At 50.3% G+C, this 57,671-nt stretch carries 46 protein-coding genes (2 of these 46 cut by a window edge); 38 read left to right on the top strand and 8 right to left on the bottom strand.

Annotated elements, in window-relative coordinates; genetic code table 11:
• The 11 genes from WFJ73_RS07675 to WFJ73_RS07625 form a co-directional block, all read left to right on the top strand.
• Positions 1-365, top strand: partial view of a GNAT family N-acetyltransferase gene (locus WFJ73_RS07675; RefSeq protein ID WP_336772483.1) — the 3' portion only. It extends 175 nt beyond the left edge of the window; the window shows 365 of its 540 coding nt (coding positions 176-540); the start codon falls outside the window, past its left edge; it ends in the stop codon at positions 363-365.
• Between the two features lie 166 nt (positions 366-531).
• Positions 532-2,916, top strand: coding sequence for an alpha-L-arabinofuranosidase C-terminal domain-containing protein (locus WFJ73_RS07670; protein WP_336772482.1), 2,385 nt, complete (start codon positions 532-534; stop codon positions 2,914-2,916).
• Between the two features lie 124 nt (positions 2,917-3,040).
• Positions 3,041-4,774: a cache domain-containing sensor histidine kinase gene (locus WFJ73_RS07665; protein WP_336772481.1), complete on the top strand. Its 1,734-nt coding sequence runs from the start codon at positions 3,041-3,043 to the stop codon at positions 4,772-4,774.
• Positions 4,749-6,200 (top strand): response regulator transcription factor, encoded by a 1,452-nt coding sequence (locus WFJ73_RS07660; protein WP_336772480.1) that lies wholly within the window; start codon positions 4,749-4,751, stop codon positions 6,198-6,200. Before WFJ73_RS07665 ends, WFJ73_RS07660 begins: the two co-directional genes overlap by 26 nt.
• Positions 6,201-6,316: 116 nt before the next feature.
• Complete coding sequence (locus WFJ73_RS07655) at positions 6,317-8,059, top strand: extracellular solute-binding protein (RefSeq protein WP_336772479.1); 1,743 nt, start codon at positions 6,317-6,319, stop codon at positions 8,057-8,059.
• Between the two features lie 75 nt (positions 8,060-8,134).
• Positions 8,135-9,091: an ABC transporter permease gene (locus WFJ73_RS07650; protein ID WP_336772478.1), complete on the top strand. Its 957-nt coding sequence runs from the start codon at positions 8,135-8,137 to the stop codon at positions 9,089-9,091.
• A 14-nt stretch (positions 9,092-9,105) separates the two neighbouring features.
• On the top strand, positions 9,106-10,029 hold the full coding sequence (locus WFJ73_RS07645; RefSeq protein ID WP_248757554.1) for a carbohydrate ABC transporter permease: 924 nt from the start codon (positions 9,106-9,108) through the stop codon (positions 10,027-10,029).
• Positions 10,030-10,060: 31 nt separating this feature from the next.
• On the top strand, positions 10,061-10,984 hold the full coding sequence (locus tag WFJ73_RS07640; RefSeq protein ID WP_336772477.1) for a glycosyl hydrolase: 924 nt from the start codon (positions 10,061-10,063) through the stop codon (positions 10,982-10,984).
• A 185-nt stretch (positions 10,985-11,169) separates the two neighbouring features.
• Complete coding sequence (locus tag WFJ73_RS07635) at positions 11,170-12,342, top strand: MGDG synthase family glycosyltransferase (protein ID WP_336772476.1); 1,173 nt, start codon at positions 11,170-11,172, stop codon at positions 12,340-12,342.
• Complete coding sequence (locus WFJ73_RS07630; RefSeq protein WP_336772475.1) at positions 12,335-13,549, top strand: MFS transporter; 1,215 nt, start codon at positions 12,335-12,337, stop codon at positions 13,547-13,549. Before WFJ73_RS07635 ends, WFJ73_RS07630 begins: the two co-directional genes overlap by 8 nt.
• Positions 13,534-14,985: a sensor histidine kinase gene (locus WFJ73_RS07625; RefSeq protein ID WP_336772474.1), complete on the top strand. Its 1,452-nt coding sequence runs from the start codon at positions 13,534-13,536 to the stop codon at positions 14,983-14,985. The genes WFJ73_RS07630 and WFJ73_RS07625 overlap by 16 nt, the downstream gene beginning before the upstream one ends.
• 144 nt (positions 14,986-15,129) lie before the next feature.
• Here WFJ73_RS07625 and WFJ73_RS07620 read toward each other — a convergent pair whose 3' ends face one another.
• Positions 15,130-16,569 carry a hypothetical protein gene (locus tag WFJ73_RS07620; RefSeq protein WP_336772473.1) on the bottom strand — a complete coding sequence of 480 codons (1,440 nt, stop codon included), beginning with the start codon at positions 16,567-16,569 and terminating at the stop codon, positions 15,130-15,132.
• Positions 16,570-16,722: 153 nt separating this feature from the next.
• On the opposite strand from WFJ73_RS07620, the gene WFJ73_RS07615 reads away from it, so the two are divergent.
• Positions 16,723-17,190: a divergent PAP2 family protein gene (locus WFJ73_RS07615; RefSeq protein ID WP_336772472.1), complete on the top strand. Its 468-nt coding sequence runs from the start codon at positions 16,723-16,725 to the stop codon at positions 17,188-17,190.
• An 84-nt stretch (positions 17,191-17,274) separates the two neighbouring features.
• Here WFJ73_RS07615 and arfA read toward each other — a convergent pair whose 3' ends face one another.
• Entirely contained in the window at positions 17,275-18,807 is a 1,533-nt protein-coding gene (arfA, locus tag WFJ73_RS07610; RefSeq protein WP_336772471.1) for an arabinosylfuranosidase ArfA, read from the bottom strand.
• Positions 18,808-18,942: 135 nt separating this feature from the next.
• Between arfA and WFJ73_RS07605 the strand changes: the two genes are divergently transcribed.
• The 16 genes from WFJ73_RS07605 to WFJ73_RS07530 all read left to right on the top strand — a co-directional run bounded on the left by WFJ73_RS07605 (position 18,943) and on the right by WFJ73_RS07530 (position 39,806).
• Complete coding sequence (locus WFJ73_RS07605; RefSeq protein ID WP_336772470.1) at positions 18,943-19,845, top strand: ArsR/SmtB family transcription factor; 903 nt, start codon at positions 18,943-18,945, stop codon at positions 19,843-19,845.
• Positions 19,846-20,094: 249 nt separating this feature from the next.
• Positions 20,095-21,417 (top strand): ABC transporter substrate-binding protein, encoded by a 1,323-nt coding sequence (locus tag WFJ73_RS07600; RefSeq protein WP_336772469.1) that lies wholly within the window; start codon positions 20,095-20,097, stop codon positions 21,415-21,417.
• A 5-nt stretch (positions 21,418-21,422) separates the two neighbouring features.
• Complete coding sequence (locus WFJ73_RS07595) at positions 21,423-23,213, top strand: sensor histidine kinase (protein ID WP_336772468.1); 1,791 nt, start codon at positions 21,423-21,425, stop codon at positions 23,211-23,213.
• Positions 23,198-24,817, top strand: a complete 1,620-nt coding sequence (locus tag WFJ73_RS07590) for a response regulator (RefSeq protein ID WP_336772467.1) — start codon at positions 23,198-23,200, stop codon at positions 24,815-24,817. Before WFJ73_RS07595 ends, WFJ73_RS07590 begins: the two co-directional genes overlap by 16 nt.
• A gap of 23 nt (positions 24,818-24,840) precedes the next feature.
• Positions 24,841-26,202 (top strand): GntP family permease, encoded by a 1,362-nt coding sequence (locus WFJ73_RS07585; RefSeq protein WP_336772466.1) that lies wholly within the window; start codon positions 24,841-24,843, stop codon positions 26,200-26,202.
• Between the two features lie 46 nt (positions 26,203-26,248).
• On the top strand, positions 26,249-27,787 hold the full coding sequence (gene gntK / locus WFJ73_RS07580; protein WP_336772465.1) for a gluconokinase: 1,539 nt from the start codon (positions 26,249-26,251) through the stop codon (positions 27,785-27,787).
• 121 nt (positions 27,788-27,908) lie between these two features.
• Positions 27,909-29,081, top strand: a complete 1,173-nt coding sequence (locus WFJ73_RS07575; protein ID WP_336772464.1) for a benzoate/H(+) symporter BenE family transporter — start codon at positions 27,909-27,911, stop codon at positions 29,079-29,081.
• The gene (locus WFJ73_RS07570) at positions 29,071-30,231 is read left to right on the top strand and encodes a MalY/PatB family protein (RefSeq protein WP_336772463.1); all 1,161 of its coding nucleotides are present in this window, start codon (positions 29,071-29,073) and stop codon (positions 30,229-30,231) included. Before WFJ73_RS07575 ends, WFJ73_RS07570 begins: the two co-directional genes overlap by 11 nt.
• Positions 30,232-30,540: 309 nt before the next feature.
• Positions 30,541-32,001, top strand: coding sequence for an ABC transporter substrate-binding protein (locus tag WFJ73_RS07565; protein WP_336772462.1), 1,461 nt, complete (start codon positions 30,541-30,543; stop codon positions 31,999-32,001).
• Entirely contained in the window at positions 31,998-32,900 is a 903-nt protein-coding gene (locus WFJ73_RS07560) for a carbohydrate ABC transporter permease (protein ID WP_336772461.1), read from the top strand. The genes WFJ73_RS07565 and WFJ73_RS07560 overlap by 4 nt, the downstream gene beginning before the upstream one ends.
• Entirely contained in the window at positions 32,897-33,730 is an 834-nt protein-coding gene (locus WFJ73_RS07555; protein ID WP_336772460.1) for a carbohydrate ABC transporter permease, read from the top strand. The genes WFJ73_RS07560 and WFJ73_RS07555 overlap by 4 nt, the downstream gene beginning before the upstream one ends.
• 105 nt (positions 33,731-33,835) lie before the next feature.
• Positions 33,836-34,846 carry a LacI family DNA-binding transcriptional regulator gene (locus WFJ73_RS07550; RefSeq protein ID WP_336772459.1) on the top strand — a complete coding sequence of 337 codons (1,011 nt, stop codon included), beginning with the start codon at positions 33,836-33,838 and terminating at the stop codon, positions 34,844-34,846.
• Between the two features lie 73 nt (positions 34,847-34,919).
• Positions 34,920-35,957: a zinc-dependent alcohol dehydrogenase family protein gene (locus WFJ73_RS07545; RefSeq protein ID WP_336772458.1), complete on the top strand. Its 1,038-nt coding sequence runs from the start codon at positions 34,920-34,922 to the stop codon at positions 35,955-35,957.
• Positions 35,954-36,994 carry a Gfo/Idh/MocA family protein gene (locus WFJ73_RS07540; RefSeq protein WP_336772457.1) on the top strand — a complete coding sequence of 347 codons (1,041 nt, stop codon included), beginning with the start codon at positions 35,954-35,956 and terminating at the stop codon, positions 36,992-36,994. The genes WFJ73_RS07545 and WFJ73_RS07540 overlap by 4 nt, the downstream gene beginning before the upstream one ends.
• 23 nt (positions 36,995-37,017) lie before the next feature.
• Positions 37,018-37,800, top strand: coding sequence for an HAD family hydrolase (locus WFJ73_RS07535; RefSeq protein WP_336772456.1), 783 nt, complete (start codon positions 37,018-37,020; stop codon positions 37,798-37,800).
• A 35-nt stretch (positions 37,801-37,835) separates the two neighbouring features.
• Positions 37,836-39,806 (top strand): glycoside hydrolase family 127 protein, encoded by a 1,971-nt coding sequence (locus WFJ73_RS07530; protein ID WP_336772455.1) that lies wholly within the window; start codon positions 37,836-37,838, stop codon positions 39,804-39,806.
• 47 nt (positions 39,807-39,853) lie between these two features.
• On the opposite strand, the gene WFJ73_RS07525 is transcribed toward WFJ73_RS07530, so the two are convergent.
• Positions 39,854-40,726, bottom strand: coding sequence for a dihydrodipicolinate synthase family protein (locus WFJ73_RS07525; RefSeq protein ID WP_336772454.1), 873 nt, complete (start codon positions 40,724-40,726; stop codon positions 39,854-39,856).
• 127 nt (positions 40,727-40,853) lie between these two features.
• On the opposite strand from WFJ73_RS07525, the gene WFJ73_RS07520 reads away from it, so the two are divergent.
• Entirely contained in the window at positions 40,854-41,672 is an 819-nt protein-coding gene (locus tag WFJ73_RS07520) for a hypothetical protein (protein ID WP_336772453.1), read from the top strand.
• The gene (locus WFJ73_RS07515; RefSeq protein ID WP_336772452.1) at positions 41,669-42,352 is read left to right on the top strand and encodes an HAD family hydrolase; all 684 of its coding nucleotides are present in this window, start codon (positions 41,669-41,671) and stop codon (positions 42,350-42,352) included. Before WFJ73_RS07520 ends, WFJ73_RS07515 begins: the two co-directional genes overlap by 4 nt.
• 43 nt (positions 42,353-42,395) lie before the next feature.
• Here the strand turns inward: WFJ73_RS07515 and WFJ73_RS07510 are convergent, their stop codons facing one another.
• Positions 42,396-45,509, bottom strand: coding sequence for a glycoside hydrolase family 2 TIM barrel-domain containing protein (locus WFJ73_RS07510; RefSeq protein WP_336772451.1), 3,114 nt, complete (start codon positions 45,507-45,509; stop codon positions 42,396-42,398).
• Between the two features lie 115 nt (positions 45,510-45,624).
• On the opposite strand from WFJ73_RS07510, the gene WFJ73_RS07505 reads away from it, so the two are divergent.
• From WFJ73_RS07505 to WFJ73_RS07495, 3 genes are all read left to right on the top strand, one after another.
• Positions 45,625-46,449: an AraC family transcriptional regulator gene (locus WFJ73_RS07505; RefSeq protein ID WP_336772450.1), complete on the top strand. Its 825-nt coding sequence runs from the start codon at positions 45,625-45,627 to the stop codon at positions 46,447-46,449.
• Positions 46,450-46,534: 85 nt separating this feature from the next.
• Positions 46,535-47,452, top strand: coding sequence for a nucleoside hydrolase (locus WFJ73_RS07500; protein WP_336772449.1), 918 nt, complete (start codon positions 46,535-46,537; stop codon positions 47,450-47,452).
• Between the two features lie 65 nt (positions 47,453-47,517).
• A complete protein-coding gene (locus tag WFJ73_RS07495) occupies positions 47,518-48,435 on the top strand; it encodes an AraC family transcriptional regulator (protein ID WP_336772448.1) in 918 nt (305 codons plus the stop codon).
• Here the strand turns inward: WFJ73_RS07495 and WFJ73_RS07490 are convergent.
• A complete protein-coding gene (locus tag WFJ73_RS07490; RefSeq protein WP_336772447.1) occupies positions 48,415-49,197 on the bottom strand; it encodes a phytanoyl-CoA dioxygenase family protein in 783 nt (260 codons plus the stop codon). The two genes, WFJ73_RS07495 and WFJ73_RS07490, sit on opposite strands and share 21 nt — an antisense overlap.
• 117 nt (positions 49,198-49,314) lie before the next feature.
• Positions 49,315-50,178, bottom strand: coding sequence for a helix-turn-helix domain-containing protein (locus WFJ73_RS07485; protein ID WP_336772446.1), 864 nt, complete (start codon positions 50,176-50,178; stop codon positions 49,315-49,317).
• Positions 50,179-50,317: 139 nt separating this feature from the next.
• Between WFJ73_RS07485 and WFJ73_RS07480 the strand changes: the two genes are divergently transcribed.
• From WFJ73_RS07480 to WFJ73_RS07460, 5 genes are all read left to right on the top strand, one after another.
• Positions 50,318-51,253, top strand: a complete 936-nt coding sequence (locus WFJ73_RS07480) for an aldo/keto reductase (protein ID WP_336772445.1) — start codon at positions 50,318-50,320, stop codon at positions 51,251-51,253.
• 16 nt (positions 51,254-51,269) lie between these two features.
• The gene (locus WFJ73_RS07475; protein ID WP_336772444.1) at positions 51,270-52,286 is read left to right on the top strand and encodes a zinc-binding alcohol dehydrogenase family protein; all 1,017 of its coding nucleotides are present in this window, start codon (positions 51,270-51,272) and stop codon (positions 52,284-52,286) included.
• A gap of 17 nt (positions 52,287-52,303) precedes the next feature.
• Positions 52,304-53,137, top strand: coding sequence for an amidohydrolase family protein (locus WFJ73_RS07470; protein WP_336772443.1), 834 nt, complete (start codon positions 52,304-52,306; stop codon positions 53,135-53,137).
• Positions 53,138-53,175: 38 nt separating this feature from the next.
• Positions 53,176-55,554 (top strand): glycoside hydrolase family 95 protein, encoded by a 2,379-nt coding sequence (locus tag WFJ73_RS07465; RefSeq protein WP_336772442.1) that lies wholly within the window; start codon positions 53,176-53,178, stop codon positions 55,552-55,554.
• 83 nt (positions 55,555-55,637) lie between these two features.
• Positions 55,638-56,810, top strand: coding sequence for a serine hydrolase domain-containing protein (locus WFJ73_RS07460; RefSeq protein WP_336772441.1), 1,173 nt, complete (start codon positions 55,638-55,640; stop codon positions 56,808-56,810).
• A gap of 41 nt (positions 56,811-56,851) precedes the next feature.
• Here WFJ73_RS07460 and WFJ73_RS07455 read toward each other — a convergent pair whose 3' ends face one another.
• On the bottom strand, positions 56,852-57,349 hold the full coding sequence (locus WFJ73_RS07455) for a hypothetical protein (protein ID WP_336772440.1): 498 nt from the start codon (positions 57,347-57,349) through the stop codon (positions 56,852-56,854).
• A gap of 69 nt (positions 57,350-57,418) precedes the next feature.
• Positions 57,419-57,671: the 3' portion of a Gfo/Idh/MocA family protein gene (locus WFJ73_RS07450; protein WP_336772439.1), read on the bottom strand. Its footprint extends 173 nt past the window's final position; 253 of the gene's 426 nt are visible here — the last part of the coding sequence; the start codon falls outside the window, past its right edge — the gene reads right to left on this strand; the stop codon is at positions 57,419-57,421.

Raw genomic sequence — 57,671 nt, 5'->3', positions numbered from 1 at the left:
ATGAAATGGGACAACCCATTGGCAGTATCGACCTCTACGATATTGTTAACCATACAGGCTTCCTGGCTACATGGATCGGCATTCCTTATTTCGGCAAAGGATATAACCGGCTGGCTAAGGAGGCTTTTTTTACCGAGCTCTTTCTGGAGCATGAGATTGAAACGGTATTTATAAAAATCCGCAAGCAAAATATCCGGTCAAAAAAAGCGGTCGAGAAGCTGCCCTATGTCACCCAAGCCAATGAACTTAATCCGTATATGTATTCGCGAATCAATCATACCGAGCAAATCTACGATTTATATCAAGTAGAACGGTCTGTCTTTTTGAATAACAGCCATGTTATTCAACAGGAGATTGCGACTTGATAAAAGATAGCGTTGCAGGCAGTTATGCCCGCAACGCTATTTTTTTAATCGTTATTCGTTAACGGAAAGTACGATAGGTCAGTTTTAACGCAGGATAATGAATTGTTTTCCATGAGGCAACTCCTTAGAATCTTAAGAAAACGAGGGCAAAGGAGATCTTATCGACATGAGCACACAGCCGGCATTAACGGTACGCACGATGGAACGAGGCGCGGAATTAGGCGACTTGTTTGGCATATTTTTCGAGGATCTGAATCACGCGGCGGATGGGGGACTCTACGCGGAGCTTGTTCAGAACCGTTCCTTTGAATTTGATCCGATCGATCATCCCGATTACCATGCTTTAATGGCCTGGGAGAAGGTAGAGAGAGGCGGCGGACAGACGGCAATTACGATCGGGGAAAGCGATCCGATTAACGCGCGTAACCCTCATTATGCGGTAATTGATATTGTTGCGGAGGGCAATGGCGTTGGGATTATGAACCTTGGTTTCAACAGCGGTATTCCCGTCAAGCAAGGCGAGAAGTATTTGTTTTCCGTATTTGCGCGGCGTGATGCCAGCTTCCATGAACCTCTGACCGTCACGATTGAAGGGACAGATGGTTCCGTTTACGGTGAGACTGTCATTGAAGTGAAGTCAGCGGATTGGACGAAATATGAAGCTGTAATAACGTCCGCTGCAACCGATACGAGTTGCCGCCTTGTTCTTGTGACAAAAGGGAAAGGGAAGCTGTACCTCGATATGGTATCCCTTTTCCCGGAAAAAACTTACCTTAACCGGCCGGGGGGATTAAGAGAGGATATTGCGAAGCTTCTTGCCGACTTGAAGCCGAAGTTTATGCGTTTCCCTGGCGGATGTCTTGTGCATGACGGTTCCCTGAACCCGGATGACCGGAACTCGATGTACCGGTGGAAAAACACGATAGGCCCAGTTGAGCAAAGACCGGCTAGAAGGAACAACTGGCGTTACAATCAGACGCTGGGCCTCGGTTATTATGAATATTTTCAATTATGCGAAGACATTGGCGCCAAGCCAATCCCGATTCTGCCGGGCGGATATGATCCGCATCACAACCGAATCGTGCCGATTGAGGAGCTGTCGCCATGGATCCAGGATGCGCTAGACCTCATCGAATTCGCTAACGGCGATGCTTCAACTACGTGGGGAGCGATTCGCGCGGAGCTGGGTCACCCGGAGCCGTTTGGGCTTGAGTATATCGGAATCGGCAACGAAGAGGTCGGGGAGCCGTTTTTCGAACGTTACCCGTACTTCCATCGCGCCATCAAAGAGAAGTATCCGGCTATGAAGGTGATTAACTCCTCGGGGCCATTTGCCGCGGGAACGGAATATGAACGCGGCTGGCAATCTGCCAGAGAGCATCAATCGGATCTGGTGGACGAGCATTATTACTGTTCGCCGGAATGGTTCCTGGCTAACTACCATCGCTATGACAACTTCAAAGCGGATGACCCGAAAGTTTTCCTGGGCGAATATGCGTCTTGGGGGAACACGTATTACAACGCCCTTGCCGAAGCGGTTTATATGACGGGGCTTGAGAAAAACGCGCATGCCGTAGGGCTGGCCTGCTATGCACCGCTCCTGTGCAACGTCGATTACGTGAACTGGAAGCCGGATATGATCTGGTTCAACAATCATGAGGTTTATGGCACGCCTAACTATTATGTGCAGAAGCTGTTCATGCATCATCAAGGGGATCAGCTCATAACGGTTGAAGCGAGTGGTCTGGAAGCTCCTCCTCAAGATATAAAGAAGCCGATTAATGGGGCTTTATCCCTTGAGACGGATCGCTGCTCCTTCCGCTATTGGGATATCGTGCTGGTGAACAACGACAACGGGGAAGTAAAAGAGCTGAACGGAGGCTTGCCTTGCACACTCTCCGATACGGAAGAAGACAGACTTAACGGGACGTCGGTCCGGGCAATTGATCTAGGAGAGACGGATTGGGAGAACTATACGATAACCCTGAAAGCCCAAAGAATCAGCGGACCTAAAGGCTTTAATCTCAAGTTTGGCCAAACGGACGAGAAGAATAAGCGAATCTGGGAGTTTGGCGGCTGGCAGAATCAGGATTCGATTATTGCCTCCAATATCAATGGGAGAGGCTCCGTCCTCACCCAAAGCATTTTTAACGTGGAAGATCATAAAGAATACGCATTGAAACTGGAGGTGTCGGGTCGTCGGATACGCGCATGGATTAACGGCGAGCTCTACAATGAGACGGAAGATACGCAGCCGGTCATCGAGCCTTTGTATTATTCCGCCAGCTATGACCGGGCAACCGGCGATACCATCGTGAAGGTTGTGAATGTGCAGGACATCTCGGTTAACGTTGACGTCGTGCTGGAAGATCTGCAGAAGCCGCTTCTGATTATTGAAGTCCACGAGATGTCCGGCCATTCGCTGGATGACGAGAATACATTCGAAGCACCTGATCGGGTATCTCCGAAGCAGTGCGAAATTCGTGCCCAAGGCAACCGGTTTGCGTACAGTTTTCCTAAGCATTCCATTACGGTATTCAGAGTGAAATAGAGCAAGCATTCAAAAAAATCGCCTTAAAAAGCGGTTTTTTTGTTGTTTCGTCCATTTGGGGGTTATAAAGCCGCTATTCGAAAAGGGGATTGTTATGCTGAACCGGATAAGGAAGCCCAGCTTGATGAGGCAAATCTTGATCTTGATTGCGCTTATGCTGGTTACGCTGCTTATTACTTATATCATTACGAACCGCGTTGCCCAGCAAATTATCGAACGGAAGGTAACCGCATCCGTTAATACCATCCTGCAACAGGTCAACGAGAAGATGACGAGCTTTGACAGCGACATGCAAGGAATATCCACCTTCTTGTTTTACAGCCCTACCGTGCAGACCTATGTCAATACGGACGATATGCTGGACCGGGTACTGATGAACCGCGAAGTGCTGTCGGTATTCGCCAACACGATGTCGATGAAATCCAATATAAGGGGGATTCAGCTATACGACCGAAGCGGGAAGCTGATGACAAGGCTTGGCGAGGGCCAGGACGAGACGACGGCTCCCGTACAGACGATGTCCTATTCCGGCCTGGTTAATCTGGATGACCGCCCTACGGAGCATTTTTATATTATTACGGCTCCAATCTACGGACTGGACAGCAACCATATCGCAACGGAATACCGGGGGACAGGCCGATACGTGATGGATGTCTCAAACCTGAGCCCGATTCTGAGGAGCGCAAAAGTTACGGCCAACTCGCGGGTTATGCTATTGGACCGGAATGATCATATCTTAACCAGCGAAGGCAAGGTGTCCAGCAGCGATTCGGTGAACGTAGGCAAGTGGAAAGCAAACTCGAAGTTTATCGTCCAGTCGATTACGCTTGCTCCTTCCGGCTGGAAGCTGATCAGTATCATTCCGAAGAGCGAGCTGCTTAACGAGCTGGGAACGGTTAAACGGATTAATATTACAACCTACGCCATTATGTTCGGTATTTTGTGTATGTTTCTGCTGATTTTCTTCACCCGAATTCTCAAGCCGATCAAATCGTTAATGGATTTCATCAAGTCTTATCCGAAAAACGGAGAGGATAGCCGCTATCAGGTCGTTCACAAAAACGAGATTGGCGTGCTTGGCCAAAAGCTGAATAATATGCTCGACGAAATTAGCGAGTTAAGCGATGAGGTCCGCTCTACCCAAATCCGGATGCTGGAAATTGAGCTGTCCAAAAAACAAATGGAAATATCGGCTTTCCGGAACCAGATTAATCCGCATTTTCTCTATAACACGCTGGAAAGCATCCGCGCCATGGCCTTTTACCATAATGTCCGCGATATTGCGGATATTTCGGAGTCGCTGTCGCGCATGTTCCGCTATGCGGTGAAAGGGAGCAACTTTGTGACGATTGCGGAGGAGCTGGCCCACATTAGGGAATATGCGAGAATTATTGATTTTCGATTCAGGGGGCGGTTTAAGATCGTTATCCGCTGCGAAGAGAATTTATTGAACGAGACGATGCTCAAAATGCTTCTGCAGCCCCTTGTTGAAAACGCGGTATTTCATGGGCTGGAGCGGAAGTTAGGTGAAGGTGAAGTATTGATCGATATTCATAAATCCGCCGATCATCGGGTCGGGGTTCTTGTTCAAGATAACGGCTACGGCATGAGCGAGAGCCAGATGCAAGAATTAAAGGAAGGCCTTATCGGCGATCAGGACTTCGCGTCAGGGGAACAGGGTAAGCAGAAGGGTATCGGGATTTCGAATATCTATAACCGGACGCATCTATTCTATGGCGAAGCTGCAACGCTTGAGGTTGACAGCATGTTAAATGAAGGGACGAGCGTCAGGATTTCTTTCCCGTCGTACGTCATCGAGGGAGGAACCGAACATGTATCGCGTGTTAATCGTGGATGATGAGCCTTGGGTAGCTTACGGCATATCGAAACTTATTGATTGGGAGTCGGAAGGGTTTCGGGTTATTGGCGAAGCTTACGACGGTTCATCGGCTTTGCAGTTTATTGAAGAGCATCAGCCTGAAGCGGTTGTCTCGGATATCCGGATGCCGGGGCTTAACGGAATTGAACTGCTGAATGAAATAGCTAAGCAGAAGCTCGGGACGGAAGTTATTCTTGCGAGCGGGTATTCCGAATTTGAATATGCCCAGCAGGCGCTAAGGCTAGGCGCATTTGATTATTTGCTTAAGCAAATCGAGAAGGATCAGCTGCTCGAAACGATCGTGCGTTTGAGAGGCCATTTGGAGCAAAAAAAGCTGGATGCCGGCGACCCCGATGCACCGCTGAACGATTTGTTTGAGCTGCTGGATGCCGACGGCCATACCACGATTGGTCAGTACCTAGGCAACCGGGGAATGAAGCCCGAGCATCCGAATGTTCTGCTTATAAACGCTCTATTTCCGTATGCCACGGTGACGGATTCCTCCGAGAGAGTTGCGGAATTGTCCGCGATGAATGCCCATGTCATGAGAACAGGCTCTAACAAGCTGTCTTATATTTTGCAATATGATGAAGCCGTGCATGCCAAGGAACTGCTGGATTTTATAACCGGCAGTCTTAATGATGCGAGCCATATCGGAATCAGTATGCCGGCGGATTTGTCTTATCCGCTCTCAAAGATGTTTCAAGCGGCAGATATCGCGTTATTCACTTCATGCTTTTATCCGGATCAGCGCATCGTCCGTTATAAAGAGCATGAGGCAACGGCCGCCGGAATCTCGGGAACTATGCTGCAGCTGGAGCTGAGCATGAAAGAACGAAAATTAACCGGCATGCAGGAATGCCTTCAGCGCCTTATGGAGCAATGTCGCGGCATGCAGCTGGATCAATTCACTAGCGTGTACAATCAGATCATCTCGCTTATCCATAAATATTACAGCCAGGCAAGCCCGCAGCAGGATATGGAATTTTATACTTACGATCAGCTGGCGAGGACCTATTCTTCTATAGATGCCGTATTTGAAAGGTTGAAGTCCGGCTTCGAGGTGGAAGGAACGCCCGATCTCCCGGTAATAAGCGGGCAGGTGAAAGCCGTAATGGACTATATCGATTCAAGCTTTACGGAGGATATCATGCTGGGGGCAATCGCCAAACGTTTTAATCTGAGCCTTAGCTATCTTAGCTTCCTTATTAAGAAGGAGACGGGAACCTCTTATTCGGACTATATTACGGGCAAAAGAATCGCGCTTGCAAAAGAGCTGCTCAAGGAAAGCTCCATATCCGTTCACGAGGTTGTGGAGCGTGTCGGCTACAAGGACTATTTTCATTTCAACAAGCTGTTTAAAAAAAACGTCGGGCTAACGCCAAGCAAGTTCAGAAAAATATGAAAGCGCTATCTACAATCCGCACCAATTTGCAAAATTACAAACATATGGCTATGGACTGGATCCAACTATCATGAGAAGGGTAAGAGCCATTACAAGTCTTAAGGGGGAACAAAGGTATGAGAAAGCATTACAGCTTGTGGACGGTCATGCTATTGTCTTGTTCGATTGCGCTTTCAGCCTGCAGTTCGAATCAACCGAATAACAGCCAGGAAGGAACGAATAACGCGGCAGCCAATTCCGCGGAACCGTCTTCCTCAAGCGGCGCGGCGGAGAATACAGCTCCGGTCAAGCTGACGTGGTTCTCTGACGTAAGCGGATGGAATCCGCCGTCGCCATGGAATTCGGATCCCAATTCGGTAGAAGGGACGATTACAAGCAAGACCGGTTTATCGTTCGAATTCAACATTCCGGCTCAGGATGCGGGTACGAAGTTAAGCCTGATGCTTGTCTCGTCCAATAAGCTGCCGGACATTATGACGCTGACGGACGGCACGCTGGAGAAGAAGCTGATTGACGCGGGCAAAGTATGGAATCTGGACGAATTTCTGAAAAAATATAATCCGTCCTCTCCGCTGCTAACGAACTTTCCGCAAGATCTGAAGCAAGCCTTAACCGAGCGCGACGGCGGCTGGTATGCCTATCCGAGTCATATGGATACGCAGGATGCCCGCAAGATTTATCCGCCATCCAGTGAATATTACTCCGATGCGGCAAAGTACCGCAACAATAACTCCATTATGTTCAATCAGGAAATTATGCAGCAAGCGGGTATTACGGAGGATGAGTTAAAGACGGAGGACGGAGTGCTTGCGGCTTTCGAGAAAGTGAAGGGGCTGAAAATCGATGGAGCGCCCGTTATTCCCCTGATGATTAACGGGAAAGATTATCAAGGCTTATCGGTTGGCGGAACTGGACACGGCGGCACTCTAGGTACGCTGGAAGCCATGTTCGGAGCTATGCCGGTCGATAAGGACGGCAATTATCGCGACGTGATCCTGGCCCCGGAAACGAAGCATGCGCTTGATTTCCTGTACAAAGCGGCCAAAGCAGGCGCCTTTGATCCAAGCCAGATGACCGTGGACGATACATCCACGAAAGCATCCGTCAAGACTGGCCGCGTATTCAGCTTCATCGGCAACTCGGCCAATACCGGATTTACGGACGAGAACGCGGTTGGCACGTGGATTACGCCAGGACCAATGTTGTCGAATGAGGGAACAAAGCCGGTGGCAGGCCGCTCCATGAAGGCGGGAACCGGTTGGATGAATACGTTTATTTCCAAGGATGCGCCTAACCCGGAGAGAATTGCCAAGTGGCTTGATTTCATGACCAGCAACGAAGGACTTTTGCTTAACTATTACGGCTTCGAAGGAACCGACTATACGCTGGACGCGAACGGACTTGTCGTACAGACGGAGCAAGGTCTGAAGGATGCGGCCGATTATTCCAAAACTGGCGTATTTGCCTTCTGGCCGTTCCACAATATTGCCTGGCATGACCATGCGACGGTTGCTCCTACCTCCAATAAAGGGGCGGACAGCGTCATGGCGATGCAGGTGCAGACAACAATAGGCAAAAACTCCGAAATTTACGATTCTTCAGCATTGATTATGCCTAGCAATTTCATTGAAGCCGGCAGCAAGATGGCCAATGATCAGCTGCAAATCAAGACGTACCTGGAAGCCCAAATCTCCAAAATCGTATTGGCTAAAGACGATGTTACAAGGGATAAACTCTATGACGATATGATCGCTCAGGTGAAGAAGATGGGAATCGAAGATATCAATGCGAAGATCAACGAGCAGTTCCATAAGCAGCAAGAAAGCTACGGTACAACGATTAAAGGGATCAATTCTTAAGTAGTGGATCAAGGGGATCGTGTCAAAGCCGAAAGCTTCGGCATGATCCGCCCTTGAGCAGGAGGGAGTCAGCTGATGAATCCGTCGGATAAAAAAAGGAAGAAACAAAAGGGCTATGCGCTGCAATCCGACTTGCGAACGCAGACCGAGCTGGCGGTTATGATTGGGCCAGGCGTGATCTCCATTATCGTATTCAGCTTTTTGCCGCTGTTTGGTCTGCTGATGGCCTTCAAGCATTATGACCCGATCAGCGGAGTTAAGGGGATTTTCACAAGCCCATGGAATCATTTCGATAACTTCAAGCTGATCTTTGATAACTTTCAATTTTGGCCCATGGTCAAAAATACGCTCGGCATCAATCTGATCGGGTCGCTTGTTGGTATACCCGTTACGATTATTTTCGCTTTGCTGCTTAACGAAATCGTCGGTACGAAGTTCAAATCGGCTATTCAGACCATTACCTACCTGCCGCATTTCTTGTCCTGGGTTATTTATGGCGGCTTGTATATTACGCTTCTGAATCCGCAGGAAGGGATTATCAACTATCTGCTGGTCCATCTGCATCTGGTGAACGAGCCGCTCCAATTTCTGTCCGATCCCAGCTATTTCTGGGGTCTGGCCATCGTGACCAATCTGCTTAAGGACCTCGGCTGGGGAGCGATTCTGTATTTGGCTGCAATGTCCGGCGTCGACCAATCGTTATACGAAGCAGCGGCAATAGACGGAGCGGGACGGTTCAAACGGATGTTTCATATTACGCTGCCAGGAATCATGCCAACCTTAATGATCATGATCATTTTCGCCGTAAGCGGCATGCTGAACAATAACTTTACGCAAATTTATGTCTTGCAGAACTCCTTGAATATGCCAGCCAGCCAAGTAATCGATACGTACGTCTATCAGACGGGCTTGCTGAATTTTCAGTTCGATGTCGCAACGGCTATCGGATTAATGAAGTCCGTGCTTGCGCTTGTCCTGCTTGTGGGAGCTAATTATGCTTCGAAAAAAATTACAAAATCAGGTCTGTTCTAAGGAGGCATCCCGGTATGGTTGGAGGAAAGTCTCTAGGAGACCGTACATTTTCCGTTACGAATACAGTGATCATGGTCGTGATCATGATTGTGACCGTATATCCTTTTTGGTACGCCATCATTAGTTCCCTGAACAGTGGGATCGATCTGCAGCGCGGACCGGTGTTTTTATGGCCTCGCATTTTTACTTGGGCGAGCTGGCGCGCGGTTCTGGCCGATCCGGGTCTGCTCAGCGCAGCGTGGATTACGATATCCCGTACCGCGTTCGTAACGATCATCTCGATTTTTTATACGGCGATGTTCGCATACGCCTTCTCGCGTCCCTACTTAAAGTGGAGAAAATGGTATATGGCGCTTGGATTTACGAGCATGTATTTCAGCGGCGGGCTTATTCCATCTTTTTTATTGATTAACTGGCTCCATCTCTATGATAATTATTGGGTATACATTATTCCTTCTTTGTTTGGCGGCTTCTGGAACGTTATTATCTTGAATGCGAACTACAAAGCGATTCCGGATGCCTTGTTTGAATCCGCCAAGCTGGACGGGGCAAGCGAATTCTCGATCTTCCTGCGCCTTGTTCTGCCGCTGTCCAAGCCGGTATTGGCGGCGTTATCGATCTTTACGGCGGTCGGAATTTGGAACGATTACGGAACAACGCTTTACTTTACGCAATCCAATGACCTACAGACCCTGCAGTATTTAATTCTGAAGCTGCTTCAGACAAGCTCGGCGGTAGAACAGCTGTCAAGCTCGGCCTCGCTGTCCAATCCCGCGGTATCCGAACTGCTGTCTCTGGCGCAAGGACAAGGCGAAATTACTTCGCGTACGATCGAATTAGCCTCTATGGTAATCGCGTCGATTCCGATGATTGTCATGTACCCGTTTGCGCAGCGGTTCTTTATTTCGGGCGTATTGCTAGGTTCGGTAAAAGGTTAATTCCAACTGGGAACGGAGAGGAAAAGCGGCTATGAAAGCACCTTTATTCAGAGATCCGATCTATGACGGGGCAACGGATCCTACCGTCATCTATAACCGGGAAACAAAAGAATGGTGGATGGTTTATACGAGCAGACGGGCAACCGCGGAAGGTCCCGGAGTGGCCTGGGTGCATGGCTCTGATCTTGGAGTCGCGACGTCCGCGGATGGCGGACGGAGCTGGGTTTACCGGGGGACGCTTCAAGGGCTTGATTTCGAGTGGGGGCGCAATACGTTCTGGGCGCCGGAAATCTATTGGCATGACGGCGTCTATCATATGTACGTCAGCTATATCCAAGGCATACAGATTGCATGGACGGGAGACCGCCGGATTATTCATTATACAAGCAAAAACCTTATCGACTGGCAATTGGAAGGACCGCTTTCCTTAAGCTCGAATCGCGTGATTGACGTCTGCGTCCATGAGCTTCCGGGAGGCGGCTTCCGGATGTGGTACAAAGATGAAGAGCATGGATCGGCCACTTACGCGGCGGATAGCGAGGATTTGTACCATTGGCATAGCGCCAGACCCGTTCTCACGCATCGCGGGCATGAAGGACCTAATGTATTCCGCTTCAAGGGCAGCTATTGGATGATAATCGACGAATGGAGAGGGCAGGGCGTTTACCGTTCCGATGATTTGGATAATTGGGAACGGAACGGGATGATTCTCGAAACCCCGGGCGTCCGTAAGGATGACGAATGGATCGGCCATCATGCGGATGTGGTCGTCTCCGGAGACGAAGCGTATGTCTTCTATTTCACCCACCCGGGACGCAACGGGATGCAGGAGGGCGCGAAAGAAGGCTACGAGCAGCGCCGGTCATCCGTTCAAGCAGCACGGCTCGATGTGCGGGACGGGATTCTCGTATGCAACCGCGACGAGGATTTTGAGATGAACCTAACAGCAGAATAACGGCAGTACACGGAACTATTCTATTGGTCAATGACCTTTGGAATAGTTCTTTTTTTCTTTTTCACAAGATCCTATTCCTTAATATTGTGGGCATTTGAATTAAGAAACTGTTAATAAGTCTTTCACCGGGAATAAAGGTTTGCAGGCTAGACTGACTTCAAGATCAGAGATTAGGAGCTGAGGATATGAAGTCGGATTCGAAAATTGTCATCGTCTATTCTTCATTCGGAGACGGCCACGTCAAGGCTGCGCATGCGCTGGAGGAGTCGTTATTATGGCTTGGATACCACAACGTTACATTAATCGATTTATTCGATGCAACGCATCCTCGATTAAACTCGGCTGTGCGAATGCTGTATTTGAATAGTACGATTTATACGCCTAGAGCGTATGGCCTTTTTTACGATGTTACCAACATCAACCGGCCAAGCCGTGTTTTAAGCAGGATGAATCATTTCTATGGGATGAAAAAAATGAAAAAAGAATGGGAGATCGAGCGTCCGGCATTAATCATCCATACTTTTCCTTATCTTGCTGCGGATGAGCTGCGGTATGAGCTTGGACATGACATTCCAACTGTAACGGTAATTACCGATTATGTTCTGCACAGTCGATGGCTTCATGAGAATACAAGCCAATATTGTGTGGCTAGTGAACAGCTTAAGATGTCGTTAAACAAAGCAGGTGTTCCTGATCATAAGATTACCGTTACGGGTATACCGATCCGCTCTACGTTCAAGCCGTCTTCAAGCCGTGCATGGCTCTGCGAACGTTGGGGATTCGATGCAGGCCGCTCGCGGGTGCTTGTTATGGCAGGTGCATATGGGGTTCAGCGCTCCGTAAAGGAGATGATCGATACCATTCTTCAAGAAACGGACAGTGATGCGATCATCGTATGCGGCAAAAACGAAAAGCTGCAAATGAAGCTCGCATCTGTTTTCTTAGATAACAACAGAGTATCGATTATCGGCTACACGAATGAGATTCATGAGTTAATGGCCATTTCTGACTGCCTGCTTTCTAAAGCAGGAGGAATTACGTTAACCGAGGCTCTCGCAATGACTCTTCCGACCATTGTCTATAAGCCGCTGCCAGGGCAAGAAAAAGGAAATGCTGTCCATTTGTCATCCGTTGGGGCAATTGGTATCTCTTATAAGCCTGAACAATTGGCCGAGCAATTGCGTCATGCGTTAAGTCCAGCCGGAGCAAAGGCAATGAAGGCTGCGATAAATGCCGTATACTGTGAAAATTCAGCGCTGCGCATCGCTGCGGAAGCAGTAAAATTAACCGATATGAAGGGGCAAAGACGACCGGGCATTGTGCCTCAAGAAAGAAAGGCCGTGCACGTTCATGTTTAGCTTTAAAGTACGGCTGCCCCGATCGCAATTCCGGTATTCTCTAGCTTTCCTGTTACTGTTTGCTGAATGGGTGAGGGGAGCGTATCTCATCGCTTTCTTACCTAACCTGGTGGACGAGAAGCTTCAACTGCCTGGATCCATCGTTGGTCTGGCGGTTTCCGTACATTATTTAACAGACAGCTTGAGCAAAACATTTATCGGATATTTAATGGATCGGTATGGAACTCGGATTGTTATGCATGGAGGATTAATCCTAGCTTTAGTCGGCCTCACTATAGCTTTAATGACCAAAACATCAGAAGGGCTGATCATAACATCGTCGGCTTTAATGGGCTTAGGGTTATCTCCGGTGTGGCTTATTTGCATGAAACAGGTGAACGGACCAAATAGGGCGGAACAAGTGGGGAAATTGTATGCCTACTGGATGGCAGGTCTTGGTCTGGGGCCTGTCCTCTTTAATTTCGTGCTGGATGCGGGAGGGATATATGGCGATATGTTGCTGGTTCTGGCATTGGCGATGGGTTGGACAGCGGGCACGTTTGGATGCAGGGTCATGGTTAATAACGGCAAGGTGACTACTCCTCTGTCGGTTATTTCGCAATTGAGAAATGTCGCATCCTACATGAAAAATAATCCATACCTGCTGCCGGCAATCGTATTGCAGACTACAGGTGCAGGCATCGTCGTTCCATTTCTGAGCTTATTTGCTTTAGAGCGGCTCGGGTTATCTCATTCGGAGCTGTCGCTTGTCATGATTTTGGGAGGTGCTTGTGTCGTGTTACTGCTTGTCCCGATGGGCAAATGGTACGACTCCTCCGGCAGCCGGTGGTTTCTCGTTGGAGGTTTTGGCTTATTCGCCGTAACGTTAGTTGCTCTGACCGGCGTGGATACACTTTCCTTGACCGTAATACTCGTTGCAGTTATGGGTTTATCTTACGCGATGCTGCTTCCTGCCTGGAATGCTTTAATGTCCAGACATATTCCGAATGATGCTCCCGGTACGGGATGGGGAGTGCTTTCAACGATTGAAGGCTTAGGTGTCGTTGTAGGTCCTTTGATCGGGAGCTGGGTTTATGCGAACGGGAATTTAGCCACACCTTTTCACGTTAGCGCTTTATTGTTTAGCGTAATTGGATTTTCCTATTTGCTTATGCCGTCCAAGTTGTTTATTCAATCCAAGGAGCATTCTTCATGTCCATCCGATTGAAGCTGTTATTGTCGTATCTGGTAATGCTGGTGGTGCCGTTATTAACGATCCTGCTGACATCCGGGCTGTTGGTCGTTGTCTTTCAAGGAGATCTTCACAAAATTAAGCTCATATATGAGACGAAAATCGAGGGATTTGAAGAAAAGGATTACCATCGATTGATCAAGCATTCCATAGAACAGAACCCCGAATTGCTAACGGATTCAAACTATTTGCATGACTTATCGGATCAGCTGTCTTCCATAGATACGTACCTCTATATTCTGGAGGGCAGCCGCAAGGTTTATTTGTCTGAAGGGATTCGCTTGAAAACGGGCCTTTTAGCCGCTTTACCGAAATCGTCTCACGCTGAAGCACGTTTTGTATCACCGGCGAAGCCATACGGTAACAATGAGTTTTATCACTATGTTCGCTATGATCTCCAGAACAAAGGAAGCCACTTCCGTCTATATTTGATTACGAAGGTGGATCCGATCGTTTATTATTCCAAAAAATATGCGCCTTACTTGCTTATCTCAGCACTTTTTGTGCTTATTGTTACAAACGTACTCTTAACCTTGTATATGTCCAGACATATCATAAAACCGATTATGTCACTGCGCCGATCAGCTGTATTATTTACCCAAGGCAATCTTAATCGTCCGGTGAATGTGAAGGGCAAGGACGAGATCGGCCAACTCGGCAAGGCTTTCGAGGATTTGAGGACTCGGCTAATCCATTCGATAGAGGTACAGGCACAATATGAAACCAATCGCAAAGAGCTGATTGCAAATATTTCACATGATTTGAAAACTCCGATCACTTCCATTCGGGGATACGTGGATGGCTTATTGGAAGGAGTAGCTGTTTCGCTGGAGAAAACGGATAAATATTTACGGACGATCTCGGTAAAGGCTGCCGAAATGGATCGGTTAATTGATGAATTGTTTTTATATTCCAAGCTTGATATGGATCGGATGGCTTTTTCATTTGAGACGGTCAACATTTCCGCATTTTTGAATGATTGGGCTGAGGATTTGGCTTTTGATCTGGATAAAGCGGGGGTCTTACTCTATTCGGATTTTCAGTTAGCGGACATGGCTGTAATGAACGTAGACCGGGATTCATTCCGGCGCGTTCTGTCGAACATTATTCAAAACAGTCTGAAATTTATGGATAAAACCGATAAAGAAATTCGTCTAATCGCGTATACCGGGAATGACAGCCTGCTTTTGATGGTGGAGGATAATGGTAAGGGTATTCCGAAAGAGGCGCTTCCCTTTGTATTCGAACGCTTCTACCGGGCTGATCTTTCGAGGAACGCCGAAATTAAGGGCAGTGGTCTAGGTCTTGCCATCGCAGAGCGAATCATACTGGAGCATCATGGAACGATCCGGGCTGAAAGCACGGAAGGCGCAGGTACCCGTATCATCATAACGATACCACTTCTAAGGTAAGGAGGCGCGGAATTTGAATAACAATCGAATATGAATAGTCGAGGATGATCGAGCCATTGCAGAGCTGCAGAGAGATTATTTGGAGGAGAAAGATCCCCAGAAATCCCGTGTTTATCGAGATGATCTGGGGAGCCGGGTATCGATTTAAAGGCTAGAACGGGTATCGAATACTTTGCCGTAACGTCCTGAATAGATAGGCTTGCCGAAGGCAGTTTCCCATTGTTCCTGAAGCCGGGAAGATGAGGTGTTCGGAGTAATAAGATAATCCGGCTGATCAGCCTTCACGATCTGAGGAAGCTTGTCCGAGAAGCCGTACATCGAACGTTCGAAAGCATTCCAGCCAAAGACGCCTTTGGATGCTTCTGTAATAAATGGATCCTGCCGGCCGTCACATAATACGTCAGCACCGCGGTACATGGCATAGCCGGATGTTCCGTAAGTAGAGATGACTTTCGGACGCGCTCCTGAATCGGTATGTGCAAGAATATAATTCATTTCGTCCACCGGATATTGCTTCGCATTAACCTGAGGTGGATTTGCGAATACGAGCACCGCGTTAATGGCAAGACCGGCGGCGAGACCTAAAGCGGCAGTTGCCGGCCGAAACGGAAGGCGCAACTTGGAAAGTGAACGAAGTCCATAAGCATAAGGAGTCTCCGTTGTGGCAAAATAAGGGACAAACAGCCATAGAAATAAATTTTGTTTGATATTGGTCACGCCCAGATAGATGATGCCCAGCATCAGTAGGATCCGGAATACTTTTTTGTGCAGGGAGAAAGGGAGGATATATGCAAAAAAGATGAGAATCAGCACAATAGGAATGTTCTCCCAATCCAAGAAGTCAATAGGCTTCCATTCATTAATTAAACGATTGTAATGATGCTGCGTTACAACGAGCACGTAAGTTATACTGCGGTAGCCCCCGGGATTCAACATACCCGCTAAGGCAACCGCTCCGTAGAGCAACATGTGCCGCCATCGCAACGATTTCTCCCATAATGTCTCAGCAATCTGCATACCGGAAAATACTGCAATAACGGGCCATACGCCGGCATGGATATTTGCAATGGCACAGGAGCCGAACATCATCGCGATAACGTATCGGAGCTGATCTGTCATCTTGAATTGTCTCATCCAAATGAAATACCAGACAATGAGGAAGGCAGAAATGATTTGAGGCCGGCTTGTAAAATAACAATAATAAATCCATAAGCCGACGGGTACTAATAGCAACGTACAAATAAACGGGATATTCTGAAAGCCTATTTCCTGCCTGGAAACCTTCATTAATCGGTAGAGGCCGGTCATTAGTAATCCGAAGCTGACTGCCGTGAGCAGATATGTACCCGGCCAACCAAATGTCCGGTAAAGAGCAGCCTCAATGAATTCAAATCCATACTCATGAGGGATATAAGGCAGGTTATTCCCGTAAAACGTATGGATGGCATGATGGAGCACGGATTTGTGTTCGATCATATAGAGGCCGTTTTCGATATGCCAGAACGTATCCGGATCATTATAGGAATTAGCCGGGAAAAGTAACAATACGATAAGGGTGATCGAAGCGGGGATGATCCATCGCATAATTCGTAACCGGCTCATCTCGCACTCACGGATATAGTTGGAATGTGAAAGGATAACATCGAATCATTACTCCTTTGCTTGATTGTTTCTTACTACTGTATCAGCTCTTTCTTAAATATTTATTAATTCTTCAACATGAGGAGCTAGAAGGCATTGAACATCTTTCACAACATCGCTTTAATTGCTGCACTAGTAGCTATCATTACAGCACAAGGGTTGAAAATTCCCCTCGGATTTATTTCGGACGGTAAATGGAATATATCGAAGGCTTTTGGAACGGGTGGGATGCCGAGCTCACACTCAGCAGCAGTTGTATCACTGGCAACTGTTGTCGGACTGAACGAAGGGTGGTCATCGTCTATGTTCGCTGTCGCTGCCGTCGTTAGCGCGATCACGATGTACGACGCTGCAGGAGTGCGGCGTCATGCGGGCATGCATGCTTCATCCATTAACAGGATTGCCAAGTCAATCAAGTTCTTGCATCCTCACTCCATTTCGGAGTTCAAGCATGATGATGAGCTGAAGGAACTGCTCGGCCACCGTCCGATCGAAGTATTCGGAGGGGCAATTTGGGGGATTGCGATTGGGCTTATTATGTTTTATTTAGGTTATAAATCCTAAATCCTATTATAAAGGGGCTGTCCCATAAGTCATTAAATTGACGGTGGGATAGCCCCTAGTTTGTTTGGGGCTTAACTAAAGTATTTATTTAGGGAAGTATGCGGTTATCCTTTTTTTGGTTTGCAGGCGGATCACGTTCCAGGAGGCTTTGTTCAAGATCGCTTGAACGCTGCCGTTATCCGCCGTAGTGCGGCCGCAGGCATGCGGAACGACATTGCGCGGATTGGATTTGGTGTTAGTTGCTTTCAAATCCTCGCTTTCCAGTACAATATGCTCGATTACGCTTACCTCGCCAAAGCTGCGGAGGTCCAGGCTCAGCTCCATTTGCTCTTCAATATGGCGGTTAACCGCAAACACCGTAACCAGACCTTGCTCCTCGTCAAAGACGCTGATCGCTTCGAGATACGGAACGTCGGTGAAGTCCTTGGAATCGTATTTCGGCGAAGAGATATTGGCTTGCAGTACCGTACCCCGTCCGAAGTTCGAGGCATGCAGGAACGGATAATAGGTCGTTTGCAGCCAGATCGCGCCGTTCGTCTCGGTCATAATCGGAGCGATAACGTTAATTAATTGGGCGATACAAGCCATTTTGACACGGTCCGCATGCTTAAGCAGCGTAATCAGGAAGCAGCCAACCGCAAGAGCATCCTCGTGCGTATACACATCCTCGAATTCCGGAGGCGCAATCTGCCAACGCTCGTCGGCGCGGCTTGTGCCAATGGTGTTCCATACATTCCATTCGTCGAGGGAGAGCATGATCGTCTTTTTGCTGCGTTTCTTCGCTTTTACATAGTCGCAAATCGCGGCTACGCTGTCGATAAATTGGTCCATATCGAGCGATTTGGCCAGAAAATTAGCCGTATCGTTATTGTTGTTATTGTAATAGGTATGGAGAGACAGGTAGTCTACCTGATCATAAGAAAGATCAAGAACCGTAGCTTCCCAGTCTGCGAAAGTGCTCATGCCGCTGCTGGAGCTGCCGCAGGCAACAAGCTCGATCGACGGGTCAACCCATTTCATCACCTTTGCGGTTTCATTGGCAAGCCGTCCATATTCGACGGCTGTCTTGGCGCCAATCTGCCACGGACCGTCCATTTCGTTGCCCAGGCACCAGGTTTTGAAGCGATGAGGCTCCTTGTAGCCGTGGGAGATCCGCAGATCGCTCCAGTAAGTACCGCCAGGATGATTGCAGTATTCAACAAGATTTCTTGCCGCATCCATTCCCCGCGTACCCAGATTTACCGCCATCATGACATCGGAGCCAACCAGCTTGGCCCAATCCGCGAATTCGTTGGTGCCTACCTCGTTGGTTTCCGTCGTCCACCAGGCCAATTCAAGCAGACGTTTCCGCTCGCTCTTTGGACCTACGCCATCCTCCCAATTGTAACCCGATACAAAGTTGCCGCCAGGATAGCGGATAATAGGTACCTGCAGAGCTTTGATGACTTCAATGGCATCTTGGCGGAAGCCGTTCTCGTCTGCCGTCGGATGTCCCGGATCGTATATGCCGCCATAAACGGCGCGGCCCAAGTGTTCGATAAAGGAACCGTATACACGGGGATCAACAGGGGAGACGGTAAAGTTCTTGTCAATTAGCATGCTGGAACGAATAGTCATGGAAAAGCCTCCTTTAGAATTAGGGAAAAACAAAATCCGTATGGTTGAAATCCTATAATATTCGTAACATAATAGGTATTGGCAGACAACAATAAGTTTTAGGATTTCAGAAAAACAAAATCCTACTGGGGTGAAATGATGCTATCAACCAATGCGGAGTCCTTAATCGTCTATGAAGCGCTGGCAAGCGAGGTGCGTCTGAAAATTATTGATAAATTGTTCGAGAGGGAGCGCCATGTGAAGGAGCTCGCCTCCGAGATGTTTCTTAGCAGCGCGGTCATCAGCGGACATATCCGCAAGCTGGAACAAGCGGGAATTGTCGGCAGCAAGATGAAGCGGATTGACGGAGGAACTTATAAGTATTGTTATATCAAGTCTGAGTTTCTTCAGATCAAGCTGTCTCCCAATGTTTCCTCGTCCTTAAGCTTTCATGGGCTGTCCGTGCCCATCGGCCACTACACCGACTACGAGGCATGGCCAACCTGCGGGGTTGCAACCACGGAGAAAATGATCGGGCAGTATGATAATCCGGCCTGCTTCATGGACCCGGAGAGGGTAAACGCGGGAATCCTGTGGCTTGCAAGAGGCTGGGTGGAATATAAAATTCCTAATTATCTCTATAAGGATCAACGGCTGCACGAGATCGAGATTTCCTTCGAAATCGGCTCCGAGGCTCCTCGCGTCAATGAGAATTGGCCGTCGGATATCCATTTCAGTCTCAACGGCAAATCGCTTGGCATATGGACAAGCCCGGGAGATTTCGGGAAAACAAGAGGAAGGCTTACCCCGGATTGGTGGTCCAGCGACGTCAATCAATACGGCCTCTTGAAGGTGCTCCGGGTCAAGGAGAGCGGCTCTTATATCGACGGTTTGAAAATATCGGACATAGGTCTTAAAGATATCGGAACGGGCGCCATCAACTGGACATTCCGCATTGCGGCGGAAGATACGGGGCGCGGACGGGGAGGTCTAACCCTGTACGGAAAGGGCTTTGGCAATTACGATCAGGATATTGTTTTTAGAAGTTTTTACGTATAAATAAGCTTACGAAAGAGGCCGCGCCTGCTGCGGCCTCTTTCTATTTGCCCGATTGGAGTGATAAACGAACGTACAGGCAATAATAGGTAACGCCGATCTTTAGGATTCGTTATCAATGTTTAGTATTCGTTATATCGCCTAAACCGGCGATCCAGTAATGTTAAGGATGCTTAATAAAATTTTTCGACGCAAATCGACGTTGCTTTTTGAGGCAAGGCCGATTCCGCTTGAAGGAGAGTAGAGTAAGGCATGAAAAAGCTGCAGCTCTTACAGACCGGATGGGCTGGATTATTGGTCGTTGCAGCATTAGCCGGATGCAGTAACAATCCGGCCAAACAGCCGGGCGCAGCAGTGAGCGAAGCAAAGCCCGGAGAGGGATTACAAGGTCGAACGATTACGTTCGTGACCGGATCCCATCCCTGGGTTGACGTCATTAAGCCGTTAATTCCAGAGTTCGAGAGGGAAACCGGCATTAATGTGCGGATCCAGGGCTATTTCGAAGATCAGCTGACACAGAAGCTGACGGTACAATTCACGGCACGATCGGAGACCCCGGATGTGTTCATGTACCGGCCGCTGCAGGAAGGTAAGCTGTTCTTCCAGAGCGGCTGGCTTGAACCGCTTGATGCTTATGCCGGGCAGGATGCGGAATACGATTTGGGCGATTTCTCGCCGCAATCCATCCGTTCTTCTACGGTAGACGGCCACCTAGCCGGCATTCCGATCGTGACGGAGCAACAAATACTGTATTACCGGAAAGATCTGTTGAAGGAAGCGGGGATTGAGGTTCCCTCAACCATCGATGAGCTTGAAGAAGCGGCAGCCAAGCTGAATCATCCGGAGCAAGGCGTCTACGGCTTTGTAGTCAGAGGACAGCGGAGTCCGCTAGTGACGCAGGTCTCGTCGTTTCTTTATTCCGAAGGCGGCGATTTTATCAAGAACGGCAAAGCAGCCATTAATTCTCCGGAAGCGATCAAAGCCTTCGAGACCTATGGCGGTCTTCTTCGGGATTACGGGCCGCCTAATGCGATCAACATGTCCTGGCCACAGGCGAGTGCTTTTTTTGCGCAAGGGAAGGCCGCCCTATACACCGATGCCAATTCGATCTACCGCGCGCTTGATACGGAAGAGTCGAAGGTTCGGGGAAATGTCGGCTTTGCGCCGTTTCCTTCGGGGCCAAAAGGTTCCTTGCCGTATAACATTACGTCATGGGGTCTTGCCATTAACCCGAAATCGCCGAATAAAGAGGCGGCATGGGCATTTATCAAATGGGCAAGCGGAAAGTCCGTCATGCTGCTTACCCAGCAGGCGGGCAATCCCGGACCAAGATCGTCGGTATGGAAGGATCCGAGGGGCACGATTGGCTTCCCGGAACAACTGGCAGCCGTATTCCGGCAAACGGTTAACGGAGGCATCGATCACGACCGGCCTCAGACCGTTGACGTAGCGGCAGCGCGGGAGCAGGTAGGGAAAATCGTACAAATGGTCATCACGGGAGAGACGGACATCCGGCAATCGGCCGATCAGGCCAATGCCGCTCTGCAGGCCCTCCTTGATGAGGAAGCGGAGTAACCGAGATGCCGCGCCGACTGACGATTTTCAACAAGATTGCTTTCACCATTGTCCTGCTGCTAGTACCCGTTGTGCTGCTGTACGGTTATTCCAACCGAATTGCGACCGGCGTTGTGGAAGAGCAAATGCGTTCTTCCAGCTTGAGCAAGCTCGTCTTCTTTATGGATCAAATGGACGGAACGATGGAAAATTTGTCGATGTTCCCGGTCATCTTAAGCGATGATCCTCATATTCGCGATTTTCTGTCCCCGGCCTCGGGCGAGCCGGAAAGCGGCTTCCTGAAGGAGCAGGCCAGAGTAACGGAAAAGCTTGGACTGCAAAGCGTATCCAGTTCATGGTCCAACGATTTAACCTTTGCTTTTCCGGAGAAAAATCTCGTTCTCTCCTCGAACATTTACTTAAACGGCAGCGAAGTCCAATCGCCAGAGAGAATAATCAAGAAGGATTGGACTTACGAGCGGGACAGCTCGCGCGGTTATCCGGTCGATACGTTTGTCCGGGAGACCGGAGTTCCTGCTGCTGCCGTAAAGGTTAGGGATGCGGAAGCCGTAATTCAGGTCCGTTTTCCCATCCAGAATATTAGCGACATGCTTGATGCGTACAAGAAGGAGAACCGAGGTGATCCGTTTTTGCTCCGCTTTAATGAGCAGTCTGTCCGTAACAGTACGTATGAGGAAGCGTCTTCCGCCAAGGTCATTCAAGAGCTTAGCCACGGGAACCTCGGACAAAGCGGTCAACGGATCCTGAAGATGGATGGACAAACGTATCTGGTCAGTTATGCGAAGTCGCGCCAGTTAGGCTGGTATTTGGTTGATTACGTACCGGTCGAGCGGATTGTAGCCCCTATCGTTCAAGCCAGGAACTGGTTCTACGGCTCAATCGCTTTTCTGATCCTGGTTGGACTGCTGGCTTCCGTTCTGCTCTACCGCAATGTTCAGATACCGCTATCCAAGATGATAGCCGGTGTCAAACGGATGAAGGGCGGCGATTTGTCTTGGCGGATCGGCTATAAGGCTAATAATGAATTTGATGACTTGATCCGGCATTACAACGAAATGGCTGGCCAGATTCAGCGGTTGATCGAAGATATTTACAGCGAAAAGCTAAGATCCCGGGAAGCGACGCTTAAGCAGCTGCAGTCGCAGATCCATCCTCATTTCTTGTATAATTCGCTGTTCTTTATTATCAACTCGGCGATGATGGAGGACCGGGATTCGGTTATTTCCATGTCCGAAAATCTGGCCGAGTTTTACCGGTATACGACCAGGGTGGACAATCAGCTGTCAACGGTGGGAGAGGAGCTGGAATTTGTCCGGCATTACCTGAACATCCATACGCTAAGGATGGGAAGGCTGGCCTTCGAAATCGATGTTCCGGATGCCTTATTAGAGGAGCCGCTTCCCCGTCTGACCCTGCAGCCGATTGTCGAAAATGCGATCGTGCACGGGATTGAAAGCCGGATTGGCGGAGGGCGTATCGTCATTACCGGGAGGCAAGAGGGGGATTATAACCTTCTTGAAATTGCCGATAACGGAGCGGGAATGACCGGCGAGGAACGGCTTCGGCTGGAAGCGCTGCTAGGCGAGAAGGAAATGGGCGACGAGATCGGATGCGGTACCTGGAACGTGCACCAGCGGCTGCAAGGCCGGTTCGGAAAAGGTTCGGGGCTTCGTTTCCGGCATGCAGCGGAGGGAGAAGGTCTTGTCGTTACCATAGCGTGGCTGAAGAGCGAAGCAAATGCCAAGCAATGGGATCAAAATCGGTTGGAGGGAGAAGCGGAATGGCCCAGCTCTTGATTGTGGATGACGAAGCGCATGTCGTGGACCGTCTGGCGACAACGGTCGATTGGGGATCCGTTGGAATCGATCAGGTGTACAAAGCGTATTCCGGCCAGGAAGCGCTGGAGCAGCTTCATCAATTCTCCATCGATATTGTTATTACGGATATCCGCATGCCGGGGATGTCGGGGCTTGAGCTTATTTCCGAGATCAAGCGGCAATGGCCGAAGACCAAAAGCATCCTCCTGTCGGGCTACTCCGAATTCAATTATGCGAAGCAGGCTATGCAGTTCCAGACCGAGGACTATTTGCTCAAGCCGGTTAAGACCGCGGATCTTCTGTCAACGGTGGACCGCGTGCTTCTCAAGCTGAAACAGGAGTGGGAGGAGGTTATCTCCGCCCAGCGGATGACGTATACGCTGAAGGAGCATCTGCCACTCTTAAGGGCAAACCTGCTGCAGGAGCTGCTTCAGGGAAAGGTGTGGAGCAGACAGACGCTTCGGGAAAAAATGTCGCGGTTAGAGCTTGGCGATCGGGATTGGCAGCGATTTTCGCTGATGGCTATTCGGCTGGATGACCGGTTCGGGGAGTTTGCCGAAGAGGATCTGTCCTGGAAGGAATACGCGGTCGCCAATATGGCCGAGGAGCTGTTCGGCGGTCGTTACTCGCTGTGGCATGCGAAGGATGCCCATGATTATCTGATCTTTCTGCTGACCCCTAAGGAGGAAGCGGAAGGGGAAGATCCGGGATGGCTTGAGCGTACGGCAACGGTGCTGCAATCCGCCGTAGGCGTCTACCTGAAAGGAAAGGTATCCGTCATGGTAAGCGGCGCGGGCGCTTTTCCCGAAGATGTTCCCGGCTTCTATAACCGGTCGATTACGGCTTTCCGCAACCGGATCGGGCAGGAGCCGGAGCAGTTCATGCGTCTGGACGAGAAGGAAAGCAAGCCGGATGCCATTCGGTCGCTGGACTATCTATACGAGCCGCCGGCATTGATTCATTTGCTGGAAGCCGCAAGATGGGAAGCAGTGGATGAGAGGTATAAGCGTATCTTCGCGGGAGTGGAGAGCGGGGTATCCGTGTCCGAAGAACATTTGCTCGAAATTTATTTTACGATGGCATCGGCCTATGCTTATATCGCCCATAAGAACGGACGTCTTCTAAACGAAACACTTGGTACCGATTACAACCGGATGACGACGGGTATGCCGTTCCGTACCGTGCAGCATCTCCGGGAATGGGCCTTCCGTACGCTAAAAGCGTTGCAGGAGGATATGGCTAAGGAAACAAAGGACAATCGCCATTCCTTGATCGAGCGAATAAGAAGCTTTATAGATGACAACGTAACCGGCGATATTTCGCTTCAAACGGTGGCCGATTACGTCAAGCTGCATCCCGTCTATGTATCCAAGGTATACAAGCTGGAAACAGGCGAGAACTTAAGTGATTACATTCAGCGCGCGAAGATGGAAGAAGCCCAGTCCATGCTGCGGCGCAGCGATGAGAAGGTCTATGTCATTGCCGCCCGGCTGGGCTATCAACGGCCGCATTCCTTCATCAGCGCCTTTAAGAAAACATTCGGCATGACGCCGCAGGAATACCGCGACGGTCAGCCGCAATAATCCATTCTAGGAGGAACTACACCATGTTGCTATTTATTGTACTTGCAGCAATCGTTGTGCTGCTATTGCTCATTACGATTGCCAAGCTGAACCCGTTTGTCGCGCTTATTATTACGGCGATCGGGACAGGGCTTGCCGCGGGAATGCCTATCGTGGCTACCGGAGACCAGACCGGCATTATCGACTCCATAAAGACCGGTATGGGGAATACGCTAGGCTTCCTGGCGATTGTATTGGCGCTCGGCACGATGCTCGGAAAAATGATGGCTGAATCCGGAGGCGCCGAGCGGATCGCACGGACCTTGATCGGCGTGTTCGGAGAGAAGAGAGTCCATTGGGCGATGATGTTTGTTGCGTTTATCGTCGGCATTCCTGTATTTTTCCAGGTTGGTTTCGTCTTGCTTGTACCGCTTATTTTCACCATTGCGAAACAAACGGGTCTTTCGCTTGTCAAAATCGGCGTACCGCTGGTAGCGGGCTTATCCGTCGTACACGGTCTAGTACCGCCGCATCCGGCTGCCATGGCTGCAGTGGGCATCTTTAATGCCGATATCGGCAAGACGATTTTGTATTCGATTATCGTTGGTCTACCGACCGCAATCGTTGCGGGACCTCTGTACGGCAGCTGGATCGGCAAACGGATTCATAAGGAAGTACCGAAGGAAATGGGAGATCAGCTTGCGGAAACCGATGAGAACCGCGAACTGCCCGGCTTTGCCAATACGCTCATCACGATTCTGATTCCGGTATTCCTGATGCTGATTGCCACATTCGCGGACGTATTCGTGGAAAGCGGCTCCCTTGCGAAGGATGATACTCTGTTCCTTGCCGCGAAATTTGTAGGCGATCCGGTTGTAGCGCTTCTGATTGCGACGGTATACTCGTTCTTCAGCTTAGGCTTTGCCCGCGGTATCAGCCGTGAAAAAGTATTGAAATTTACGAATGACTGTCTCGCTCCTACGGCAACGATTCTGCTTGTTATTGGCGCGGGCGGCGCGTTTAACCGCGTGCTGCTGGATTCCGGAATCGGCGACTACATCGCTGATCTTGCTACTTCTTCGCATGTATCGCCTATTCTGCTTGGCTGGGGAATTGCGGCGATGATCCGGATCGCAACCGGTTCCGCAACCGTCTCGATGATGACGGCTGCAGGTATCGTGGCTCCAATCGCGGCAGCAATGCCCGGAACCAACGTGGAGCTGCTTGTACTCGCAACGGGCGCAGGCTCGCTTATTTTGTCCCATGTGAACGACTCCGGCTTCTGGCTGATCAAAGAATATTTCGGCATGACGGTGAAGGAAACGCTCTTGACCTGGACAGCGCTGGAAACGATTATTTCCGTAGTTGCGCTAGTGCTCATTATGGGGCTGAACGCCGTCGTTTAAAGATAGAAGGCATGGATTGGATAGAGAGAAAGGAGAGTGAGCGGCAATGGCTTCCTCTTACGTAATTGGAACGGATATCGGGACAACAAGCACGAAATCCGTATTGTTTGACAAGTCTGGACAAGTCATCGCGACTCATACGATCGAATACCCGCTGTACTCGCCGAAGCCCGATGTAGCGGAGCAGGATCCGGACGAGATTTTCCGCGCGGTAGTTGGCACGATCAAGCAGGTTGTTGCCCTAGGCGGCATTGGCGAGGAAGGCGTATTATGCGTATCGTTCAGCTCGGCGATGCATAGCGTGATCGCGGTTGATAGCGAAGGCCGTCCGCTGACGCGCTGCATCACTTGGGCGGACAACCGCAGCGCGATGTGGACGGAGCGGATCAAGAACGAGATGAACGGCCATCAGATTTATTTGCGTACGGGTACGCCGCTGCATCCGATGGCACCGTTGTCCAAGCTGGTATGGCTAAAGAACACGCAGCAGGATCTGTTCGCCCGCACGCATAAGTTTATCTCCATCAAGGAATACGTGTTCCATCAGCTGTTCAACCGGTACGTGATCGACTATTCGATTGCATCGGCGACGGGGCTGTTTAATCTAACCCAGCTGGGCTGGGATGCCGAAGCCTTGCAGGTGGCTGGCGTAACGCCAGAGCGGTTGTCCGAGCCTGTGCCTACGACCTATGCGCTGGAAGGAATGAAGGCCGAATGGGCGGCCGAGATGGGGCTGCCGGCTTCAACTCCTTTTATTGTGGGAGCAAGCGACGGCGTATTGTCCAACCTTGGCGTGAATGCCATTGAGCCGGGAACCGTTGCCGTCACGATCGGGACAAGCGGAGCAATCCGGGCCGTAACGGACCGGCCGGTAACCGACCCGAAGGGGCGGATCTTCTGCTACGCGTTAGCCGAGGATATGTGGGTAATTGGAGGTCCGGTTAACAACGGCGGTATGATATTCCGCTGGCTTAGAGATCAGCTTTGTGCCGCGGAGACCGAAACGGCTAAACGGCTTGGCAAGGATCCGTACGATATTCTGACGGAAATTGCCGCGCGCGTGCCGGCGGGAGCGGATGGTCTGTTGTTCCATCCTTATCTCGCGGGCGAAAGAGCTCCGCTGTGGGATGCCAATGCCAGAGGCTCTTTCTTTGGACTAGGCCTGCAGCATAAGAAGGAACATATGATCCGCGCGGTGCTGGAAGGCGTGATTTTTAACCTCTTCACGGTGTATATGGCATTGGAGGAGCTGATTGGCCATCCGACGAAAATCCAGGCAACCGGCGGCTTTGCCCGCTCGGAGCTGTGGCGTCAGATGATGTCCGATATTTTCGAACAAGAGGTCCATGTGCCGGAAAGCTTCGAAAGCTCATGTCTTGGCGCCGCGATCCTAGGCTTGTACAGCATCGGCGAAGTGGATTCTCTCCATGTCGTGTCGGGCATGATGGGAACTTCCCACAAGCATTTGCCTGAACAAGCCAACGTTGAGCGTTATAGGGAGCTGAGCCGAATCTACGTCCGGGTATCCAGGCTGCTTACGCCAGAATATAAGGAAATTGCCGCTTATCAGAAAAAGTGGACTTAAACAAGGAAAGAGCCTGCGCGAGCGGGCTCTTTTTTTATGGGTGGATGGCAGAAATTTCTCCGAATTGGCTGGTTACCGTTTTTTCCTTTGGTTCTAAGATGGGCTGAAGGAGGGATTTACCTTGAGGTTTATCACTACGGGAATGATGTCCGCCATGCTTGCATGTACCGGAGGCGCAATCCTGCTTGTCCAAGCGGCGGATCGGGCCGGAATGTCCGATCATGAGCTTTTATCGTGGTTTTTTGCCGTTTATGTCGCTGGCGGCGTGTTAAATACGATACTCACTCTAAAATATAAAATGCCTTTTGCGGGAGCGCATTCCATTACGGGGATTGCTTATATCGGGTCCGTTGCCGCCCATTATACGCTGCCGGAATTAGCCGGGGGATTTTTTCTGTCGGGAGTAATCATGATTGCGGCTGGAAGTACGGGGATTTTTGGCCGGGCTTTGCCCTTGATTCCCAAGCCCATAATCGATGCCTTATTGGCCGGGCTGCTGTTATCCTATGTCTGGGGGATGATTCCGTCTTCGGTTCAGCTTCCGCTATGCGGTATCTTGGCCGCGGCCGGATATTGGATCATTCCGCGTTTTACACGGTTTCTGTCGCCGGCCTTATGGGCAATGATCATGGGGTTTGTTGGTTTACTCCTTCAACAGCGCCTTCCATGGGCGGCTGTTCAAGGTTTACCGTTTGAGCTTCCCGCGCTGATCATTCCCGAATTTTCGGCAGCCGCTATTTTTTCCATTGCAATCCCCTTGTCGTTTATCGTGATGAGCAATGATCTGGCTGTCGCACTTACCGCCTTAAAAAGCCATGAGTATGATCCGCCGGTCAACCGTATCATAAGCGCTTCCGGCTTGGCTTCCGTAGCTGCCGGACTGTTTGGCGGACATGCGGCGAACGTAGGAGGGATGATGACCGCCCTGTGCAGCAGTCCCGAAACGGGTAATGCTTCAAAACGTATCGGCGCAGCAATAACTTCAAACGTCTTAGCCATTTTATTCGGGTTGTTCGCATCGAAATTGATCGGTTGGATTCAGATTTTGCCTGCGCCGTTTATTGCTTTGATGACCGGTATACCGTTGCTGGGCCTATTTATGAAGTCGGTAAAATCGGCCGTGCAGCTGCGTTCATCCATCATTCCGTCCATCGTTACCTTTATCCTGGCCGCTTCGCATCTTAATTTGTTTGGCATATCGGCTCCCTTATGGGCATTGCTGGCGGGAGTTGTGCTATTATATGTTAGGCAGAAGTTTGCGAACAGAAAAGGTGGCGTGCAAGATGAAGTATGATTTTGATGAAGTAGTAAACCGGAAAAATACGAACAGCTTCAAGTGGGATTCAGCGAAGAACAAAGAAGATATTGTACCCATGTGGGTTGCAGATATGGATTTCAAGGCAGCGGATCCCATCCTTCGGGCATTGGAGAGCAAGCTGCAGCACGGGGTATTCGGTTATGCCCATTTACCGGATGCTTATTATGAAGCGGAGATCAATTGGTGGCAGAAGAGATATCACTGCCGGATTGAAAAAGAATGGATTGCCTTCAGTCCCGGCGTTATTCCTGCGTTGGCCGCTATTATTCAAGCATTTACGAGCCAGGGAGATAAGGTGCTTATTCAAGCTCCGGTATATAACAGTTTTTATACGACTATTTCCAATAACCACCGCGAGATCATCGAGAATGAACTGATCAATACTGGCGATTCCTATGAGATCGACTTTGAGGATTTCGAGACGAAGGCTTCGGATGAAGCCGTAAAGCTGTTTATTTTGTGCAATCCCCATAACCCGGTAGGAAGAGTGTGGCGGAAGGACGAGCTTGAGCGGTTAAGCGCCATTTGCCAAAAGCATGGGGTTCTTGTTGTAGCCGATGAAATTCACAGGGATCTGGTGTTTGAAGGACAGCCTTATGTTCCGTTTGCTTCGATAGACGCGTTTAACTCGATCACCTGTACCTCTCCGAGCAAAACCTTTAATATTGCCGGATTAAAGATGGCGAACATCATTACCGCCAATAAGGAATACAAGGAGAAATTCAAGAAGGATCTGCTTATGAGAGGCGTTCATGAACCAAACACATTTGGGGTGGAAGCATTAATCGCTGCGTACAATAAGGGAGAAGAGTGGCTGGATCAACTGCTGGTTTATTTGAAAGCCAACCGTGATTATTTCCTTTCATATATTCAAGAAAAATTGCCAAGGCTAAAAGTAATCACGCCGCACTCGACGTACTTAATGTGGGTAGACTGCCGAAGTCTCGGGATTGGGTCGGACGAGCTGAGCCGCAGATTATTTGACGAAGCAGGCCTTCGGATTAACGAAGGTTCGACTTACGGAAAAGCCGGAGACGGGTTTATCCGCATTAATATCGGCTGTTCGCGAGTGATTTTGACAGAAGGCCTGAACAGACTCGAAAATGTAATTAAAGCAATTAAATAATTGTCGAGCAATGTCATTTGCCGGTTCCAACTCAGAGTTGGAGCCGGCTTTTTTATGTTGGTTATCCTGGAATATTACTCCAAAATTACGACGAATCTCTGTTGAATAATTGCTATTGAATGTCCGTTTTCTACAATTGACCATTCCTTAACAATCCTTTTATAATGACGCTGTAAGCAACATTAACGATAATGTTAACGTAAATGGGGGTGAAAGAGAGCTCAAAACGCAAAAACTTCATCATGACTTGCAACATTGGTTGAAAGAAAAAGAGTGGGGATCTTTAACCAATTTGAGGGAGGTAAGTCTATGAGAAAAACGGCAGGTATGACATCTGTAACTTTGTTAGCGCTTTCGGTCTTGATGGCCGGATGCGGCAGCAGCAACGGGAATAATGGCAATAGCGGTACGAACGGTAATTCGGAAGCAAAAGCAACCTCCGGCAATTCCGCAGCAACTTCAGCAAATACTCCGGCAAGCAGCGCCGGCGGGGAAGAGCCGGTTAAGCATGATCCGGTGACGCTCAAGTATACGTTCTGGGGAAGTCCGAACGAGAAGAAGGTACAGGAAGCGGCGATTAAATCGTTTACGGAGAAATATCCGTGGATCAAGGTGAATACGCTTCATATCCCGGACTCCTATACAACCAAGCTGACAACGATGGCCTCTTCGAATCAGATGCCGGACATTGGACTTCTGAATGGCGATGTTGCGCTGGAATGGGCGTCGCAAGGCCGAATCTATAACATCATGGATTTCCTTGCGAATGATCCGGATGTCAGCGTAAACGATATTTTGCCAAACACGATGTATTACTGGGATGAAGGGAAGCTGGCAGGCGTAAACGGCGCGCTTGAAGCCTTCGCTTTGTTCTACAACAAGGAGGCGTTTACGGATGCGGGTCTGCCGCTCCCTCCAACCAAGGCTGACGAGGCGTATACTTGGGAGCAATTTGTGGAGACGGCGCAAAAGCTGACGCTGGACCAAAAAGGGCGAAATGCGCTTGATCCGGATTTTGATCCAAAGTCGATCAAGCAATTCGGGGTAACGATGCCTCTCTGGGCCTACATGAACGGAGTTGTGTCAAACGGAGGGCAGTTCGTGAACGAGGACGGGACACAGTTCAAGCTGGCTGATCCGGAAGCGGCCGAAGCGATTCAGCAATGGGCCGATCTGATTAATAAATACCATGTCGCTCCATCTCCAACCCAGTCGAAGAACATCCCATCCGGCGCCAATGCATTGTCCTCACGCAAGGTGGCTATGACGCTTGACGGCCAGTGGAGTCTGGTTGATCTTGGCGCGGCGAAAAAGCTGAATTTCGGAATTGGCGTTGCTCCCGTTATGAAGAACAAAGCGACGATGACTTTGGGCGAGCCGATTGTTATTTTCAAGGATACCAAACATCCGGAAGAAGCTTGGATGCTGTACAAATGGATGATGAATCCGGAGAACACGCTGGAGCTGCAAACAAGCGGACTATGGATGCCGGTTCTGAAAAAATGGTACGAAAATGCGGATCTGGTGGCGAAATGGGCAGCCGGCAATCCGGCTCACCCGGAAGGATACCAGGATGCGGTGATGAGAAATGCTTTTGACAACGGCTTCCCGAATACTTCCTATTACGTGAAGAATTTGTCCAAAATCAACAGCATTATCGACCCGGCTCTCGAGCAGGTCTGGCTCGGCAAAACAACGGCGCAGGAAGCATTAACCAAGATCAAACCTCAAGTGGAGAAAGAGCTGAAAGGGGTTTATACGGAGCGATGACCGGGAGGAAGCTTTGGAATAAAGAGGCCCGGGCCGGCATTTTGTTTGCGTCACCGGTTATTGCCGGCTTTCTGATCTTCGTCCTGGGGCCTATGATTGCCAGCTTTATATTCAGCTTGTCGGAATACAACGTCATCACTCCCTTGAAGTTGATCGGCTTCTCCAACTATGCAGACTTGTTCGACGGTACGGACCCGTTATTCTACAAGTCGCTTGGCGTTACGGCCTATTATGTCATCCTGAGCGTGCCTTTGCAGATTTTGCTGGCGTTTATGGTGGCGCTGCTGCTTAATCATCCGATCAAAGGGAAGGCTTTCTTCCGTACCATCTTTTACATGCCAACGATAGTTCCTGCAGTAGCTTCGTCGATGATCTGGCTGTGGCTATTCGATCCGGATCTTGGTCTGCTTAACCAGCTGCTCAAAGTATTCGGGATTCCAGGACTGCAGTGGATTTATTCGGAGAATCTGGCCGTACCGTCCCTGGTTTTGATGAGCCTATGGACGATCGGGGGAACAATGGTTATTTTCCTGGCCGGGCTTCAAGGCATTCCGAAGCATTTGTATGAATCGTTAGAGGTAGACGGCGGCGGTCCGCTGCATAAGCTGTTCTCCATTACGATACCTCTTATGACGCCAACGATCTTTTTTAATTTAATTATGGGCTTCATCGGAAGCTTTCAAGTGTTTGGGCAGGCTTACATTATGACGCAGGGCGGACCGAACAACGCGACGATGTTCTACTCCTATTACCTGTACCGGGAAGCGTTCGAGTTCTCCAGCATGGGAAGTGCATCGGCAATTGCCTGGATCATGTTCTTGGTTATTCTGGCGTTGACCTTGACGGTATTCAAGACTTCCGCGTTATGGGTGTACAGCGAAAGCGAGGGGAAACGATGATTAGAGGCCGGTTATTATCCAAGACCATCATCTATTTGCTGCTCGCTGCCGGAACTTGTCTTTGTCTGTTTCCTTTCTACTGGCTGCTGCGAAGCTCGTTTATGGACCAGTCGGATATCTTTGTCATCCCGCCGATCTGGATCCCCCATGACTGGCTGATCAGCAACTATCGGGAGGCGCTTACGATTCTGCCGTTCAACCGGTATTTTCTGAACACGTTTATTATCGTTGTGCTGGAAGTCTCCGGGGTTGTGCTGTCGAGCTCGATCTGCGCTTATTCGTTCGCCAGACTGCGGTGGCCGGGGAGAAACCTCGTATTTATGGTCATCCTGACAAGCATGATGCTTCCTGGAGCGGTGACGTTAATCCCTCAATATGTCGGATGGGCGAAGCTTGGGGCGACCAACACGTTTATCCCGTTGACGTTGCCGGCATGGTTCGGCGGCGGAGCGTTTAACGTATTCCTGCTCAGGCAGTTTTTTATGACCATTCCGAAAGAGCTGGATGAAGCCGCATTGGTGGACGGCGCGGGTTACTTCCGGATATACAGCCGGATTATGCTGCCGCTTCTAGTGCCGGCGCTTGTCGTAGTCGGATTGTTTTCTTTCCTGAACGGCTGGAACGACTTTATGGGTCCCCTCATTTATTTGAGCGACGAGAAGCTTTATACTCTTGCGCTGGGGCTGCAAACCTTTAAAGGCATGTATAACGCGCAGTGGCATTTAATGATGGCGGCGACAACCGTCGTGTTTCTGCCGGCGATGCTGGTCTTTTTCCTTGGGCAGAAATATTTTGTAGAAGGTATCGTCATGACAGGTTTAAAAGGTTAACAAGCTGTTCTCCTCTAGATAATTGACTCCAAAAATTTCAAGTGCTAATCTATTTATCAAACAAGAGAGTCTAGCAAACACATTCTAGTAGCTGGGGGAGAAAGCATGGAAGGCAGGAAAGTGACACTGAAGGATCTGGCCGTCAAAGCCGGACTTTCGGTCAACACCATCTCAAGAGCTCTGAAGGACAAAGAGGATATCGCAGCCTCCACCCGGCAGATGATTAAGGATTTAGCAAAGGAAATGGGTTATGTCGGCAACGCGCTTGCCGGTTCGCTCCGTTCGGGGCTGACCCGCACGATAGCGGTTATCGTCAGTGATGTAGCCAACCCGCACTTCGGCATTATGGTGAAGGAAATCGAGAAGTCGGCGCGCAAGCATCATTACACGATCTTTGTCATTAACACGGAAGATGATTACGAGATGGAAGAGAGGGCCATCTACACCGCTATCGGCAAAAATGTGGATGCGATCATCATCTGTCCTTCCCAGCGCGGAGCCGATAACATCCGGTTTCTGCAGAAGAACGGCGTGCCGTTCGTGCTGATTGGCAGAAGGTTCAAGGATGAGCCGGAATTCGATTACGTGATCTGCAATGATGAGAAAGGCGGATATCTCGCAACCAAACATTTGATCGACAGCGGACATAAGAGAGTGTTGTTCCTGAACGGTCCCATCCGGATTTCCAGTGCCCAGGAGCGGCTTGAAGGCTATAAGCGGGCGCATGAGGAAGCGGGCTTGCCGGTACTCGAGGAGCTCATTATCGAGGTTGGGGCTTCCGCGGGAGATACAAGGCAGGTTATGAAGCAGCTTATCGAGCAGCAGACGGCGTTTACCGGGATCTTTGCCTTCAATGATGTAATTGCCTGGGAAGCGGCATATGTATTAAGTAAGCATAGCTTCAAAGTGCCGGAAGATTATTCGGTTATCGGCTTCGATAATATCCAGTCGCGGATTTTTATTCCGTTCCAGCTGTCCTCGGTCAGCAATTCCAAGGGCAAAATGTCCAAACGGGCCGTCGATATTGTCCTGCACAAGATCAATCATCCGGATTCGAAGCAGAAGTTTAACGAGATTATCGATACCAAGCTGGTCTTAAGGGAAAGCACCAGATAATTGCAGGTTGGATGCGGCCCTTTTTACCCCAATACATGAACGATAATGTGAACGGTTAAGGAGATGGAAGAAGATGAGTCAAGTAATCCATGTACCACAAACGATGAACATTCCGCTTTTTGTAGGCCAAGGTAAAATCGAATACGGCGAGAAGCCGGTACCCGTACCGGGTAAAGGACAGCTGCTGCTGCAGGTAAAAGCGAACGCTCTTTGCGGCTCGGACCGCAGCCAGTTCTATGACGGAAGCACTACCGTTCCCGGTCACGAAGCGGCGGGTATTGTCGTTGGTGCCGGTGTTGGCGTTACAACGGCAATCGGGACGCCTGGGGTTGTGTTCCTGATGGACTTCTGCGGGGAATGCCGCAGCTGCAAGCTGGGCTTCACGAACCAATGCCTGAATAAGAGAGCGGATTACGGCTTCACGCATGATGGCGGTTATACGCCTTATATCGTTGTTAATGAAAACGTCTTCTTCCCGATCGATTCCTCTATTCCGCTGGCTGACGCAACCATGCTTCTGGATATTATGGGAACGGGAGGACACGCCATTAAGCGCGCAAAGCTGGTTCATCCGGATATTCAGTCCGTTCTTATTGCGGGAGCAGGCCCTATCGGCCTTGGCGTGCTTGCCATGGCGAAGCTGCTGCTTGGCGATGAAACTCCGGTCTTTATTATGGATTACGTCGATTATCGTCTGGAGCTTGCGGAGAAGATGGGAGCTATTCCGGTGCAGCTGGCGAATCAGTCGGTTCAGGAGGTCATTAAGGCTGCCGGTCTTGAAGGCGCGGATATTGCCATTGATACAAGCGGCAAAACATCCGGTCGCCGCACTTCCCTGGATGCGCTTAACCAGCGAGGCGTTCTGATCTGCGTGGGTCATGGGCAAGAACTGAGTCTCGGCGTATCGAATGATCTGATTGCTCCTGAACGCGCGGTGCTCGGAAGCGAATATTTCCAATATAACGAGCTGGCGGAGAATCATGCCCTTATTCTTAGGCATCTTCCTTACTTGCAGCAGATTATTACGCATCGATACGGCCTTGATCAAATTCAGGAAGCTTACGAGCTGTTCTTCCAAGGCAATACCGGAAAGGTGTTAATCGAACAATGAACAATGCGGACAAAAAGCTGAAGGTAGCCTTAATCGGAGCAGGGGGAGCAGTAAGCAGCCGAGGAAGAGCGGAAGGCTTCCAATCGGCGGGCAGCTGGGGCTTGCAGCATGCACGGATCTGGGAAGCAAGACCGGATGTGGACTTCTGCGCTATCGTGGGAAGAAAGGCTGCCCGGACAGAGGAAAAAGCGGAGTTGTTCGGTACAAAAGCGTATACGCGGATTGCCGATATGCTCGAAAAAGAAACGCCGGATTTGATCAGCATGTGCCTGCCGAATCAGGGGCATTTCGAAGCTACGTTGGAGGTAATCCAGTCGGGTTATCCGTTATTGGTCGAGAAGCCGTTGGTGTTCAGTTTGAAGGAAGCTGACATTCTTATTAATGAAGCGGTTAAACGGAATGTATTTTTCGCTATCAACTTCAACCACCGGTTCGCCAAGCCGGTACAACTGGCGCATGCTGCCATTCAGGGAGGAAAGCTCGGCGAGCTTTCCTTCGCAACCTGGCGCTTTGGAGGAGAAGGAAGCAGCGATCATCCGCATGCCAATCTCATCGAAACGCAGTGTCATGGTTTTGATATGCTGGAATATTTATGCGGACCGGTTGAATCGGTTATGGCGGAAATGACGGATAAGACGGGCGGCGGCTATCGGACATTGTCGCTTGCCTTGCGGTTCGAGAACGGAGCAGTGGGCAGCCTTGTCGGAAGCTATGATTCTTCCTATGCCTACCCGGATACGCACCGTGTCGAGATTAACGGCTCGCTTGGCCGCTGCGTCATTCAGGACACGGTGAAGAAATATACGTTCCATGCCGCAGGCAATGAGGTCGGGGAAAGCTGGGAAGCCGGTTATTTCAACGATGCGGACCGCGATTTTCACCGTACATTTGATAACCATATTGAAGCGCTGCTTCAGGCTTTGCGTAACGGCGAAGCGCCTCCGGTTCATGCCTCGGCGGGTTACCGGGCGTTGTTAATCGCCGAAGCGGCGATTCAATCCTATGAACTTGGACGTCGGGTACGCGTGGAGAAGTAAAAAGGCGAAGAGGTGGATGAACGTTGATTAAGCTCTTTGTATCGGATATTGACGGCACTTTGATGGACAGAAACAAACAGATTCACAAGGAGGATATCGACGCCATCCGCTTGGCTCACCGGCAGGGCGTCCATATCTGTCTGGCTTCCGGACGGATGCATGAGGAGATCAAGGTTGTTATGGAGCTGCTTGGCGTACCGTGTTACGCGGTTTGCCAGAACGGGGCAACCATTGTGGACCAGGATGGAACCGTTATTCGGGCCAGCACGTTCCAGGCTGATCTGGCGCTTGCCGTGCAGCAGCTGACAGCGCCGGCCAATCTGGTTACCGTTATTTGCGGCAGCGAGGGTAATTACGTTGCCAGGCAAACGGCAGTGACGGAGCGTGTAGGCATACGCTTCCTGAAGCCGTTAATCGAGCGCCGCCAAGTCATTGAAGATATGGCAAACGGAATGCCGGTCACGAAGTTTTCCATCTATGGCGAAGTTCCGCTGCTGGAGCAGATGCTTGAGACTTTGGATGAGCGGTTCGCAGACCGGATTACGGCATCGTTCTCCGACCCCGACGGCATTGATGTCATGCCCGGCGGCGTAGATAAAGGCGCGGCTGTTGGAGCTTTAATTCAATTATTAGATATCCGCAGGGAAGAGACGGCATGCATCGGCGATTCGTTTAATGATTTGGCAATGTTCCGCATTTGCTCCCGCAGCTTTGCCATGTCCCATTCCCACGATACAGTGCTGACAACGGCCACCCATCGGGCTGACACCGTTGGTCAAGCTTTAAATGATTTGCTTGCGGTATGAATACAATTCCATTTCATGCGAAGGGGTGTCCAAGCGTGACTTCCAAAGCAACCCAGCTTAATAAGAAACCAACAACCTACAAGTATCAGACGGTGCACAACATGCCCATTCAAGCCGTCCGCATCCAGGATGCATTTTGGGAGCCGAAATTAAAGGTGCTGCATGAAGTAACCGCTTATGATGTGCTTCATAAATTCGAGAATGACGGAGCTATGCGGAATTTTGAGTTTGTGGCGGAGGGAACCTGCGGATTCCATTCCGGGGAGCCTTGGTTCGACGGACTCGTCTATGAAACCATCCGCGGGATCTCCGATATTCTAGCCGTATCTCAGGATGAGCGTTTGGATGTTAGAGTCGACGAGATTATCGAGAAAATCGTCCGAGCCCAAGAAGCTGGCGGCGACGGATACCTGAACACGTATACGCAGCTGGATCGTCCCGGCCAGCGCTGGGGCGAGAATGGCGGTTTCTTAAGATGGCAGCATGATGTCTATAATGCGGGCTGCCTGATTGAAGCAGCCGTTCATCATTATAAAGCAACGGGCAAAACAACCCTGCTCAAAGCAGCGGTTCAATATGCCAATCATATGAGCGGCATGATGGGGCCTCCGCCAAAACGGAACATCGTCCCGGCCCACTCGCTGCCGGAGGAGGCGGTTCTGAAGCTGTATCAGCTGGCTTTGGATGAACCGGAGCTTGGCACGGTGATGAAGGTGCCTTTTGTTGCTTCCCATTATCTGGAGCTTGCTGCGTTCTGGATTCACAACCGGGGCAATCAGGAAGGCAGACATTCGCATGGCGGGGAATATGCGCAGGATCATAAGCCGGTGCTGGAGCAGGAGGAAGCGGTCGGGCATGCGGTACGCGCGACGTTGTTGTACACGGGTCTGACGGCTCTCTATTTATGCACGGGTGAAATGCCTTACTTGGAGACCGCAAAGAAGCTATGGGATAATATTTCGTACCAGAAATCGCATATTACCGGCGGTGTTGGCGCGGTTCATCATGACGAGAAGTTTGGCGCAAACTATGAATTGCCGGATAACGGTTATTTGGAGACTTGCGCCGGCGTTGGCATGGGCTTTTTCAGCTGGAATCTGTTCCTTGCTACCGGAGAAAGCCGCTATATCGATAAGCTGGAGACGATTATCTACAATATCGTACTGGCTGGACGTTCGATGGACGGTCATAAATACTTCTACGAGAATCCGCTGGTCAGCAAAGGCGGCCATAACCGCTGGGAATGGCATAGCTGCCCTTGCTGCCCGCCGATGATCATAAAGCTTTTGCCTGAGCTGGCTTCCTATATTTACGCCTTTGACGGCAAGGGAGCGTTCGTCAATCTGTACGTCGGAAGCGAAAGCGAATTACTTATCGGGGATGTACCTGTATCGGTTAAGCAGCAGACGAATTATCCATGGTCAGGAGCAGTTGGAATTGCGGTTACGCCGGAGCGGGATGCCGAGTTTGACATGAGGCTGCGCATTCCGGAATGGTGCGGACAATATACGATCCTCGTGAACGAGCAGGCAGCCGGCTTTGAGCTGGAAAATGGTTATGCCGTCTTGCACCGGGTATGGTCACCGGGGGACCGGATTCAGCTTGAACTGGATATGCCCGTTCATTTGGTAGAGGTTCATCCGAATGTAACGACGCATGCGGACAAAGCGGCCATCCGGCGCGGACCTGTGCTGTATTGTCTGGAGTCGGTTGATAATGAAAAAGTGGAAAACGGCAGCATTCTCTATACCCGCGAAGCGCTGCGAGAGAATCATATGGACCGCAAGCTCCCGCTTCAGCCAGTATTCGAAACGGAGCATGACGCGAGCTTCTTCGACGGCGCCGTTATTATCCGGACAACGGATGCGTACGGCCGTCCGATTACGGCGGTTCCGTATCCATACTGGAATAACCGTTCCCGGGGCACGATGGTCCTCTGGCTGCAGCATGAGCATCCCGTCCGCCAAGAAGGCTGGGAGAATAAGCTGTACCGCATAATAGAATAGAATGGAGAAGGCGCCTTTGCAATCCAATTGCAAGGCGCCTTCATGTTTTACTGCAAGACGGTACGTACGGCTGCTTCTTCCTCCGCGGTTAGAGGGGTAAGAGGTTCGCGGAAACCGCCGGCGATGATTCCTTGGGCAACAAGGTGGTGACGGATGACTCTCACCCAACCAATGTCCCCTAGCAGCTTCAGCTTAGGCTGAACGATTTCAAGTTTTAACGAAGCTTCTGCCTGTTGCCCTGAGCCTAACCGACTAACGATTTCTTTCATTTCTGTAGGGAAGAGGCTGCCTGCGACGCTCGTCAGGCCGTTATAACCTTTTGCGAAATAATCTGCAATGGTAGCGTCGATTCCGGACAACACTTGAAAATCTTCTCCAAGCTCCTCGGTAACGCATTTGACAACGTCCGGATTGCCGGCTTCTTTTAGCGCTTTAATTTGAGGGAACTTCTTAGCCAGGGCTATTAAGGTTTGAGGCTCCAGATTAAATCCCGTTCGTACCGGATTATTGTAGAGCATCACGGGCAGCGCCGTCGCTGAGCATACCGCTTCAACATATAAAGCGGCTTCACGTTGGCTTGGGCGGACATAAGGCGGAAAGCCCAGCATAATGGCCGCATGTCCGGCTTTTTCAGCCTCCGTCGCCAGCCGGACCGCGTCACGCGTCCGGATCGCCGCTACTCCCGCGTACAAAGAAATATCTCCAGGAGCGGCTTGCCTGGTCCGTTGATAGAGAAGGTTTCTCTCCTCCAAGGACAAGGAGTGCTGCTCTCCGGTTGAGCCTCCAACTAGCAGGGCAGGAACCTGTTGTTCCGCGTAATATTGAACCATGTGATGGATTCCTTGTTCGTCAATCGTGTCATCCTGACGGAAAGGCGTAATGATCGCAACGCTATAAGGCGAGAAACGGAATGTAGACATATTTGCTGAGCCTCCTTAATGAAGTAAGAACGCATTCTTTTTCGCTATACTAGCATATCGAATGATTGATAGGAAGGCTGGAATTCGTTATAGTTGGTGGTAGATGTTATTTCCAATATTAGGGAGGATGGCGGCGCTGAGCATGCAGCAAAACATGATAGCAACGGAAAAGTTTAATCCTCGCAGTTCTCTAATTGCCATAATCACAAGTGTGCAGGAAAGACTAAAGCAATTATATGCTTGGAGCGGGAATCTAACGGATGACGGCAGTAGATGGGAAGCGGACCAATTCTCAGAACGGAAAACAAATGGAGAGTGCTCGACATGCGGCGGCAGTCCGGCAATGATAGACATTGACCCCCGCCGCATGATTGCCTCCGAGCTGTCGCTTAAGCGCGGAGCCGTACTATTATGGGCAGGCACAAATTGCGGACCGGTCGAAATGATTAAGCAATTGGCCGAGGTACTGGGCATCTGCTATGATCGTCCGTTGACAGAGCAAGATCCTCTCTTTATCGAGATTTTATTGTACGGTTATAAGAAAGAGCTCCTAACTTATAAACACAAATCTAAACTCAAACAGGGCTTCTACAGAGGCTGCGTGAACGATGTAAAGTTTCTGAGAGATTCCGGCACAACAAGCAAAGGCAATCTAAAAGCTATTGACTATTTTTCGGGTCCGGTTCGTTGCCCGGATTGCAGCCAAAGCAGTCATTACGACAAGGAATGCTTGTCTGTTACGATAAATGGTCTGACGATTAATGAGACTTCGAGATTGTCTACTCAAGAGCTATTGTTGTTTGTCCGTGATCTTTTACCTCCTAATAAAGCAACGGTTTCGCTTCCTATATTGCTAGAATTGGAAAAACGCCTGTTGCATCTAAATAAAATTGGCTTAAAATATTTGTCTCCCGTGTACCACACCAACCTGGAGGGATCCTGTTGAAAGTTCAAGCCGTATTCTTTGATTTGTTCGAGACTTTAATTACCGAGTTTGAGAACGGCGTACGGAAAGCGCCGCGTTCGAATCATTTTGTCGGGCAGTTGGGGGTTGATACCCATCTGTTCGAGCAAGAGTGGAAAAAGAGGCAAGAGCGGAGGATGAACGGGACTTTTCCGGATTTCCCTTCCGTATTAAGAGATATTCTGAGTACGCTTGGACATGAAGCAGCCGAAGAAATCATCGATAACATTCACAAAGAACGGATTGCTTCCAAATCTATTCCGTTTAACCGGATAGACCCGGCTATTCTGGACATGCTTGAGCAGCTTCGCTCGTCTGGAATTAAACGATGTCTGATTAGCAATTGTGCGCCGGAAGAGGTATATTCATGGGAAACCAGCGAACTAGCCGCTTACTTTGATGACGTGATTTTCTCTTACGCGGTAAATACCGCCAAGCCTGAGCCGCATATCTACCAGCTAGCCTGTGAACGAATGGGAGTGTCGCCGACCGACTCCTTATTTATTGGCGATGGAGGCTCTGATGAATTGTCCGGCGCGTCAAGCTCCGGGCTGCAGGCTTACCATGCGACCTGGTTTCTTCCCGAAGAAAGAGCGGGGAAATGGACGGAGTTTCCAAAGCTCAGGACCCCGTCCCAATTAATCGAACTAATCTCTCAATAGAAAACAAGACCATCCTGAAGCCAGGATGGTCTTGTTTTCTTGTTTAGATCAAAGAAAGGGTGAACGATAAGCTGTAAGCCCGGTTAGCGAATAGCTTATAATCCGGATGAATAGGAGCACCCCAGCTGTCATCGCCGCCAACGCCCATTTGTTTGTCGTTTACGCGTACGACCGTTTTGGACGAGACAGGCAGTTTGTACGGGTGGTCGCTTGCTTCAAGCTCATCCGGGGTCCATGGAAGGGCATTGACCTCCATTAATGCACCGCTGTCAAAGCGAAGACCGTTTCCATCGGCGCCCTTTGTAAGCTCTGCATAACGGACATCGGTCTTATTGCCGCATTCCTGAGGTCGCAGGTAAGGGACAAATTGGTCCTTTACCATACCGCTGTATTGACCTAATTTAGCGCCGGTTTTACGATCCCAGTAATTATCCTGCGGCCCTAAGCCATACCAGGAGATAGTATCCAGACTGCCGTCAAGAACAAGCATCATGCCGAATTCCGGAATTTCAGGCAGCTTGTCGCCGCCAGGCAGCAACTGCTCATGAATATTAATCGAGCCGTTGGAATGAACCGTATAGCTGATTGTAAGCAAAGATACAGGATTTGTTGCCAGCTGGTGTACGGTTGTGACATGGCAGCGGTCTTGTGCCGCGGTCCAAGTAAACTGAATAAGCTGCTTGGTGCTTCCTGCATCCTTCCAAATCGAGCAGCGCTCCGGCATTTTGTTTCCGAAGTCATTATCGGTAGCTGCACGCCAGAAGTTAGGACGAATCGGTTCAAGCAGATTCTCTTTGTTTCCGGAGCGATAAGATACGATATCGCCAGTCAGACGGTTAAAGGTAACCGACAATACGTTGTTACTTATTTGCAGCGACTCGGGTTCTTCATTGAACTGCAGAGGAGCATGAACGGTATCGGTAACGTTGCTGTAAACCTCCACCACGCGCGGCGATAAAATAAACTGCTCCCAAGCGATTTCATGACCGGCTTCCGCCCATTTCGATTCCTCCGGAATAACGAAGGAAATAGTCAGAACCGCTTCTTGCTCGCAGAACGAAGGGCTGTAAGGTACCGTTACCTCCGTCGTCTCGCCTGGTGCCAGTGACACTTTAAGAACATCCTTCTGAACGGTTTTACCTTCATGTTGAATTTCCCATTTCATATCGTAAACGCCAAGATCCGTAAACAAGTTTTTATTCGTTACGCGAATCGTTTGAGCCGTAACATTGATATCCGAAATCGAAATGTTCTGGTAGCATTTTTTCACTTCATGCAGCTTTGGAGTAACGGTCCGGTCAGCAAACAGGAGGCCGTTGCCGCTGAAGTTGCCGTCATGCGGTGATTCGCCGAAGTCGCCGCCATAGGCCAGATATTCCACGCCGTCAGCTGTTTTGGTCCGGATCGCCTGATCTACCCAATCCCAGATAAATCCGCCCTGCAAAATCTCGTACTTATCAAACAGCTCCGCGTATTTATGAAGCCCGCCGCAAGAGTTGCCCATCGCATGGGAATATTCGCACAGGATATAAGGTTTTTTCGGATTATGCAGGGCATATTGCTCCACTTCGTTAGGACGAACATACATCGTGGATTCGATATCCGACGCAGCTTCCGAAGGGCGGTAATGGAACACGCCTTCGTAATGCACAAGTCTAGTAGGGTCGGCTTCCTTCAGATAATCATGCATAGCGATAAAGTTATCGCCGCCAAAGGATTCATTGCCAAGCGACCAGATGACAACCGAAGGATGATTCTTGTCCCGCTGGTACATCGAATTGCAGCGATCCAGCACGTTGGCTCTCCACTCCGGGTGGCTGCCCGGAACCGTGTGCGCAGGCAAATCCTGCTGACCGAAGGTCCAGGAACCGTGCGTTTCCAGATTCGTTTCATCAATGACGTATAAGCCGTATTCATCGCATAGTTCGTACCAGACCGATTGATTCGGGTAGTGGGAGGTACGGACCGCATTAATATTATGGGTCTTCATAAGCTTGATATCCCGGAGCATATCCTCTTTGGACAATGCCCGGCCGGTATCGCAGGAAAATTCATGGCGGTTTGCGCCTTTGAAAATAATCCGTTTGCCGTTAATCCGCATCAATCCGTCCTTGATCTCGAATGTTCGGAAGCCCACCTTGCTGCTATGCGTTTCGATAAGGCCCGCATCGTCCTTGAGCGATAACACCAGCGTATATAAATGAGGAGCTTCGGAGCTCCATTTGAGCGGGTTCTCCACGTATCCGGACAGCGATAGCCGATGCTCGCCGTCGCTTGCGAAAGAATGGGTAACTGCCACTGGTTCCTTCCATACGGCCTGCTGGTTGGCATCGTACAGTTGGGCTTCAACGCGGATGCCGTCCGCTGCTTCATTAAAGTAATTTTCGAGAGTGACGTTAATAGCTAATTCGGCATTTCGGTACTGATCATCCAGGTTGGTACGCGCAAAGAAGTCCGAGATATTCACCTTTGGTTTCGAGTATATATACACATCGCGGAAAATACCGCTAAGACGCCAGAAGTCCTGATCCTCCAGCCAGCTCGCGTCGCACCACCGGTACACTTCCACGGCCAGCTTGTTCTCGCCGCCCGTTAAATAAGGAGTAATATCAAATTCGGACGGGGTAAAGGTGTCCTCGCTATAGCCAACCAGCTCGCCGTTCACCCAGACGTAGAATGCAGATTCAACGCCTTGGAAGCTAAGGTATACCGGTTGGCCGTTCCAGGATTCCGGAACCTGAAAGCTTCGGATATAGGAACCAACCGGATTGTATTTGGTCGGAGCAAAAGGCGGCTGCAATTCCGGCTCCGATTCGATCCATGGATAACGGATATTCGTATATTGCGGATAATCGAAGCCGTGGAACTGCCAATGGGATGGAACGGGCATGTCGGTCCAGCTGCTGGCATCGTAATCCGATTGGTAGAAGTTCTGAATGCGCTGATCCGGCGTCTCGGCAAAGGCGAATTTCCAAACCCCGTTTAAGGACAAATAACGTTCCGAACCCGTTTTATCGCCAATCAGAGCTTCTTCCACAGAGCTGAATGACATCATGGAAGCGTGTGCAGGAAGACGGTTGATTTGGAAGATTTCAGGGTTATTATTCCATTCCGGATAGCCGTTTGCAGGTGGCTGATAATTAAGTTTGGCTCGCAATATTTTCATCTCCTAAAATTCAATGATAGTATATTCATATTATAGTGAGGAATGTATACTTATAAAATATAAGGATATTACAGTCATCTCTAAAAATATGAAACGAGGTTTCGTGATGGAGGGTAATTATATTTTTTGCTCGCAGGATGAAACCTCCGGACTTCCGCTCTATGCGACAACGGTTGGATACTGGGAACATCAGATTGAAACCGAACGGCCGGAAGGCTTCCCGGATTATCAATTGCATCAAGTGCTGGACGGAATCGGAGAGGTTGTCGTCAACGGCAAGGCCTGTAAAGTGGAGGCCGGGGACGTGTTTTTCCTCTATCCGGGCATTCCTCATTCCTATAGACCGCTTAATCAGCGCTGGAAGGTTTCCTGGGTATCGTTTAACGGCCGCGAAGCGGACCAAATGCTGTTGTTCGCCGGAATCAGCGAATCGGGTACGGGCAGGTTAAAGGCCAACACGCTTATCCAATCGCTGGAACAGATGTTGACCTTGGCCATGGATAATGACCAGGAGGCCAATCTTGAACGGTCGAAGCTGCTATACGGCCTGTTAATCGATCTTAAATATCAGCTGCTATCCCCGTCTTACTCGGATCAAGAGTTCGACAGGGTTAAGCCAGTCTTGCAATATATAGAAAACAATCTGCAAAGACCGTTAACGCTTACCGAGCTGGCTGCAGTGGCGGCCGTTACCCCGCAATACCTGTGCAGAATCTTTCAGCAGACGATGAATACCAGGCCGACGGAATACATTAACCAGCAGCGAATCAAACGAAGCAAGCAGCTTATGTTTCAGCACCCGGCGATGCGGATGTACGAGATAGCGGGCAGGGTTGGTTTTGAGAGCTCGAGCTATTTCGGCGTCGTATTCCGCAAGCTGAACGGGATGAATCCCGAAGCATTCAAGAAGCTGCACGGATTGGTTCCGTAATCGCATTGACGCTGGGGGCGAAACGGCTTAAAGTTGATCCTGTAAGGGCTTACACAATAGGTTGTCGATAATGGAGGAATAGGAAATGGTATATCCGAAGCTGTCCGAATCATTTGTGGTCCAAAGATTAGCCCCGCCAACCGGGAAAATTCATATCGTTCTCGATACCGATACGTTTAACGAAATTGACGATCAATTTGCCGTAGCCTATTCCCTGCTCTCGAATGAGAGGATGGAAGTCGAGGCTTTGTACGCCGCACCGTTCTTCAACGAATTATCAAGCAGCCCGGGCGACGGCATGACAAAAAGCTATAACGAGATTCTGAAAATACGAAAGCTGCTGAAGCGCGAGGACGTTCCGGCCTTTCGCGGCTCGGAGCAATACTTGCCCGGGGCTGAGCTGCCCGTTGAAAGCGATGCAGTCCATGATCTGATCAAAAGGGCGATGCAGCGTGATGCCGACAATCCTCTGTATGTCGTGGCTATAGGCGCGATTACGAACGTGGCCAGCGCCATTTTGACAGAACCGGGGATTATAGAAAAGATTGTAGTGGTGTGGCTTGGCGGTCATACGTTGGAGTGGGGAGATACAAGGGAGTTTAATTTGTTCCAGGACTTGCATGCCTCCAGAGTCATTATGGACAGCGGCGTGCCGCTTGTTCTAATCCCCTGCATGGGAGTTGCTTCGAACTTGCGGACCACGTTATCCGAAATCCGCGATTACGTGCAGCCGGAGGGGGAGCTGGGGCAATATTTGTACGAGACTTACCGGGATTGCACGAATGATCATTATGCCTACTCCCGCGTTATTTGGGATATCTCTACGATCGCATGGCTGAATAATCCGAAATGGGCACCTTCGCAGCTGCTCCCTAGTCCCCGCATATCGGAAGACTTCCGGTGGAGCTCGGATCCTTCGAGGCATCTCATCCGTTATGTGCGTTATATCGACCGCGATGCGGTGTTTAAGGACTTGTTCCTGAAGATCCAGCAATTCCGTTAATTACTGATAGCCCAGCAAAGGCGCTTTGCAAGCGCAAAGCGCCTTATGAACGACGGGGGACCCGTATGAGCGATGTTCTAAAAAGCGATCAGCATCTGGAAAGCAGACATTTTCTTTTTCATATTGAACCTTATGAGCTCAAGCAGGGTACGATGATTCCGCTGCACCGTCATGAATTCGTAGAACTCGTCTTTATTAGCCAAGGCTCGGGACTGCACGAATACGAAGGAAGAACATTCCCTATTGCAGCCGGAGATGTGTTCATCATAGAACCCGGCATGGATCACGCGTATACAGTCGATCGGAACGATGGGATGGAGGTTGTGAATGTCCTGTTCGTTCCAGCTCTTCTCGAACGGGAGCTTGCCGTATTATCGGGCGTCACTTCGTTTATCGACTTTTATTATATGGAGCCGTTTCTGCGGTCGGATGTATCCTTCCAAGCGAAGCTCACCTTGTCTCCCAGGCAAATGCTGGACGTGCGAGGGATATTGGAGCAGCTCATGAAGGAGTACATGAATAAGGAAAGCGGATATCACTTTCTAATCAAATCGAAGCTTATCGAGTTATTCATCATACTTAGCCGCATGTATGTCAATAACCGGAACCACTCGCTGCCCTCCATGCAAAACGATGGGGAAATGATTGCCCGCATATGCGAGTTTATCAGTCGCCATCAATCCCATCCTTTGTCGCTGGAACAAATCAGTCAGATGGCGGGCATGAGCCAAAGCAAGTTTACCTTCCTGTTCCGCCAAGTGACCGGAATGTCCTTCGTGGAATACCGCAACGACCAGCGGATTCGGCTTGCCAAGCAATTACTGGCCACTACCAGCGACAAGATTGCCCGGATTGCGCTAGATACGGGGTACGAGGATTTGAGCCATTTCAATCATGTCTTCAAGAAGCTTACGGGGGAAACGCCAAGCCATTACAGAAAGCGGGTAAAAGGACGCTCCGAATCAGGCGAGCCTAGGGAATAATCCTCCAGTCAACACGTCGCCCTTCCGGAAGCCAAGCCCGTCGGTACATACATGGTTCGCACCGCTGTAAGTCGTTCCATCGGGCATATAGACGATAGCAAGAGCGCGGCGCGGTTTGTCCGTCTCGTTGGCATGCGCATAATGAAAGGTGAGTCCGTCATGGAAGGAGCAGCTGCCGGCTTTCATCCGCACAACGGCTGCCGTATTGCGGTCCACATCCTTGGCACCCTCGTCGGAGAATATATCTTCGGGATTAACAAGGTCGATCGATTTTAAGTTTTTGATTTTTTGCGACTTGGGCACCAGCATCAAGCATCCGTTATGCTCGTCCACATCATCCAGCGCAATCCAGATGGACAAAGCGCCGGGCTCGTTCATTGGCCAGTATGGCAAGTCCTGATGCCAAGGCGTTGGTTTCGAATCCTGCGGCATCTTCAGCAGGGCATGGTCGTGAAAGAGCCGCACGCCGTTTGCTCCAGATAACTGCTTGGCAGCATCGGCAAACCGGCGTGACAACACAAAGCGGGCCATTCCGCCATGATCCCGCCACGTATTAACCCGTTGATTCAACACTTTATAATAGAGATCCCCCGAAGCGGCCGTTTGCGTGGATCTCCCGTTTTGCACCGCCATCGTCTCTTCCAGGTAGCCCCGCAGCTCCTCGACTTCCTCCGCGGACAACATGTTATCGATTTGTACGAATCCATTCTCCCTGTAATAACGTACTTGCGCCTCGGTCAATACTTTCGTGTTGTCCAACATATACGTTCACCCTTTCTAATCGTATGATTTCAATCCTTAGCATATAGGCTAGGCGCCTTCTATTCTTGGTGAATCAACCGAAAAACAAGGGGAAATCGCCAAAAGCGAAAATCGACGTTACCGGCAGCTGCGCCTGTACTCCACGGGGGTCATCCCGGTAATCAGCTTAAACTTTTTATAAAAATAGGATTCGCTTTCAAAACCGCATGCCAGGCACACGGAGGCGATGGTATCGCCCGTGAGCATCAGCTTCTCTTTGGCTAACATAATTTTTTTGAGCAGCATATATTCGCTTACGTTCATGCCGGTATGCTGTTTGAACACTCTAGAGAAATGGGCATACGTTACGGATGCTTTGGAGGATAAGTCGGCAAGGCTCATCTCTTGCGATCCGATATGAGCATCAATATAATCCAGGATTGTTCTGATCCAGGACGGCTCGGCGCTGGAGCTTCGCGTATGCTCGGTCTCCGTCAAGGCCATCCGGTTCAAGGCAATTAGAAAATCATAAAGCCTGACGGCAATAGCCGCCCGATAGCTCGGAAGCCGGTTAAGCCATTCGTCATTCATCGCGTCAATCAGGCTAGAGAAAGCCAGGCGTACGTCAAGGGAATTCTCCAGCCTATAGCTTTTGCTTTTCCGGGCTTGCTCGAAGCAGCGCAGCAGCGAATGGGACTCACCGAATTCCATTGGCTGTATTAGCCGCGGCCCAAAGAAGATCGCACTGGAGGTCACGGGCGAATCTTCATCCGGGAACGCCCGGTGAACCGTATTGCCGGGTATTAGAAACACGTCGCCGGGGTTCATTTCATAGAAGCTGTGATTAATGAAGAAGGTCCCTTTGCCGGCGTACACAAAAACAATCTCATACCAGTCATGCAGATGGTCGGGCAGCTCCCGCTGCGGGGATTTCGTATCCCGATAGACAAAACTGAAAGGGAATTGGTCCGATTCCTCGAAGCGTTTATGTATGGTTTGCATCGCTTCTTCTTCCTTTCTCCTGATAGTTACTTTGATGATAGCAAATTAGAACATAAAATAACAGGAGTAGAGCGTTTTCATGTCTTATTATGCTGATGTAAAATGTGATTATATTCTTTTTATACGGGAGTGAGACACTTTGAAATACAGAAAGCTTGGCAAGACCGGCCTCGAAGTATCGGTACTTAGCTTTGGCGCTTCTTCCCTTGGCTCCGTGTTCCGCGAAACAGATGACAACGAAAGCATCCGCACGGTTCATGCGGCATTGGATGCCGGCATTAACCTAATCGACGTGTCGCCTTATTACGGGTTGAAAAAAGCGGAAACGGTGCTCGGGCAAGCATTAAAGAGCATTCCGCGCGACCGTTACTACCTGTCTACGAAAGCAGGCAGATACGGGGCGGATCTATTTGATTTCAAAAGAGAGACCATTATCGCGAGCGTGGAAGAGAGCCTGCAGCGCCTGCATACCGATTATCTGGACATTTTGTTCCTTCACGATATTGAGTTTGTGGAGCCGGCTCTTATTTACGAAGAGGCGATTCCCGCCATTCTGCAGTTGAAAGCCGATGGGAAAATCCGAAATACCGGGATTTGCGGACTCCCGCTAAGCTTGTTTGAAGAGTTCCTGCCTAACGCCGACATCGATGCTATCATCTCGTATTGCCATTACTCCTTGAATGATACAACGTTGGAAACGCTTCTCCCTTTAATAGAAGAAAAGAGAATCGGACTCGTAAACGCATCACCTTTATCGATGGGCTTGCTGGGTACACGCGGTACGCCGGACTGGCATCCCGCCAGCCGGGAGGTAAAAGAGATTTGCAAGCGGGCAGCGGAACATTGCGCCGCGGAAGGCGAGGATATTGCCAAGCTTGCGGTTCAATTCTCTACCATGAACGAGCGGATTCCAACAACGCTTGTCAGCACGGCGAATCCTTCGAACATTGCAAAAAACGCTATGTGGGTCGATGAGCCGATAAACCTTGGGCTGCTTGAGGAAGTACGGCAAATCCTAAAGCCGATAATGAACGAGACATGGGCGAGCGGTATAACGTTTTACAATAAGCGATAAAGGAGCGGCTACACAAATGAAGGGGATTGTATGCGAGCAGGTTGAGCAATTCAGATATATGGATCTCGAGGAGCCGGTGTTTAAGCCAGGAGAGGCGATCGTATCGGTGAAACGGGTCGGCATCTGCGGAACGGATCTACATGCCTATAAAGGAAATCAGCCGTTTTTCGTTTATCCGCGTATTCTAGGCCACGAGCTGTCGGGTATTATCGAACAAATCGCGGATAACGAGGAAGGCTTCGAAGCCGGCGATCAGGTCAGTATTATCCCGTATTTACACTGCGGGAAATGCGTGGCCTGCCGGCAAGGGAAGACAAATTGCTGTACTTCCATACAAGTACTTGGCGTCCATGCGGATGGAGGAATGCGTGAGAGAATTTCCGTTCCGGTTACGCATCTGCTCAAAGCGGAAGGCTTGAGCCTGGAGCAAGCGGCCGTTGTGGAACCGTTCAGCATCGGAGCGCATGCCGTCCGGAGGTCGGGTCTTGCGGCCGGCGATACGGTGCTGGTGATCGGAGCTGGCCCCATCGGCCTTGGCATCATGGCTCTCGCCAAGCATGCAGGCGCGAATGTCATCGCAATGGATGTGAATAACGAGCGGTTGGACTTTTGCCAACAGTGGGCCAAGGTTGATCATGCCGTTAACGCGCTGGATGATCCGTTCGGTCGCTTGGAAGCTTTGACGGATGGCGATTATCCGACCATCGTATTTGATGCCACGGGAAATACCCATTCCATGTCGGCAGCGGTTCGTTACGCGGCGCATGGCGGAACGCTTGTGTATGTGGGATTAGTAAAAGGCCATATTTCTTTCGACGATTCCGAATTTCACAAACGGGAACTGACGATTATGGGAAGCCGGAACGCAACGAAGGAAGATTGCCGGCATGTACTGGAGGTTATCCGTGCCGGAGGGATTGATATTGACAGCTACGTGACTCATGTTGTGCCGTTTGACGAAATGGCAGAACATTTCGAATCCTGGCTGGATCCTGCTAACAAAGTGATCAAAGCGATGATAGAATGGCCTTAAGGAAAAGGAGGAAGCGTATGAGAATAGATTCCCACCAGCATTTCTGGATGTACAACGAGCGGGATTACGGCTGGATGTCCGGGCAGCACAAGGCGATTCAGGCAGACTTTCTGCCGGAGCAGTTGAAGCCCTTGCTTTTGCAAAACGGCTTTGACGGATCCATTGCCGTTCAAGCCAGGCAGTCTCTTCAGGAAACGGAATGGCTCTTAGACTTAGCGGATCGTTATTCCGAGATAAAAGGCGTTGTAGGCTGGGTAGATTTGTGTTCGCCGGAAATTGATCGGCAGCTTGAGCAATATGGCCATCACCCTTTGCTAAAGGGGGTCCGTCATGTGGTGCATGATGAGCCGGATGACCGCTTTCTCTTGAGGGAGGATTTCAGGAATGGCATTGCCGCCCTCGAAAAGTACGGTTTAACCTACGATTTGCTGTTGTTTCCAAAACATCTTCCTTACGCTGCCGAGCTTGTCGAAATGTTTCCTAATCAGCCTTTTGTGCTTGATCATATCGCGAAGCCGGATATTGCCAATAAAGGATTTGAGCCGTGGGCTCAGGATCTGGCAAGACTCGCGTCTAATCCGAATGTCTTCTGTAAGCTGTCCGGCATGGTAACGGAGGCGGAGTGGGGCAATTGGAAGGAAGAAGATTTCGCGATTTATATGGATACCGTGTTTCAATGCTTTGGAGCCGAAAGGCTGATGATTGGCTCGGACTGGCCGGTTTGCACGTTAAGCGGTACGTATGAGCAGACGATAAATATCGTAAGGCATTACCTGGAAGCTTTTACGGAAGAGGAACGGTCGCTTGTATTAGGAGAGAACTGCGCAAGATTCTATGGTATTAAAGCGTAAATGCCAACTTATGAACCTGTAAAAGGAGCATGTTTATTATGAAGCTGCAATACAATCGTGCATCAGTCAGGTGGACCGACGCTCTGCCAACAGGCAACGGACGCCTTGGCGCGATGATGTTTGGCGGATCGGAAATGGAACGCATCCAGTTAAACGAAGATACCCTCTGGTCCGGCGGTCCCCGCTACGGAGATAATGACAACGCTGTCAAAGTGCTTCCCGAAGTCAGAAAGCTGATCGAAGAGGGACAATATGCGGCAGCCGACCGATTATGCAAACAGATGATGGGGACTTATACGCAATCCTACTTGCCGATGGCAGATCTCTATATAAAGTTCCTGCACGGGAACACGATGAAAAATTACCGGAGAGCGCTCCATCTTGATGATGCGACCTCAACGGTTGAGTATCAAATTGGCAACGTGACTTATACTAGACGTTTGTTTGTATCTTATCCGGATCAGGTCGTTGTGCTTCGTCTTGAAGCGAGTCAGCCGAGGAAGCTGAATTTCCTTGCCCGGCTTGAGAGCCCGCTGCGGTACGAGACGGCTTTTGACGAGGATAGCCTGATATTGCGCGGAGACGCGCCGGAGCATGTGGACCCGAGTTACTACGACACGGACATGCCTGTTAGGTATGGCGAGCCGGGCAGCGCCAACGCGATGCGATTTGAAGGCCGATTGGCAGCCCGGCTGGAAGAAGGACAAGCATCATACAGCCATGACGGACTACGAGTTGCTGGCGCGACGGCCGTCACTCTTATTTTCAGCGCGGCAACCAGCTTTAACGGCTATGACCGTTCACCGGGAAGCGAAGGCAAGGACGAGTCGGCGGCAGCTTCCGCTTATTTGGAGCAAGCAATGAAGCATTCCTATGAATCGCTGCTGCAAAGACATATTGAGGATCATCGGAAGCTGTTTAATCGCGTGCAGCTTAGTCTTGGCGAATCGGCTGCCCCGCCCGATTATCCAACAGACGCGCGCATCCGGGATTACGGGGCAAGCGACCCGGGACTTGTCGAGCTGCTCTATCATTACGGCCGTTATCTGATGATCGGAAGCTCACGCAAAGGAACCCAGCCTGCGAATTTGCAAGGAATTTGGAATGAAGAGACAAGAGCGCCCTGGAGCGGCAACTATACGCTTAACATTAATGCGGAGATGAACTACTGGCCCGCGGAAACCTGTAATTTGGCCGATTGCCATACGCCGCTGCTGGATTTCATCGAGAATCTGTCCAAGAACGGCCGGAAGACCGCTTCAACGAACTATGGCGCTGCGGGCTGGACCGCCCATCATAACAGCGACATCTGGTGCCAGTCTTCGCCTGCTGGCGATTACGGTCACGGAGATCCGAGCTGGGCGTTCTGGCCGATGGGCGGCGTATGGCTTTGCCAGCATTTATGGGAGCATTACGCATTTGGATTAGACAGGACGTTCCTGAGGGATAAGGCTTACCAGGTCATGAAAGAGGCGGCATTATTCTGCCTCGATTGGCTGCATGAAGAAAAGGATGGACGATTGATTACGTCGCCTTCCACCTCCCCGGAGCATAAGTTCCGTACGGCGGAAGGGCTGGCTGCGGTCAGCGCTGCATCTACCATGGACCTGTCGCTCGTCTGGGATCTGTTCACGAATCTGATCGAGGCATCAACGATTCTTGGCGTTGATGAATCATTCAGAGAGCGGCTCGTGGACACGCGCAGCCGGCTTCATCCGCTGCAAATCGGCGAGAATGGAAGACTTCAGGAATGGTCGAAGGATTTCGAAGACGAGGATCAATTCCACCGTCATGTCTCTCATTTGTTCGGGGTCTATCCCGGTCGCCAACTGACATGGGGGGAGACTCCGGAGCTTATGGGAGCAGCCCAGCGTTCTCTCGAAATCCGCGGAGACGGCGGCACGGGCTGGAGTCTAGGCTGGAAGGTTGGATTATGGGCGCGCTTTGGCAACGGCAACCGGGCATTAGGGCTGCTCTCGAATCTATTGACTCTAGTAGAGGAAGGCAACACGAATTATCATCATGGCGGCGTATACGGCAATCTGTTTGATGCCCATCCGCCATTCCAGATTGACGGCAACTTCGCTGCGACTTCCGGAATCGCCGAGCTGCTTGTGCAATCCCATCAAGGCTACCTGGAGCTGCTGCCATCCTTACCGGATGCCTGGCCGCAAGGGTATGTGAGGGGATTGCGGGCGAGAGGCCATTTCGACGTCTCGCTCCAATGGGAGCAAGGGGCTGTTACAACCGCGGAGATCGTTTCCAACTCTGGCGGAGTGTGCCGGATTCGGTCGGCTGCAGCGCTTCGCGTGGAATCGGACGGTATTGCGATTACAGCAACATTGGATGAGCAAGGCTTATTGTCATTCGAGACGGTTGCAGGCGGAAGATACCAGCTGATTAAGGCAGCAAAGTAAGGTGTTGTAAAGGAGTTTCCTGCTCTAATAACGAATATACTGTTGGTCATAGAAAGTATGGGGAAAGAAGGAGATTATCGATCATGTTGGATCAGACAGCAGTCAGCCAGATTAGAGCAACGCTTAGAAAAAGCATCGATAACAACGAGGTAGCCGGCGCCAGCTTTATGGTGATCAAAGACGGCGAAGAAATTTTTTATCACGAAGACGGTTTAGCCGACCGCGAAGCGGGACGCCCGGTAGAACGGAATACGATTTTCCGCTTGTACTCGATGACAAAACCGGTTACGGCAACAGCCGTCATGATTCTGGTAGAGCGCGGAGAAATTGATTTGTTCGATCCGGTCAGCCAATACCTGCCGGGCTTCAAAAATCAGCAGGCCGAGGTTGACGGCCAGCTTGTGCCCGTGGAGCGGGAAATGAATATTCATGATTTGCTCGATATGACTTGCGGCCTGGTATACGGCGGAACTAATGCGGCAGGACAAGCAACGGAGGCTTTGTTCAGAGAAATTGACGAGCGTCTGCTCGGAGAATCTCCGATGGGCACCGTGGAAGCGATGAACAAGCTTGGCGCAGGCCCGCTTGCTTTCCAGCCGGGAACCTCCTGGACTTACGGCACATCGGCCGATGTGCTGGGCGCCGTCGTCGAAGTGGTAAGCGGCATGCGCTTTGGCGAGTTTTTGCAGAGGGAGATTTTTGGCCCGCTTGGCATGAAGGATACGGGCTTCTGGCTACCGGAAGAGAAGAGAGGACGCCTCGTCAAAACGTACGCCAGCGAGCAAGACGGCATGAGCCTATTTACGGGCAATCATCTGGGTATTATTCATCAAATGGACCGTGAACCGGCTTTCGAATCCGGAGGCGCGGGACTTGTCTCAACGATTGATGACGCCGCGAAATTTACGACCATGCTACTGAACCAAGGAAGCCTGGACGGCGTACAGATTTTGCGTCCAAGAACGGTTCAATATTTAACGTCGGGAACGTTAAATGCCCGCCAGCAGCCAGCCTTTGACTCCTGGCATACGTTGACCGGTCACAGCTACGGGAACTTGATGCGCGTTGTGACGGACACGAAAACTGCGGGGATACTGGCAAGTCCGGGAGAGTACGGCTGGGATGGTTGGTTAGGCGCATACTTCGGCAACTTCCCTCAAGAGGGGTTGACGATTCTGCTTATGATCCAGAAGAAGGATGCGGGCACAACGCCGCTGACACGGAAGCTCCGCAATATTGTGATGAGCACCTTATAAATAGGAACGCAGCTGCGCAATTGGCGCAGCTGCGTTTTTTTTTAGGTTCCAGGCAGAGCTTCCGGATATGTCCGATTCATGTACTCCACATACGATTGGGCAAATATCAAATCCTGCAGCGCTTCCTTTGCCGTGCAAGGCGCTGGTCGATCGCCGCGGACGGCGGCTAGGAAATAACGTGCCTGATTGCGCATCGCGGAGACGTTCGGCAGAATGGGCTCGTAAGTAAGAGCTTCGCCGGCGGAGGCGTTGTCTTTCTTGATCGTTACTCTTCCCGCGCGTTGGCGTGCCAGCGAGGCAGGCAGATCAATGCGGACATAGCCTTGTCGGAAACCTACCAGAATCTGTTCTTCCCACTCGTGGGAGGTGTGGTAAGGGGCCATCTCCAAAGTAATCGTAACGCCGCTGTCGCTCTCGCCGCTTAGCACAGTACCGCGGCGGTCGCCGAAGGTAAGCTTGTAATTCTCGCCAAGCAGATGGCGAAACATATTCACCTGATGGATGTAATAATTGACGAAGCTGTCCAGCATTTGCGTCATTTTGTCCGTATATCCCTCGGGACCTTGTTCCAGCAGAAACGTGGGATAAGGCTCATCGCTGCCAATCGGCTAGTCTGCTCCGGAAACCCAATCTCCCGGCGGCATCGTAATCCGGATATATTGCATTTCGCCAAAGCTGCCGGATGCTTTCCATTCTTCAATAACAAGCTTGGCGTATTCTACCGCCGGATCCGAACGTTTGTGGTAACCAATCATATGAAGCGTGCCGCTTTTTTCGCCTATCCGTACCATCTTGCCGCCTTCCCGCACCGTAAGAGACAGAGGCTTTTCCGTCAAAACCGGAATGCCAGCCCGCAAAATA

The sequence above is a fragment of the Paenibacillus sp. MMO-58 genome, from assembly GCF_037146255.1.
Taxonomy (GTDB): domain Bacteria; phylum Bacillota; class Bacilli; order Paenibacillales; family Paenibacillaceae; genus Pristimantibacillus.
The sequence above is the reverse complement of the archived record's forward strand: the minus strand, read 5'-3'. Positions and strand labels throughout refer to the sequence as shown.

What these genes read in the sequence shown, in the direction of transcription:
- WFJ73_RS07655 (WP_336772479.1), top strand. Translation starts at nt 6,317, where the DNA reads ATGAGAAAGCATTACAGCTTGTGGACGGTCATGCTATTGTCTTGTTCG.
- WFJ73_RS07585 (WP_336772466.1), top strand. Translation starts at nt 24,841, where the DNA reads ATGTTGCTATTTATTGTACTTGCAGCAATCGTTGTGCTGCTATTGCTC.
- WFJ73_RS07465 (WP_336772442.1), top strand. Translation starts at nt 53,176, where the DNA reads ATGAAGCTGCAATACAATCGTGCATCAGTCAGGTGGACCGACGCTCTG.
- WFJ73_RS07560 (WP_336772461.1), top strand. Translation starts at nt 31,998, where the DNA reads ATGACCGGGAGGAAGCTTTGGAATAAAGAGGCCCGGGCCGGCATTTTG.
- WFJ73_RS07475 (WP_336772444.1), top strand. Translation starts at nt 51,270, where the DNA reads ATGAAGGGGATTGTATGCGAGCAGGTTGAGCAATTCAGATATATGGAT.
- WFJ73_RS07520 (WP_336772453.1), top strand. Translation starts at nt 40,854, where the DNA reads ATGGCGGCGCTGAGCATGCAGCAAAACATGATAGCAACGGAAAAGTTT.
- WFJ73_RS07620 (WP_336772473.1), bottom strand. Translation starts at nt 16,569, where the DNA reads ATGCGATGGATCATCCCCGCTTCGATCACCCTTATCGTATTGTTACTT.
- WFJ73_RS07635 (WP_336772476.1), top strand. Translation starts at nt 11,170, where the DNA reads ATGAAGTCGGATTCGAAAATTGTCATCGTCTATTCTTCATTCGGAGAC.
- WFJ73_RS07490 (WP_336772447.1), bottom strand. Translation starts at nt 49,197, where the DNA reads ATGTTGGACAACACGAAAGTATTGACCGAGGCGCAAGTACGTTATTAC.
- WFJ73_RS07550 (WP_336772459.1), top strand. Translation starts at nt 33,836, where the DNA reads ATGGAAGGCAGGAAAGTGACACTGAAGGATCTGGCCGTCAAAGCCGGA.
- WFJ73_RS07495 (WP_336772448.1), top strand. Translation starts at nt 47,518, where the DNA reads ATGAGCGATGTTCTAAAAAGCGATCAGCATCTGGAAAGCAGACATTTT.
- WFJ73_RS07540 (WP_336772457.1), top strand. Translation starts at nt 35,954, where the DNA reads ATGAACAATGCGGACAAAAAGCTGAAGGTAGCCTTAATCGGAGCAGGG.
- WFJ73_RS07660 (WP_336772480.1), top strand. Translation starts at nt 4,749, where the DNA reads ATGTATCGCGTGTTAATCGTGGATGATGAGCCTTGGGTAGCTTACGGC.
- WFJ73_RS07665 (WP_336772481.1), top strand. Translation starts at nt 3,041, where the DNA reads ATGAGGCAAATCTTGATCTTGATTGCGCTTATGCTGGTTACGCTGCTT.
- WFJ73_RS07630 (WP_336772475.1), top strand. Translation starts at nt 12,335, where the DNA reads ATGTTTAGCTTTAAAGTACGGCTGCCCCGATCGCAATTCCGGTATTCT.
- WFJ73_RS07670 (WP_336772482.1), top strand. Translation starts at nt 532, where the DNA reads ATGAGCACACAGCCGGCATTAACGGTACGCACGATGGAACGAGGCGCG.
- WFJ73_RS07605 (WP_336772470.1), top strand. Translation starts at nt 18,943, where the DNA reads ATGATGCTATCAACCAATGCGGAGTCCTTAATCGTCTATGAAGCGCTG.
- WFJ73_RS07570 (WP_336772463.1), top strand. Translation starts at nt 29,071, where the DNA reads ATGAAGTATGATTTTGATGAAGTAGTAAACCGGAAAAATACGAACAGC.
- WFJ73_RS07500 (WP_336772449.1), top strand. Translation starts at nt 46,535, where the DNA reads ATGGTATATCCGAAGCTGTCCGAATCATTTGTGGTCCAAAGATTAGCC.
- WFJ73_RS07485 (WP_336772446.1), bottom strand. Translation starts at nt 50,178, where the DNA reads ATGCAAACCATACATAAACGCTTCGAGGAATCGGACCAATTCCCTTTC.
- WFJ73_RS07590 (WP_336772467.1), top strand. Translation starts at nt 23,198, where the DNA reads ATGGCCCAGCTCTTGATTGTGGATGACGAAGCGCATGTCGTGGACCGT.
- WFJ73_RS07640 (WP_336772477.1), top strand. Translation starts at nt 10,061, where the DNA reads ATGAAAGCACCTTTATTCAGAGATCCGATCTATGACGGGGCAACGGAT.
- WFJ73_RS07645 (WP_248757554.1), top strand. Translation starts at nt 9,106, where the DNA reads ATGGTTGGAGGAAAGTCTCTAGGAGACCGTACATTTTCCGTTACGAAT.
- arfA (WP_336772471.1), bottom strand. Translation starts at nt 18,807, where the DNA reads ATGACTATTCGTTCCAGCATGCTAATTGACAAGAACTTTACCGTCTCC.
- WFJ73_RS07525 (WP_336772454.1), bottom strand. Translation starts at nt 40,726, where the DNA reads ATGTCTACATTCCGTTTCTCGCCTTATAGCGTTGCGATCATTACGCCT.
- WFJ73_RS07595 (WP_336772468.1), top strand. Translation starts at nt 21,423, where the DNA reads ATGCCGCGCCGACTGACGATTTTCAACAAGATTGCTTTCACCATTGTC.
- WFJ73_RS07545 (WP_336772458.1), top strand. Translation starts at nt 34,920, where the DNA reads ATGAGTCAAGTAATCCATGTACCACAAACGATGAACATTCCGCTTTTT.
- gntK (WP_336772465.1), top strand. Translation starts at nt 26,249, where the DNA reads ATGGCTTCCTCTTACGTAATTGGAACGGATATCGGGACAACAAGCACG.
- WFJ73_RS07600 (WP_336772469.1), top strand. Translation starts at nt 20,095, where the DNA reads ATGAAAAAGCTGCAGCTCTTACAGACCGGATGGGCTGGATTATTGGTC.
- WFJ73_RS07455 (WP_336772440.1), bottom strand. Translation starts at nt 57,349, where the DNA reads ATGACGCAAATGCTGGACAGCTTCGTCAATTATTACATCCATCAGGTG.
- WFJ73_RS07470 (WP_336772443.1), top strand. Translation starts at nt 52,304, where the DNA reads ATGAGAATAGATTCCCACCAGCATTTCTGGATGTACAACGAGCGGGAT.
- WFJ73_RS07555 (WP_336772460.1), top strand. Translation starts at nt 32,897, where the DNA reads ATGATTAGAGGCCGGTTATTATCCAAGACCATCATCTATTTGCTGCTC.
- WFJ73_RS07565 (WP_336772462.1), top strand. Translation starts at nt 30,541, where the DNA reads ATGAGAAAAACGGCAGGTATGACATCTGTAACTTTGTTAGCGCTTTCG.
- WFJ73_RS07505 (WP_336772450.1), top strand. Translation starts at nt 45,625, where the DNA reads ATGGAGGGTAATTATATTTTTTGCTCGCAGGATGAAACCTCCGGACTT.
- WFJ73_RS07650 (WP_336772478.1), top strand. Translation starts at nt 8,135, where the DNA reads ATGAATCCGTCGGATAAAAAAAGGAAGAAACAAAAGGGCTATGCGCTG.
- WFJ73_RS07625 (WP_336772474.1), top strand. Translation starts at nt 13,534, where the DNA reads ATGTCCATCCGATTGAAGCTGTTATTGTCGTATCTGGTAATGCTGGTG.
- WFJ73_RS07460 (WP_336772441.1), top strand. Translation starts at nt 55,638, where the DNA reads ATGTTGGATCAGACAGCAGTCAGCCAGATTAGAGCAACGCTTAGAAAA.